Source organism: Hymenobacter sp. BRD128 (genome assembly GCF_013256625.1).
Classification (GTDB): Bacteria; Bacteroidota; Bacteroidia; order Cytophagales; family Hymenobacteraceae; genus Hymenobacter.
Genome location: NZ_CP053908.1, coordinates 285826 through 341919, shown reverse-complemented (window position 1 = coordinate 341919; position 56094 = coordinate 285826). Strand labels below are relative to the sequence as shown.

51 protein-coding genes, 1 tRNA gene, 3 rRNA genes and 3 pseudogenes (2 of these 58 cut by a window edge) are annotated in these 56094 nt (G+C 61.5%); 17 read left to right on the top strand and 41 right to left on the bottom strand.

Annotation, left to right across the window (positions count from 1 at the left end; genetic code table 11):
• The 10 genes from GKZ68_RS01695 to tsaB all read right to left on the bottom strand — a co-directional run.
• Nucleotides 1-536: the start of a BatA domain-containing protein gene (locus tag GKZ68_RS01695; RefSeq protein ID WP_173110127.1), read on the bottom strand. It extends 1519 nt beyond the left edge of the window; 536 of the gene's 2055 nt are visible here — the first part of the coding sequence; its start codon is at nucleotides 534-536; the stop codon falls past the left edge of the window.
• 230 nt (nucleotides 537-766) lie between these two features.
• Nucleotides 767-878 (bottom strand): 5S ribosomal RNA (rrf, locus tag GKZ68_RS01690).
• A gap of 85 nt (nucleotides 879-963) precedes the next feature.
• Nucleotides 964-3876: ribosomal RNA gene (locus GKZ68_RS01685) — 23S ribosomal RNA — on the bottom strand.
• A 188-nt stretch (nucleotides 3877-4064) separates the two neighbouring features.
• A tRNA-Ile gene (locus GKZ68_RS01680) sits at nucleotides 4065-4138 on the bottom strand.
• 92 nt (nucleotides 4139-4230) lie between these two features.
• A 16S ribosomal RNA gene (locus tag GKZ68_RS01675) occupies nucleotides 4231-5746 on the bottom strand.
• The 16S, 23S and 5S rRNA genes sit together here with 1 tRNA gene alongside, the layout of an rRNA operon.
• Before the next feature lie 850 nt (nucleotides 5747-6596).
• Nucleotides 6597-7844: a serine hydrolase gene (locus GKZ68_RS01670; protein WP_173110126.1), complete on the bottom strand. Its 1248-nt coding sequence runs from the start codon at nucleotides 7842-7844 to the stop codon at nucleotides 6597-6599.
• Between the two features lie 97 nt (nucleotides 7845-7941).
• Nucleotides 7942-9201, bottom strand: coding sequence for a hypothetical protein (locus GKZ68_RS01665; RefSeq protein WP_173110125.1), 1260 nt, complete (start codon nucleotides 9199-9201; stop codon nucleotides 7942-7944).
• 78 nt (nucleotides 9202-9279) lie between these two features.
• Nucleotides 9280-10632, bottom strand: coding sequence for an APC family permease (locus tag GKZ68_RS01660; protein ID WP_173110124.1), 1353 nt, complete (start codon nucleotides 10630-10632; stop codon nucleotides 9280-9282).
• Nucleotides 10633-10674: 42 nt separating this feature from the next.
• Nucleotides 10675-11208 (bottom strand): DUF2480 family protein, encoded by a 534-nt coding sequence (locus GKZ68_RS01655; protein WP_173110123.1) that lies wholly within the window; start codon nucleotides 11206-11208, stop codon nucleotides 10675-10677.
• A 71-nt stretch (nucleotides 11209-11279) separates the two neighbouring features.
• Nucleotides 11280-11984: a tRNA (adenosine(37)-N6)-threonylcarbamoyltransferase complex dimerization subunit type 1 TsaB gene (tsaB, locus tag GKZ68_RS01650; RefSeq protein ID WP_173110122.1), complete on the bottom strand. Its 705-nt coding sequence runs from the start codon at nucleotides 11982-11984 to the stop codon at nucleotides 11280-11282.
• A gap of 90 nt (nucleotides 11985-12074) precedes the next feature.
• Between tsaB and GKZ68_RS01645 the strand changes: the two genes are divergently transcribed.
• On the top strand, nucleotides 12075-13484 hold the full coding sequence (locus tag GKZ68_RS01645; RefSeq protein WP_173110120.1) for an FAD/NAD(P)-binding protein: 1410 nt from the start codon (nucleotides 12075-12077) through the stop codon (nucleotides 13482-13484).
• Between the two features lie 66 nt (nucleotides 13485-13550).
• On the opposite strand, the gene GKZ68_RS01640 is transcribed toward GKZ68_RS01645, so the two are convergent.
• Nucleotides 13551-13820, bottom strand: coding sequence for a hypothetical protein (locus GKZ68_RS01640; protein WP_173110117.1), 270 nt, complete (start codon nucleotides 13818-13820; stop codon nucleotides 13551-13553).
• Nucleotides 13821-14221: 401 nt separating this feature from the next.
• On the opposite strand from GKZ68_RS01640, the gene GKZ68_RS01635 reads away from it, so the two are divergent.
• The gene (locus GKZ68_RS01635; RefSeq protein ID WP_173110116.1) at nucleotides 14222-14377 is read left to right on the top strand and encodes a hypothetical protein; all 156 of its coding nucleotides are present in this window, start codon (nucleotides 14222-14224) and stop codon (nucleotides 14375-14377) included.
• A gap of 100 nt (nucleotides 14378-14477) precedes the next feature.
• Nucleotides 14478-14774, top strand: a complete 297-nt coding sequence (locus GKZ68_RS01630) for a hypothetical protein (RefSeq protein ID WP_173109572.1) — start codon at nucleotides 14478-14480, stop codon at nucleotides 14772-14774.
• 92 nt (nucleotides 14775-14866) lie between these two features.
• On the opposite strand, the gene GKZ68_RS01625 is transcribed toward GKZ68_RS01630, so the two are convergent.
• The 6 genes from GKZ68_RS01625 to GKZ68_RS01600 form a co-directional block, all read right to left on the bottom strand.
• Nucleotides 14867-15511 carry an NAD-dependent epimerase/dehydratase family protein gene (locus GKZ68_RS01625; protein ID WP_173110114.1) on the bottom strand — a complete coding sequence of 215 codons (645 nt, stop codon included), beginning with the start codon at nucleotides 15509-15511 and terminating at the stop codon, nucleotides 14867-14869.
• Nucleotides 15512-15590: 79 nt separating this feature from the next.
• Entirely contained in the window at nucleotides 15591-16391 is an 801-nt protein-coding gene (gene proC, locus GKZ68_RS01620; protein ID WP_173110112.1) for a pyrroline-5-carboxylate reductase, read from the bottom strand.
• A gap of 148 nt (nucleotides 16392-16539) precedes the next feature.
• Entirely contained in the window at nucleotides 16540-17679 is a 1140-nt protein-coding gene (locus tag GKZ68_RS01615; RefSeq protein WP_173110110.1) for an acyltransferase family protein, read from the bottom strand.
• Nucleotides 17680-17743: 64 nt separating this feature from the next.
• Complete coding sequence (locus GKZ68_RS01610) at nucleotides 17744-19486, bottom strand: glycoside hydrolase family 10 protein (RefSeq protein WP_254244117.1); 1743 nt, start codon at nucleotides 19484-19486, stop codon at nucleotides 17744-17746.
• Between the two features lie 181 nt (nucleotides 19487-19667).
• Entirely contained in the window at nucleotides 19668-19967 is a 300-nt protein-coding gene (locus GKZ68_RS01605; RefSeq protein ID WP_173110108.1) for a hypothetical protein, read from the bottom strand.
• Between the two features lie 20 nt (nucleotides 19968-19987).
• The gene (locus GKZ68_RS01600) at nucleotides 19988-20299 is read right to left on the bottom strand and encodes a hypothetical protein (protein WP_173110106.1); all 312 of its coding nucleotides are present in this window, start codon (nucleotides 20297-20299) and stop codon (nucleotides 19988-19990) included.
• 126 nt (nucleotides 20300-20425) lie between these two features.
• Between GKZ68_RS01600 and GKZ68_RS01595 the strand changes: the two genes are divergently transcribed.
• The 3 genes from GKZ68_RS01595 (at nucleotide 20426) to GKZ68_RS01585 (ending at nucleotide 23262) form a co-directional block, all read left to right on the top strand.
• Nucleotides 20426-21259 (top strand): hypothetical protein, encoded by an 834-nt coding sequence (locus GKZ68_RS01595; RefSeq protein WP_173110104.1) that lies wholly within the window; start codon nucleotides 20426-20428, stop codon nucleotides 21257-21259.
• 69 nt (nucleotides 21260-21328) lie between these two features.
• On the top strand, nucleotides 21329-22171 hold the full coding sequence (locus GKZ68_RS01590; RefSeq protein ID WP_173110102.1) for a rhomboid family intramembrane serine protease: 843 nt from the start codon (nucleotides 21329-21331) through the stop codon (nucleotides 22169-22171).
• A gap of 89 nt (nucleotides 22172-22260) precedes the next feature.
• Entirely contained in the window at nucleotides 22261-23262 is a 1002-nt protein-coding gene (locus GKZ68_RS01585; RefSeq protein ID WP_173110100.1) for a zinc-binding dehydrogenase, read from the top strand.
• 107 nt (nucleotides 23263-23369) lie between these two features.
• On the opposite strand, the gene GKZ68_RS01580 is transcribed toward GKZ68_RS01585, so the two are convergent.
• The 5 genes from GKZ68_RS01580 to GKZ68_RS01560 form a co-directional block, all read right to left on the bottom strand.
• Entirely contained in the window at nucleotides 23370-24056 is a 687-nt protein-coding gene (locus GKZ68_RS01580) for an OmpH family outer membrane protein (RefSeq protein WP_173110099.1), read from the bottom strand.
• A gap of 95 nt (nucleotides 24057-24151) precedes the next feature.
• On the bottom strand, nucleotides 24152-25108 hold the full coding sequence (locus tag GKZ68_RS01575) for a succinylglutamate desuccinylase/aspartoacylase family protein (RefSeq protein WP_173110097.1): 957 nt from the start codon (nucleotides 25106-25108) through the stop codon (nucleotides 24152-24154).
• A 116-nt stretch (nucleotides 25109-25224) separates the two neighbouring features.
• Nucleotides 25225-26169 carry a 30S ribosomal protein S6--L-glutamate ligase gene (gene rimK / locus GKZ68_RS01570; protein ID WP_173110095.1) on the bottom strand — a complete coding sequence of 315 codons (945 nt, stop codon included), beginning with the start codon at nucleotides 26167-26169 and terminating at the stop codon, nucleotides 25225-25227.
• 133 nt (nucleotides 26170-26302) lie between these two features.
• A complete protein-coding gene (locus tag GKZ68_RS01565; protein ID WP_173110093.1) occupies nucleotides 26303-26809 on the bottom strand; it encodes a RimK/LysX family protein in 507 nt (168 codons plus the stop codon).
• 148 nt (nucleotides 26810-26957) lie between these two features.
• Nucleotides 26958-27272, bottom strand: coding sequence for a 2TM domain-containing protein (locus GKZ68_RS01560; RefSeq protein ID WP_173110091.1), 315 nt, complete (start codon nucleotides 27270-27272; stop codon nucleotides 26958-26960).
• 232 nt (nucleotides 27273-27504) lie between these two features.
• On the opposite strand from GKZ68_RS01560, the pseudogene GKZ68_RS22560 reads away from it, so the two are divergent.
• Nucleotides 27505-27558: pseudogene (locus GKZ68_RS22560) on the top strand (O-acetyl-ADP-ribose deacetylase); the annotation flags it as partial.
• A gap of 138 nt (nucleotides 27559-27696) precedes the next feature.
• Here the strand turns inward: GKZ68_RS22560 and GKZ68_RS01550 are convergent.
• A pseudogene (locus tag GKZ68_RS01550) lies at nucleotides 27697-28583 on the bottom strand (4-hydroxy-3-methylbut-2-enyl diphosphate reductase).
• Nucleotides 28584-28773: 190 nt separating this feature from the next.
• On the opposite strand from GKZ68_RS01550, the gene GKZ68_RS01545 reads away from it, so the two are divergent.
• From GKZ68_RS01545 to GKZ68_RS01535, 3 genes are read left to right on the top strand one after another with little or no spacing between them, the layout of a single operon-like run.
• Entirely contained in the window at nucleotides 28774-30240 is a 1467-nt protein-coding gene (locus GKZ68_RS01545) for an MBOAT family protein (protein ID WP_173110089.1), read from the top strand.
• Between the two features lie 21 nt (nucleotides 30241-30261).
• A complete protein-coding gene (locus GKZ68_RS01540) occupies nucleotides 30262-30993 on the top strand; it encodes a hypothetical protein (RefSeq protein WP_173110087.1) in 732 nt (243 codons plus the stop codon).
• Nucleotides 30990-31232 (top strand): hypothetical protein, encoded by a 243-nt coding sequence (locus tag GKZ68_RS01535; RefSeq protein ID WP_173110085.1) that lies wholly within the window; start codon nucleotides 30990-30992, stop codon nucleotides 31230-31232. The genes GKZ68_RS01540 and GKZ68_RS01535 overlap by 4 nt, the downstream gene beginning before the upstream one ends.
• A 62-nt stretch (nucleotides 31233-31294) precedes the next feature.
• On the opposite strand, the gene cmk is transcribed toward GKZ68_RS01535, so the two are convergent.
• The 5 genes from cmk to GKZ68_RS01510 all read right to left on the bottom strand — a co-directional run bounded on the left by cmk (nucleotide 31295) and on the right by GKZ68_RS01510 (nucleotide 33995).
• A complete protein-coding gene (cmk, locus tag GKZ68_RS01530) occupies nucleotides 31295-32005 on the bottom strand; it encodes a (d)CMP kinase (RefSeq protein WP_173110083.1) in 711 nt (236 codons plus the stop codon).
• Nucleotides 32006-32038: 33 nt separating this feature from the next.
• Complete coding sequence (locus GKZ68_RS01525; RefSeq protein ID WP_173110081.1) at nucleotides 32039-32395, bottom strand: hypothetical protein; 357 nt, start codon at nucleotides 32393-32395, stop codon at nucleotides 32039-32041.
• 83 nt (nucleotides 32396-32478) lie between these two features.
• Complete coding sequence (locus GKZ68_RS01520; RefSeq protein ID WP_173110079.1) at nucleotides 32479-33021, bottom strand: hypothetical protein; 543 nt, start codon at nucleotides 33019-33021, stop codon at nucleotides 32479-32481.
• A 134-nt stretch (nucleotides 33022-33155) separates the two neighbouring features.
• Nucleotides 33156-33761: a hypothetical protein gene (locus tag GKZ68_RS01515; RefSeq protein WP_173110077.1), complete on the bottom strand. Its 606-nt coding sequence runs from the start codon at nucleotides 33759-33761 to the stop codon at nucleotides 33156-33158.
• 63 nt (nucleotides 33762-33824) lie between these two features.
• Entirely contained in the window at nucleotides 33825-33995 is a 171-nt protein-coding gene (locus GKZ68_RS01510) for a hypothetical protein (protein WP_173110075.1), read from the bottom strand.
• A gap of 77 nt (nucleotides 33996-34072) precedes the next feature.
• Here GKZ68_RS01510 and ade point away from each other — a divergent pair, with 77 nt between their 5' ends.
• On the top strand, nucleotides 34073-35731 hold the full coding sequence (ade, locus tag GKZ68_RS01505) for an adenine deaminase (RefSeq protein WP_173110073.1): 1659 nt from the start codon (nucleotides 34073-34075) through the stop codon (nucleotides 35729-35731).
• 71 nt (nucleotides 35732-35802) lie between these two features.
• Here ade and GKZ68_RS01500 read toward each other — a convergent pair whose 3' ends face one another.
• Both GKZ68_RS01500 and GKZ68_RS01495 read right to left on the bottom strand, forming a co-directional pair.
• Entirely contained in the window at nucleotides 35803-36231 is a 429-nt protein-coding gene (locus GKZ68_RS01500) for a response regulator (RefSeq protein ID WP_173110071.1), read from the bottom strand.
• A gap of 70 nt (nucleotides 36232-36301) precedes the next feature.
• A pseudogene (locus GKZ68_RS01495) lies at nucleotides 36302-37276 on the bottom strand (PLP-dependent cysteine synthase family protein); the annotation flags it as partial.
• 139 nt (nucleotides 37277-37415) lie between these two features.
• On the opposite strand from GKZ68_RS01495, the gene sucD reads away from it, so the two are divergent.
• Nucleotides 37416-38297, top strand: coding sequence for a succinate--CoA ligase subunit alpha (sucD, locus tag GKZ68_RS01490; protein ID WP_173110067.1), 882 nt, complete (start codon nucleotides 37416-37418; stop codon nucleotides 38295-38297).
• Between the two features lie 129 nt (nucleotides 38298-38426).
• Nucleotides 38427-39539 carry a hypothetical protein gene (locus GKZ68_RS01485; protein WP_173110066.1) on the top strand — a complete coding sequence of 371 codons (1113 nt, stop codon included), beginning with the start codon at nucleotides 38427-38429 and terminating at the stop codon, nucleotides 39537-39539.
• A gap of 1 nt (nucleotide 39540) precedes the next feature.
• Here GKZ68_RS01485 and GKZ68_RS01480 read toward each other — a convergent pair whose 3' ends face one another.
• Nucleotides 39541-40326 carry a hypothetical protein gene (locus GKZ68_RS01480; RefSeq protein WP_173110065.1) on the bottom strand — a complete coding sequence of 262 codons (786 nt, stop codon included), beginning with the start codon at nucleotides 40324-40326 and terminating at the stop codon, nucleotides 39541-39543.
• Nucleotides 40327-40472: 146 nt separating this feature from the next.
• Here GKZ68_RS01480 and GKZ68_RS01475 point away from each other — a divergent pair, with 146 nt between their 5' ends.
• Nucleotides 40473-41867, top strand: a complete 1395-nt coding sequence (locus tag GKZ68_RS01475) for a mercuric reductase (protein ID WP_173110063.1) — start codon at nucleotides 40473-40475, stop codon at nucleotides 41865-41867.
• Between the two features lie 70 nt (nucleotides 41868-41937).
• Here GKZ68_RS01475 and GKZ68_RS01470 read toward each other — a convergent pair whose 3' ends face one another.
• The 3 genes from GKZ68_RS01470 to GKZ68_RS01460 form a co-directional block, all read right to left on the bottom strand.
• Nucleotides 41938-42459: a gliding motility lipoprotein GldH gene (locus GKZ68_RS01470; RefSeq protein ID WP_173110061.1), complete on the bottom strand. Its 522-nt coding sequence runs from the start codon at nucleotides 42457-42459 to the stop codon at nucleotides 41938-41940.
• A gap of 3 nt (nucleotides 42460-42462) precedes the next feature.
• A complete protein-coding gene (locus GKZ68_RS01465; protein ID WP_173110059.1) occupies nucleotides 42463-42780 on the bottom strand; it encodes a hypothetical protein in 318 nt (105 codons plus the stop codon).
• 265 nt (nucleotides 42781-43045) lie between these two features.
• Nucleotides 43046-44104 carry a regulatory iron-sulfur-containing complex subunit RicT gene (locus GKZ68_RS01460; RefSeq protein ID WP_173110057.1) on the bottom strand — a complete coding sequence of 353 codons (1059 nt, stop codon included), beginning with the start codon at nucleotides 44102-44104 and terminating at the stop codon, nucleotides 43046-43048.
• Between the two features lie 384 nt (nucleotides 44105-44488).
• Here GKZ68_RS01460 and GKZ68_RS01455 point away from each other — a divergent pair, with 384 nt between their 5' ends.
• A complete protein-coding gene (locus GKZ68_RS01455) occupies nucleotides 44489-45295 on the top strand; it encodes a M57 family metalloprotease (RefSeq protein WP_173110055.1) in 807 nt (268 codons plus the stop codon).
• A gap of 60 nt (nucleotides 45296-45355) precedes the next feature.
• Here the strand turns inward: GKZ68_RS01455 and GKZ68_RS01450 are convergent, their stop codons facing one another.
• The 7 genes from GKZ68_RS01450 to rsfS all read right to left on the bottom strand — a co-directional run bounded on the left by GKZ68_RS01450 (nucleotide 45356) and on the right by rsfS (nucleotide 54469).
• On the bottom strand, nucleotides 45356-48001 hold the full coding sequence (locus GKZ68_RS01450) for a S8 family serine peptidase (RefSeq protein ID WP_173110053.1): 2646 nt from the start codon (nucleotides 47999-48001) through the stop codon (nucleotides 45356-45358).
• Between the two features lie 135 nt (nucleotides 48002-48136).
• Entirely contained in the window at nucleotides 48137-49300 is a 1164-nt protein-coding gene (locus GKZ68_RS01445) for a zinc-dependent alcohol dehydrogenase (protein ID WP_173110051.1), read from the bottom strand.
• Nucleotides 49301-49492: 192 nt separating this feature from the next.
• Nucleotides 49493-50386, bottom strand: a complete 894-nt coding sequence (locus tag GKZ68_RS01440; protein WP_173110049.1) for a hypothetical protein — start codon at nucleotides 50384-50386, stop codon at nucleotides 49493-49495.
• 13 nt (nucleotides 50387-50399) lie between these two features.
• Complete coding sequence (locus GKZ68_RS01435; RefSeq protein WP_173110047.1) at nucleotides 50400-51191, bottom strand: UDP-2,3-diacylglucosamine diphosphatase; 792 nt, start codon at nucleotides 51189-51191, stop codon at nucleotides 50400-50402.
• The gene (locus GKZ68_RS01430; RefSeq protein ID WP_173110045.1) at nucleotides 51169-51831 is read right to left on the bottom strand and encodes an LUD domain-containing protein; all 663 of its coding nucleotides are present in this window, start codon (nucleotides 51829-51831) and stop codon (nucleotides 51169-51171) included. Before GKZ68_RS01430 ends, GKZ68_RS01435 begins: the two co-directional genes overlap by 23 nt.
• 75 nt (nucleotides 51832-51906) lie before the next feature.
• A complete protein-coding gene (ftsH, locus tag GKZ68_RS01425) occupies nucleotides 51907-53979 on the bottom strand; it encodes an ATP-dependent zinc metalloprotease FtsH (protein WP_173110043.1) in 2073 nt (690 codons plus the stop codon).
• A gap of 97 nt (nucleotides 53980-54076) precedes the next feature.
• The gene (gene rsfS, locus GKZ68_RS01420) at nucleotides 54077-54469 is read right to left on the bottom strand and encodes a ribosome silencing factor (RefSeq protein ID WP_173110041.1); all 393 of its coding nucleotides are present in this window, start codon (nucleotides 54467-54469) and stop codon (nucleotides 54077-54079) included.
• Between the two features lie 48 nt (nucleotides 54470-54517).
• On the opposite strand from rsfS, the gene GKZ68_RS01415 reads away from it, so the two are divergent.
• Together GKZ68_RS01415 and GKZ68_RS01410 are read left to right on the top strand one after the other, a co-directional pair.
• Nucleotides 54518-55276 (top strand): biotin--[acetyl-CoA-carboxylase] ligase, encoded by a 759-nt coding sequence (locus GKZ68_RS01415; protein ID WP_367949193.1) that lies wholly within the window; start codon nucleotides 54518-54520, stop codon nucleotides 55274-55276.
• A gap of 633 nt (nucleotides 55277-55909) precedes the next feature.
• On the top strand, nucleotides 55910-56094 hold the 5' portion of the coding sequence (locus tag GKZ68_RS01410) for a hypothetical protein (RefSeq protein ID WP_173110039.1). 439 nt of this gene lie beyond the right edge of the window; only the first 185 of its 624 coding nucleotides appear in the window; the start codon lies at nucleotides 55910-55912; its stop codon lies off the right edge, out of view.

Sequence of the window (56094 nt, the reverse complement as noted above, 5' to 3'; positions counted from 1 at the left end):
CCTTGCTGCTCATCCTGCAAAGCGTCGCGCACGGTCGTCGCCCCCCAACCCACCTGTCTCCCCGCCGCGACCTGGCTAGCCACCGCATCCCTATATGCTGCCTCACTTAAACTATTGCCCCGCTGCCCCAGAAGCTTGAAATGAGCGCTGGATACGTAATTTTTACCCAAGGTAATGGCACCAGCCGCTGCTTCCTGCGCCACATGCGACTGCACCATTCCAGCGGCTTGCATACTACCTGAATTATCAACCAGCACGTTAACTGTTTCTCCAACAGTCTTAACCGCATTATCAGCTACCGGAATAAAAGGCTGACAGAACAGCAAAACCAAGGCCACTACTGCTAATACCCGCGTTAATAACACCAGTAACTCCTGCAACCGGCGTCGACGCATGGTGGTCAGCTCAACCTCTCTAATAAAGCCAGTATTAGTAAAAAATATTCGTTGCGGCCGCCTCAGTTGCAACAGATGAATAGTGATAGGAATACATATGGCCAATAATCCCCACAAAAAACCTGGATATACGAACTGCATTCGCTTGTAATCTTACCTGACTGTATACGCTAGGCTAGAACTACAAAACTACCCGTTTTATTCACCTTGATGCTGAATTAAATTCTAACGTGATTTTTCGCAATAATTGCACAGCCGACGTAATCATGGATTAAGAATGCTCATTGCAGAAATTCTGCAGTAGAGATAAACGCAAGAGTCCTCCTGCTAGCGCTGGTGAAAGCGAAGCAGGAGGACTCTTGTTGCAAAAAAGTTGGCGGCGACCGACTCTCCCACCGGTGAGGGCAGTACCATAGGCGCACCGGGGCTTAACGACTCTGTTCGGAATGGGAAGAGGTGAACACCCGGGCTAAAGCCACCATTGCTGGCGTTACTGGTCGTGTTCAGGGACCAATAGCAAAACCGTTGACATAAGGGAAAAGAAAAAGAAGTAGAAAGCTAGTGGGCCAAGCGTAAGTCCTCGGTTCCTTAGTACGGCTCAGCTATGCTGTTTCCAGCTTTACACCTGCCGCCTATTTACGTGGTCGTCTACCACGAACCTTTCATTGGGATGACTCATCTGGAGGTGAGTTTCGCACTTAGATGCTTTCAGCGCTTATCTGCTCCCAGCGTAGCTACCCGGCGCTGCCCCTGGCGGGACAACCGGCGCACCAGCGGCTGGTCCAACTCGGTCCTCTCGTACTAAAGTCAGGTCCTCTCAATCATCCAACGCCCACCACAGATAGGGACCGAACTGTCTCACGACGTTCTGAACCCAGCTCGCGTGCCACTTTAATCGGCGAACAGCCGAACCCTTGGGACCTTCTCCAGCCCCAGGACGTGACGAGCCGACATCGAGGTGCCAAACCTCCCCGTCGATATGAGCTCTTGGGGAGATCAGCCTGTTATCCCCGGCGTACCTTTTATCCTTTGAGCGATGGCCCTTCCATGCGGAACCACCGGATCACTATATCCGTCTTTCGACCCTGCTCGACTAGTCAGTCTCACAGTCAAGCCCACTTCTACTATTGCGCTCTACATCCGGTTACCAAGCGGATTGAGTGGACCTTTGAAAGCCTCCGATACGCTTTTGGAGGCGACCACCCCAGTCAAACTACCCAGCAGCCACTGTTCTCTTGCAAAGCAAGAGTTAGGCAACAGGCACAGTAAGGGCGGTATTTCAACGTTGGCTCCACGAGAGCTAGCGCCCCCGCTTCGACGCCTCCCGCCTATGCTACACATACTGAACCCATCACCAATGGCAACCTATAGTAAAGGTGCACGGGGTCTTTCCGTCCCGTGGCGGGTACTCGGCATCTTCACCGAGACTACAATTTCACCGAGCTCACGGCTGAGACAGCACCCAAATCGTTACACCATTCGTGCAGGTCGGAACTTACCCGACAAGGAATTTCGCTACCTTAGGACCGTTATAGTTACGGCCGCCGTTTACTGGGGCTTCGATTCAAGCCTTCGCCTTGCGACTAAGCTCCCCTCTTAACCTTCCAGCACCGGGCAGGTGTCAGGCCTTATACGTCCGCTTACGCGTTAGCAAAGCCATGTGTTTTTGTTAAACAGTCGCTTGGGTCTTTTCACTGCGGCTTCTCTATCGCTAGAGGAAGCGTCCCTTCTCCCGAAGTTACAGGACCATTTTGCCGAGTTCCTTGGCCGTGATTCACTCGAGCGCCTCAGGATGCTCTCCTTGACTACCTGTGTCGGTTTGCGGTACGGGCCGAGCTAGGATACAACGTTTAGCAGCTTTTCTTGGCAGTCCTTAGGTACACTATCCACGTGGCCCGAAGGCCGTGTGGTACTATCACCTTTCCCCTAAGTCGGCGTACTTAACTACCATCTCAATAGGTACGGGCTTTAACGAGCACTTCCGTCCGCTCGCGGTACTTTCATTCCTGCGTCCCTGCATCACTTCCTAGTCCGGGGGCCAGAATATCAACTGGCTTGCCATCGGGTACACCTGTCGGCTCTCCCTTAGGTCCCGCCTAACCCAATTCCGATTAGCGTTGAATTGGAAACCTTAGTCTATCGGCGAATAGGTTTCGCACCTATTTTATCGTTACTCATGCCTACATGTGCTTTTCTGGACGCTCCACCATGCCTGACAGCACGGCTTCGCCGCAACCAGAATGCTCCCCTACCACTTACACAAAGTGTAAATCCCGCGCTTCGGTGCCTAGCTTGATGCCCGCGTATTATCGATGCCCGGTCGCTCGACCAGTGAGCTGTTACGCACTCTTTAAAGGAATGGCTGCTTCCAAGCCAACCTCCTGGCTGTCAAAGCAACTGGACCTCCTTTGTTCAACTTAGCTAGAACTTAGGGACCTTAGCGGCGGGTCTGGGTTCTTTCCCTCTCGGCCGGGGACCTTAGCACCCCAGGCCTCACTGCCGTGTATGAATTTGCTGGCATTCGGAGTTCATCAGGATTCGGTAGGCTCTGACACCCCCTAGTCCTATTGGTAGCTCTACCTCCAGCAAACCTAACCACGACGCTGTACCTCAATACATTTCGGGGAGTACGAGCTATTTCCTAGTTTGATTGGCCTTTCACCCCTACCCTCAAGTCATCCAAATCCTTTTCAACGGAAACTGGTTCGGACCTCCACAGCGTGTTACCGCTCCTTCATCCTGCTCAAGGGTAGCTCACTAGGTTTCGCGTCTACCCCCACTGACTACGCGCCCTATTCAGACTCGCTTTCGCTGCGGCTGCGTGTATCTATACACTTAACCTTGCCAGTGAGGAGTAACTCGTAGGCTCATTATGCAAAAGGCACGCTATCAGGGTATTGACACCCCTCTAACTGCTTGTAAGCACACGGTTTCAGGTTCTTTTCACTCCGCTATCCGCGGTTCTTTTCACCTTTCCCTCACGGTACTGGTTCACTATCGGTGTCTCAGGAGTATGTAGCCTTAGCGGATGGTGCCGCTCGCTTCAGACGGGGTTTCTCCGGCCCCGCCCTACTCAGGGTATCGCTACCGTGAATCAGAAATGTCACTTACCGGGCTCTCACCGTCTCTGGCGTGTTTTCCCACACACTTCAGTTATCTCGATTCAATCAGATGTTGCGACCCTACAACCCCACAGCGGCCGTAACCGCCGTGGTTTGGGCTCCTCCCCGTTCGCTCGCCACTACTTGGGGAATCATGGTTATTTTCTTTTCCTGCCGGTACTGAGATGTTTCAGTTCCCGGCGTTTGCCCCAGTCCAATACAGGAGTGGTCATCGGTCTTCAACCGATGGGGTTGCCCCATTCGGAAATCTCGGGATATAACGGGTATGTGCCCCTCCCCCGAGCTTATCGCAGCTTATCGCGTCCTTCCTCGCCTCTGAGACCCTAGGCATCCCCCGTGTGCTCTTGCTTACTTCTCGCTTGCGATTCTCTACACTCGAAGTGTAGGAGAACTGTGCATCCGTCTGTGACGGACACACCCGCTTTGTACTTCTCTTTCTTGTTTTCCCTTACGTCAAAGAACGTTTACTACCCAATCGGTAGCAATTGTGGAATAGCTGAATTACTTCAGGCTAAACCAAACTCTTACTTAGTATAAGATGGCAGAGTGGGCCTGCGTGGACTCGAACCACGGACCTCTACATTATCAGTGTAGCGCTCTAACCACCTGAGCTACAAGCCCAACATACCAAGTTTTATTATTTGAATGATGGAAAAGACGCGTGGTATAGTACCACGTAACATTTTTGAACTCACGAGTCGAGATTGCTCCAGAAAGGAGGTGATCCAGCCGCACCTTCCGGTACGGCTACCTTGTTACGACTTAGCCCTAATTACCTGTTCTACCCTAACTGGCTTCGTTGCGGAGCACCAGCTTCAGGTCTACCAGACTTTCATGGCTTGACGGGCGGTGTGTACAAGGCCCGGGAACGTATTCACCGCGCCATGGCTGATGCGCGATTACTAGTGATTCCAGCTTCACGGAGTCGAGTTGCAGACTCCGATCCGAACTGAGAACGGCTTTTCGAGATTGGCATCTGGTCGCCCAGTAGCTACCCGCTGTACCGTCCATTGTAGCACGTGTGTCGCCCTAGGCGTAAGGGCCATGATGACCTGACGTCGTCCCCGCCTTCCTCACTGCTTGCGCAGGCAGTCTGGCTAGAGTCCCCACCATTACGTGCTGGCAACTAACCATAGGGGTTGCGCTCGTTGCGGGACTTAACCCAACACCTCACGGCACGAGCTGACGACGGCCATGCAGCACCTTGCTTTGTGTCCCGAAGGAAAGGCTCATCTCTGAGCCGGTCACGCGCATTCTAGCCTAGGTAAGGTTCCTCGCGTATCATCGAATTAAACCACATGCTCCACCACTTGTGCGGGCCCCCGTCAATTCCTTTGAGTTTCACCGTTGCCGGCGTACTCCCCAGGTGGGATACTTATCGGTTTCCCTAAGCCACGGACAATCTTTAGCCCGCAGCGAGTATCCATCGTTTACGGCGTGGACTACCAGGGTATCTAATCCTGTTCGCTCCCCACGCTGTCGTGCCTCAGCGTCAGTAACAGCCTAGTCAGCTGCCTTCGCAATCGGGGTTCTGGACCGTATCTATGCATTTCACCGCTACTCGGTCCATTCCGCCAACCTCGTCTGTACTCAAGCCTCGCAGTATCCAGGGCAGTTCCGTTGTTGAGCAACGGGCTTTCACCCCGGACTTACAAGGCCGCCTACGCACCCTTTAAACCCAATAAATCCGGACAACGCTCGCACCCTCCGTATTACCGCGGCTGCTGGCACGGAGTTAGCCGGTGCTTATTCTGCAGGTACCGTCATCACTGCTCACGAGCAGCTTATTCTTCCCTGTCAAAAGCAGTTTACGACTCAGAAAGCCTTCGTCCTGCACGCGGCATGGCTGGGTCAGGCTCTCGCCCATTGCCCAATATTCCCTACTGCTGCCTCCCGTAGGAGTCGGGCCCGTATCTCAGTGCCCGTGTGGGGGACCAGCCTCTCAGCTCCCCTAGTCATCGTCGCCTTGGTCAGCCGTTACCCAACCAACTAGCTAATGACCCGCAACCCCATCTATACCCAATAAATCTTTAACTATCACCCGATGCCAGGTAAAAGCCTTATGCGGTATTAATCCGCCTTTCGGCGGGCTATCCCCCAGGTATAGGTAGGTTAGTTACGTGTTACGCACCCGTGCGCCACTATCAGTATTGCTACTGACCGTTCGACTTGCATGTATTAGGCCTGCCGCTAGCGTTCATCCTGAGCCAGGATCAAACTCTCCATTGTAAAATATTCCTGCACCCATGCGAACATGGGCTGATGTCGAGTGCCAATCCGACTCGTATTGACGAGTTAAATTTTTAATGTTACGTTTCTGCTTACTTGCGTAAGCATACTTACCATTTGTCTTTTCCAGTCATTCAAAGAACGTTTGTTGCTTCCAATTGAGGCAACATGGTGGGCTGCGTCGGCTGCCCAGTTTCGCTGTTTGCAGCGCCCTGTTTTATTTGGGAGTGCAAAGGTACGAGAAATTTTTTACTTTGTAAGTTCTAGGCGAAAAAAATTTATTGCTTTCGCTTCGTAATTGTTTGTAGTGGCTTTCGATTGAATCGCGGTGCAAAAGTAAGAAATTTTTTTGACTTTCAAAATTAAAAGGAGAAATTTTTAAGGTTTCTCGTTTCGTTTGATTGTCGTGCCAGTTTCGACTAAACTAGCTTTTGGTGTGCAACTGTTTGTAAACTACGTTGCTGTTGCCGGCGTTTCACGTGCTCCGTTTTGTTTGGGAGTGCAAAGGTAGTGGTTTTTTTTGACTTGCCAAATTTGAGGCGAAAAAATTTGGTTTTTCAACCTCTTCTTCGGCGATTCCGATGGACCGTTGCTGGAACGGGGGTGCAAAGATAGGCTAAGAATGTCGGTATTTCCAAAGGAGTTTTTTTGAGTTTGTGACTCGTTGCTCGTTTGGGAGTGCCCGCGTCCGTTCGATTTGGGAGTGCAAAAGTACGGCTGGAAGGGCCGCGTTGGTAACGATGGGCCGGCTTTTTTCGTACTATGACGCTTTGCTGGAAAGCCGGGGGCGGGTGCTGCCATTAGCAATCAGCCGGTTAGCCAACCGGGTGGGATTGAAAAAAATTTAGGCCTAGAGATATTTTTCGAAGAAAAGGGTGAGGTCGGGGCGGTATTGGCGGGGGCGGCGAGCTTCGTATTGGTAGAAAAGCTGGCCTAGCTGAGCTAGGAAGGGCTCTCCGATGGTGTCGTATTCGTAGTTGGCATCGTTGATAATGCCGTCTTGGTTGACGTAGAGGACGGCGCTCAGTAGGAATTCGGACTGGTGGAGGGAATCGGCGAAGTAGGCAACATCGGCGAGATAGCCGTGCGACATGCCCACGATATTAAAGATGCGGAGGCCGGATTGGGGCTGGGCTTCGGGGAGGCGACCGTAATAGAGGTATTTTTTGTAGGCATCGAAGTATTTGGGGGTGGCATAGGCGGTAAAATAGCTGGCGTGCGGTGTGAGGTGCAGGTATTGGCGGAGAAAGGCGTGGTCGGTGGGCGTAAGTTGCGGGCGTTGGGTGGCAAGGAGGGGCGCGGGGAAAAGGGCAGTTTGGAGCAGGGCCGTAATGTCGGGCAGGGGGAGATTGTTGGCAGTAGTGAACTCGTAGGGACGCCGGACGAGGCGGTCGCCGACTTTGTAGGCGCGGCCGGCAAATACGGGCCCTAGCGGGGGTGCGGGGGTGCGGGGGTTAGTTTGGGCCGGCTGCTTGTAGATAGTATCGCCATTAAGCGTGTGGAAAGCAATGGGATTGGTAGTGCGGTTGGCGGCGGTATCGCAGGGGGCGAAACGGCGCACGATGCGGCTGCCAGTGTAGCCTAGCTGTTGGAGACGGTCGTTGATTGCTTTCTGACCTAAAAACTCATACAGGCGGTTATAAGCCAAGTTATCGCTGACCAGGAGCATGCGCTTGATATAATTGCCGACGGTGGCTAGGCGGTCGGAATCGGCGGGGGCAGCGAAGGGGACGGGCGTTTGGCAGCGCCCCGCAACTCCTGTAGACATAATGGTGCTCCTATCAATAGGTGCGGGCAGCGTGTGAAGTTTTTCGAGCGCTAGCAGCGCCACGGGAAGCTTAACGAGGCTAGCGGGATTGAAATACTGACGGGGATTGAGGTGGTAGGTGTGCGGGGTAAAATGTGGGACGTTGTGGGCGTCACGGTTTATTTGGGTGTAAATAAGCTGGAGCTGGTAGGCTTCGGGATGGCTGAGTACCCTAGCCAGGGCCGGATTAGTGTGGAGAAGACTGTCGAGGAGAGGGGAATCAGGATACTGATTGGTTTGCGCTTGGGCAGAGATGGAAATTAGCAGCAGCGCGACTAGGATAAACTTCATAGCTAAACGGATTTTGATACAGTATATAAGAAGGAATGCCGTGATAGCTAATATCACGGCATTCCGAAAATTGATGCGGGGGCTTCAGCCCATTTATCTACTTGCTGATGGGGGCGCGGCGCTTAGCTAGCAGCAGGTTGCTATCGGTTTGGCGCCAGTTGTAGCCAGTGCCGAAGGGCAGCGGGCGGGCGCGGCGCAGGCTGTCGTGGTAGGCAGCGGTTAGCTCGGGCTGATACTGCTTGGCAAAGAGGTTGATGGGGCGCCGGTAGGTGCCATAGTACGTGAATTGCCAGGCATCTTTCGGGAAATACTTCATGGCAATGCCGCTGTCGTCTTGCAGCAGGTAATTGCTGCGCTCCAGCACCAAGTTGCGGATTTTGGAGAAATAGGTCTTGTGCATGAGGTAGGTGGCCGACTTCACGTAGGTGGTGAGCGGGCCGAGGGTGCGCACGTAGGCTAGCGGGGCGCTTTTGGTGCTCAGCTTCCAGTCGCTGAGGTCGGCCGAGAAGTAGTAGACGGTCTTCTCGGTGCCGTCGGCGGCTTGCAGCTTCAACTCGGCGCCCTGAATGGCTTTGGAGCCGGGCGCGCGGGTAGTATCGGTGACGGCGTGGAGCTGGCCCTGGGCATCGAGCTGCACCGGCTGCACGCTTTGCAAATGATTGCCAGTGCGGGCGGCGAAGAGCATAATGAGCGGCACGGCCCCGTCGAGGTTCACCGACTTAAGGTCCACCGCCATGTCATTAGTGCGGAAGAAGCTGAAATTCAGCACCGACCAGAGCGATTTCTTGATGGCGGGTAAGATGGCCGGGTTTTCGAGGTTCTCGCGGCTAGGCACGCTGCCCACCGGCTCCAGCCCAAACATGACGTAGGTACTGGCGGTGGGAAACAGGGTGAAGGCATTCAGAAAATCGGGGCCGCTGAAGGGGTAAAACAGCGTGGAGGTGGCCTGGCGCACCGAATCGAGCTGGGTGGCCGCCCAGTGGTTCATGCGGTCGGTGTGCGTGGTGCGGTACTTGGCCCAGCTTTTATCCTGGTCTTTGGCGAAGGCCTGCCAGGCGGGCTGGGCAGCTAGCTCGGCTAGCGGAGTACCAGCCTGGGGCGGCAGGCCAGCCAGGTAGTCGGCTACGTTTTGCACGTTGGCCATATCGGGGGCCTGGCGGGCGGCGGCCGGGCGCGGAGTGGTGGGCGCGGCACTATCGGCCTGGGTGGCGGGCACGGCGGGGCGCCCGCTAGCTACTTTGTTGGCCGTGTCGGCCATCGTTTCGGTTTTGGTCGTGGCTTGCTGCTCGGGCGCAGAGTTGGAGCAAGCGGCGAGCAGGGCAAAGGCCGGCAGCAGCGGCAGCAGAGAAAGGCGCATTAGCTTGGAAAGACGCCCTACCCTGTGAAATAGGCAGGAGCGGCGCAGCGAAATAATAAGGAGGTGAAAAGGCAGCGGCTAGGTAGGCCGAACGGCCGGGCGCAGCTTTTGCGCCGCAAAGTAAAGGAGCAAGCCGCTGGCCACGGTGTAAAACCCGTAGAGCGACTCGGTCGGCTTGTCCTTGATAATAAATACCAAAGTCCAGGCGCTGAGGGCCAGGAAAAGCAGCGGCGTAACCGGGTAGCCCCAGGCCCGGTACGGGCGGGGCAGCTCGGGCTGCCGCCAGCGCAGCACAAACACCCCCAGCACGGTCAGAAACGTGAATAAATTGAGTACGAAGCCCGCGTAAACCAATACGGCCTGAAAATCAGGTTTCAGAATAAATACCAGGGTAATAGCCACTTGCAGCAGCAGCGCCCGCACCGGAATACCCGCCCGGCTGCGGCCGGCTAGCCAGCCCAGGGCGGGTAGGTCCTCCCCCATCGTTTGTACGATGCGCGGACCGGCAAAAATCATGGCGCTGATGGTAGACACCAGCAGCGCCGCAATGACGCCGCCCATGAGCCGGCCCAGCGCCGGGCCAAACACCCAGCTGGCCGCCAGATAGCCCACTTCGAGCTGGCCCTTGAGCACGGCCAGCGGCGTGGCTCGCAGAAAAACGTAGTTCAGCCCCACGTACAGCAGCAGCACGGCGGCCGTGCCCGTGAGCAGAATGCGCGAAAGATTGCGCTGCGGGCGCTCGATTTCACCGGTCAGGTACACGGCCGCATTCCAGCCCGAGTAGGCGTAGCTGACGTAGACCAGCGACACGGCAAATGTGGGGCTGAGCAAGGCGCGCCAACCCGCCGCATCGGGCGCAAACGTCAGTGGCTGGGGCTTACCCAACACCAGGCCAGCCCCAATAAATGCCACGAGTATCAGCACTTTAACGGTGGTAATGACTACCTGCAAGCGGCTGCCGGCGCGGGTGCTGCGCCCGTGCACCAGGGCTAGCCCCAGCACAACGGCCACGGCCAGCACGGTGGCCCACGTGTAGGCGCTGCCCGCGCCGAGCGGCGTGGCTAGCTCCGGCCACACGCCCTGGGAGTAGCGGGCCAGCGCCAGCGCGGCCAAAGCCGTGGGCGCGGCAAAGCCCACCGTGGCCGACACCCAACCCGACAAAAACCCCAGCGCCGGGTGATAAATCTGGCTCAGGTAATGGTACTCGCCGCCCGAGCGCGGCATGGCGGCGGCCAGCTCGCCGTAGCTCACGGCGCCGCACAGCGCAATGAGGCCGCCCACCGCCCACAGCATCAGCAGCGCAAAGCCGCTCTGGATGCCCAGTACCTGAAAACCCAGGCTGGTAAAAACCCCGGTACCCACCATACTGGCGATGACGATGGCGGTGCCGGCGCGAAAATTTATTTTATAAGAACTGGGAGAGTCAGGCATCGAAGGAAGGCTAGCGCCTGCAAAGATGCGCCCGCCCGGCCCTTACCCTTCGGCTACGGTCGCGGCGGCCTTGGGCTTTTTATAGAGCGGCACGGTGCTGCACGGCTCGCCATACATCATGCTGGCCGCCACCGGCAGCAGCCGCTGCATGATGGCCACGTAGGCAAACGTGGGTACCGGCTTGTCGCCGCAGCCTTTGATGACCAGCTTGGCATCTTGATAATCAGTCGGATTGAGGCTAGCGATGGCGTCCTCAAACAGCGACTGCTCCAGGGCTTCGAGATTACCAAACACGTAGCGGTGGGCGTGGCCTTGCAGCTTGCTAGCCAGCAGCATGTAGGCCCAAGTGGGCACAATGGCATCGGCCGAGCAGATAATCGCCACGTTCTGGCCGTCGTACTGCGCCCAGTCGTGGGTTTTCACAAACTCGCGGAAGTCCTTTTCGCGCAGCATCAGGCCGTGGAAGAGGTTGTCCTTGATATCGTACACCACCCGGTCGCCGGGGTGAATATATTCCTCCAGATTAAGTGTAACGAGGCCGCTGGCGGCCACCCGGTTGACGAAAAGCGGTTCCATAAGTATCAGTGAATAGTTAACTAATGAGTAGTGATTGGATAAGCTGGCAAGTCGGCAAGTCTTAATAAGTACTACTTGCTTACTGACTTCGGCGTGGTTGTGTACACTTCCTTCAGGTAGAACGGCTCATAGTAAGCCACATCCTGAAACTGCTGGCGATGGTAAGCCGCCAGGGCCAGCTCGCCGGTGCTCACGGCCGAGGGCTGCACGTCGGGTAGAAAAAGCGTATTAGTCTGGTCACCGGCCAAGGCTTGAAACTTGGCCGCGCCCGAGCCAAAGCATAACAGCGGCGAGTGGGCCAAATGTTCGGCCAGCGCCCCGGCGTCGAGAATGAGATTGGTGGGCGCCAGCACCTCGGTGCCATCGGCGCGGTAGAGGGCGGTGTACACCTCCTGGCGGCGGGCGTCGAGCATGGGCGCGTAGAGGTAGGCGTCGGCGCGGGGCGTGCGGGCGGCCACCTGGTGGGCTAGCGCGGGCAGCGTGCCCACGGCCAGCAGCGGAATATCGAGGGCAAAACACAGGCCCTTGGCGGCAGCAGCCCCAATGCGCAGGCCGGTGTAGGAGCCAGGGCCATCGCTCACGGCCACGGCCCCGAGGTCGGTGAGGACGTAGCCGGCATTACTAATCAGCTGCTCGATGAGCACGGTGAGGTGGGTGGAGTGCGACTTTTCGAGGCGCAGTTCGGACTGGCCGAGCAGGCGGCCGTCGGGAATGTGGTGCAGGGCCACGGCGCAGATGGGCGACGAGGTTTCGAGCGAAAGCAGGAGCATGGACATAAGCAGCCGGCAAGTTCCGGCCGAATGGCAGGTATTTACAAACCAACTTGCGGCGCAATTGTCCGTTTGAAATGCCCTAACCCACCCGCTATGCCCTTGGCTGCTCCCTACACGGTCACGATTATTGGCGGCGGCTTTGCGGGCGCGGCGCTGGCGCTGCACCTCACGCGGCAGGCCGGCCCACTGCCGATTGAAGTAGCCTTGGTAGAGCCGCGCCCCGCGCCCGGCCCCGGCCTGGCTTACTCAGCACCCTGGCCCGAGCTGCTGCTCAATGTGCGGCTGCGCAACCTGAGCGTGTGGCCCGAGGAGCCCGCGCATTTTGCCCACTGGCTAGCCCGGCAGCCCGAAGCCGCCGGCGGCGTACCCGAGTTTGCGCCCCGCGCCACCTACGGCCGCTACCTGGCTGAGCAGCTAGCCGCCGTACTGGCTAGCCCGGCGGCCAATGGCGTGCGTATCAGGCACTACCCCACGGAGGCGCTGGCGGCACCGCTGCTGCCCGATGGCCGCCGCGCCGTGCAGCTCGCCGATGGCCGCACCCTGGCTAGCCACGCCACGGTGCTGGCGCTCGGCAATTTTCCGCCGCCCCCACCCACCGGGCCCGACCACCGCTACCGGCACCACCCCGGCTACCACGCCGACCCCTGGGCACCCGGCACGCTGGCCCGCATCGGCCCCGATGAGCCGGTAGTACTTATCGGCGCGGGCCTCACGGCCGTGGATATGCTGCTGGCCCTGCACGCCCAGGGCCACCGCGCCCCGGTGCAGGTAGTAGCCCGGCGCGGCCACTGGCCCGCCGCCCACGGCCCGGCCGACGCGCCGGCTTATCTTACTTTTTACCCTGAACTGGCGGCCGAAACTACGGTGGCCGGTACCCTCCGCCAGCTGCGCCGCCACGTGGCCCTGGCGGCGGCGCAGGGCATCGACTGGCGGGCCGTTGTTGATGCCCTGCGGCCCGACCTGAGTCTTATTTGGGCGGGCTGGCCGCTGGCCGAGCAAGCGCGGTTTCTGCGGCACCTGGCGGGGCGCTGGGCCCGGGTGCGGCACCGCATGGCGCCGGGCCACTCGGCTTTGCTAGCCGAGCTGACGGCTAGCGGGCAGCTGCAAACCCTGGCGGGGCGCGCCGTGGAGATTTTACCCGCCGGGCACCTGCTGCGCGTGGGCGTGGCGCAGGCTGGGCAGCCCCAGCAGTGGCTGATAGCGCCGCACGTCGTTTGCTGCGCCGGGCCGCTGCTCGATTATAGCCGCATCGAGGTGCCGTTGGTGGCGCAGCTGCGCGCCGATGGCTGCCTCGTGCCCGATACGCTGCAACTGGGCATTAGCACCGATGCTAGCGGCGCCCTGCTGGGGCCCACCGGGCAGCCCAGCGCGGGCGGCTTGTTCACGCTGGGGGCTAGCCGGCGGCCGGCGTACTTTGAATCGACGGCCGTGCCCGAGCTACGGCAGCAGGCTGCCGCCCTGGCCGAGGTGCTCGCGCAGCGCTACCGCGCCCCGCAGCCCTAAAAAAGCGCCACGCCGGCCATGGCCAGCGTGGCGCTTTTTCTTTTTAAATACAAATGCGCCAGCGACCTAGGCGGCTACTGGCAGACCGGCTGGGTACAGCGGTAGCACGCGCGTTTCGGCCGGGGTTGGGGCAGCAGCTTGCGGGGCGGTGGCGGCTAGCTCGTCGTGGTGGCGGCGCAGGGCACGCAGCAGCAGATACTTGTATTTCTCAGCGTCTGCCAGGGCTTGCGCAATGGCCTGCACGGCGTCGGCATAAGCCACTACGGGCTGCAGTTCGCGGCGCGGGCGGCGGGCCTCAAACACCCGTTCGGCCAGGTAATCAGCAGGGTTTTTCATGCGGGAAGTAAGGCAAAAAATTGTCTGCCCTATTAACAGCAGCAACTGACCATAGATTCCCCCGCCCTTATATTTAACTTGCTTATAATCAGAAACAAATAAAGTTTTTATTACCGATTTCAAGGCTGGTTTTTTGGCAAGGTTTTGGTACCATCCAAGTCGTCCGGCTCTTGCTTTATTTTTCCACTAGTTCTGGTGGAAGAAATTAAACCAGCCGGCTTTACTGTTGTCTAACCATTGGTTGTTCTTCACAACTTTAATGCGGGAGTTTGAGTCCCGACTTGTCATGCGTCGCAATCTGTTTTTGTCTTTACTGCTGCTTCTAGGCTTCGGCCTGGGCCTGAGTAGCTGCGCGCCCGGCGTGTACGCCGGGGTCAACTACGGGGCTCCTTACCCCTACTATGGCGGAGGCTACTACGCACCACGCCCCCTTATTGTCGCGCCGGCCTACGGCTATGGTGGGGGCTGGCATGGCCACGGTGGCTGGCACGGTGACCGCGGCTGGCACGGCGATGGTGGCCGTGGGGGGTATGGTGGCCGTCGGGGCCGCTAATTAGCCTGTTTAGTGAGTTGCTGCTTATACTAAACCCTAAACCCGAAGTTTTCCCGATTTCCGAATTCCCTTATTTTTTTAGGTGCTCCGGCACCACGTAAGCCATGCGTCTTCGTCCTTTGTTTTTCGCCCTGGTGCTCGCGTTAGTCGGCGTAGGCACAGCTTCGGCCCAAGTTGTTATTAGTGCTCAAGTGGGCCGGCCTTATTCTTACTACGGGCGCGGGTATTATCCGCCGGTAGCCCCGGTAGTAGTAGCGCCGCCCGTATACTATGCGCCGGCCCCGGTGTACTACGCGCCCCGGCCCGTGTACTACGCGCCGGCCCCGGTATATTATGCTCCTCGCCCCGTGTATTATGCGCCGCGGCCGTACTACGGGCGGGGCTGGGGCCGCCGCTGGTAGCGCAATGCCCGACGTGGTTTTTGACTTGAAGAGCCCCGGAGCCTAACGGTTACCGGGGCTTTTTCGTGGGCGTTGATTTGGTAATGAAAATTTTACAAGGCTTCGGAGTTGTGGATGCGCACGCCGCCGCCGTCGTCTTCGGCGGCGTGCAGCATGGCCTGGGCTACGGTGGCGGCGGCTACGGGCCGGTACTTGCGCCAGCCGCCACGCAGCAGCGGGCGCGCCAGGGCCAGCACCACGGCCCCTAGCCGCTCGCCCAGGCGGGGTTTGGCGCGCGCGCCCAGCAGCAGCGAGGGCCGAAAAATATGAATGGCCCGGAAGGGCGTCTGGCGCACGGCTTCTTCCATCTCGCCCTTTACGCGGCTGTAGTAGAAGCGCGAGTCGAGGTCGGCGCCCAGCGCCGAAACCACCAGAAACTGAGCCGCAAAATTGGCCGCCGTGAGGGCGGCCAGCCGCACTACGTACAGAAAATCAACTATATAAAATGCTTCCTGCGAGCCCGCCTGCCGGATAGTTGTGCCCAGGCAGCAATACACGTCGTCGGCAATGAGCCGCAGCCGCTCGTGCTCCAGCTGGTCGAGCGCCGTGACTACCTGCACGAGCTTAGGGTGCTCCATCGCCACTGGCTGGCGGCCCACCACTATCACTTTGGCGTAGCGGTCGGCGGCAAGTAATAAGGGTAGTAATGCGCTACCAACAAGCCCGGTAGCGCCAGCGAGTAAAGCAGTTTTTTTCATAAATGAGGCTTACGAGTCGGCGGCCGATTCCTGGGCCGGCTCTTGCTTACGCAGGCGTTGGGCGGGCGTTGAGTCCAGCTTATTTTCCTAGCTCCTCGGCGCGGGCGCGGGCGGCTTCGGCGCCGGCCATCAGGCCCTCGCGCACGGCCCCGCTGCCGAAAGCGTGCATGGCCGCCTCGGTGGTACCGCCTTTAGAGGCCACACGGGCAATCCAGTCCTGGCAGCTAAGGCCGGCCTGACTATACAATTCCACTGCGCCGCGAAAGGTCTGGCTCACCAGCAGCTCGGCCTCGGCGGGCGCAAAGCCCATTTGGGCGGCGGCGGCCATCAGGGCTTCCATGCAGTAGTACACGTAGGCCGGGCCGCTGCCCGAGATGGCCGTGCTGGCATCAATGGCGCTTTCCTGCTCCACATACACCGTTTTGCCGGTGGTTGAGAGCAGGTTTTGCACCTGCACCAGCTCGGCGCGGGTCACCTCGTCGGTGCTCGTAAAGGCCGTCATACCCATACCAATCTGGGCCGGCAGGTTGGGCATGGCCCGGATAATCTTGGGCGTGCCCAGCGCCTCGCGCAGCGTCGCTATCCGCACGCCGGCCATGATGCTGAGAATGACTTGCTGCGGCTGCACCAGCCCGCGCAGTTGCGCAAAGAGGGCCGCCGAATCCTGGGGCTTCACGGCCAGAATAATGATGTCGGCGCCGGGCACGCAGTCGGCGGGGCTAGCCCACACCGTGCCGATTTCGTGGGCGGCCAGCGCGGGCACGCGCTCGGCCGAGCGGGCTAGCAGGCGCAGGTCGAGGCGCGAGGTAACGTGGGCCCGCACGAAGCTGCGGGCGTAGGTCAGGCCCATGTTGCCGCCGCCGATGATGAGAATTTTCATGCAAGATGCCCAGCGGCTGGATGGCTAGCCAAGTGGCAAGCACACTACGCCAGAGCTTTTAGGTTAATTAACAAATACTTATAAAAACGCAACATTGATGCAAAAATGTTATCGAACAAAATGCAACATTGCTGCCATTAGCCCGACCTTATACTTTCCAGACCCAGTTGCGGTGGCGCAGCCAGCTGAGCACGACCAGCCAGATGAGCAAACATACTACCGCGCCAGCCAGCGATGCATTGCGCGGGTCGCTGAAAAACGGTGCGATTCCCCACTCGTAGAGCCACTCCTTACCGCCCACCGGCTGCCCGCCCGGCCCCGCTAGCCGCAGCAGGCCTAATGTGCGCGAGAGAATAGCCGAGCCAAAAAACACCGCAATGGCATTGACGCCGAAGGCCAGCACCGGCCCCAACCCGCGCCGGTAGCCGCGCACATCGCACAGCCAGTAGAGCAGCGCCAGCAAGCCCAGCGCCAGCCCTCCGGCGAAGAGTACGTAGGAGCTGGTCCACAACGCTTTATTAATGGGAAACCAGTGGCTCCAAACCAGGCCCAGCGCCAGGGCTAGCCCGCCGGCCAGCGCCAGGCCGGCCGGCTTGCCAAGGCGCGCCGGGCCGGGCCAGCGCAGCCATTGGCCGGCCAGCAGGCCGAGCAGCCCGGTGCCCAGCGCCGGCAGGGTGCCGAGCAGGCCCTCGGGGTCCCAGGTGCGCGAGGTTTTCCAGAGGTGCGGCTCGGTGAGCACGGTGCGGTCGAGCCAGGCGCCGAGGTTGGTAGTGGGCTCCAGGCTGGCCGGACCAACGCCGGGCACGGGCACCAGCTGCATGAGCGCGGCGTAGCTTATTAAGAAGACTATCAGCAGGATAACCTGCGTGCGCCAGCTGCTTACCAGGTAGATAAGGCTGCACCCGAAGTACACCAACGCAATGCGCTGCAACACGCCCATGATGCGCACCGTGCTAAAATCGAAGTGCGGATAGAGCGAGGTGAGCACCCCTAGCCCGAACAGAATAGCCGCCCGCCGCGCCACCCTAGCCAGCACCGGGCCGAGTGGCACCTGCTCGCGCCGGGCGCCAGCCAGGGCATAAGCCAGGCTCACGCCCACGATGAAAAGGAAGAATGGAAACACCAGGTCGGTGGGCGTGCAGCCATTCCACTCGGCGTGCTCAAGGGGCGGATAGATATGGCCCCAGTCGCCGGGATTATTTACTATCGTCATCAACATGACGGTGAGGCCCCGAAAGACATCGAGCGAAACCAGGCGGGCGGATGGGGTGAGGGAAGAAGTAGCCATAGAAAAGACCGTCATGCTGCGGCAAGCTCAGCATGACGGTCCGTTTATCCTATTTCCGGCCTAGCTACTTCAACCCAAAGAGCCTGGCGAAGAAGCCGCGCCGCCGGGGCTTCTCCTTGATTTTCACTTTGGTAGCAGCTGTTTCGGCTACGACAGGGGCCGGGCGGGGCTGCGGATGCGGCGCGGCGGCCACGGGCGGCTGCGGCCGGGGCGCCGGGCGGGCGGCGGCCACGGGCGGCCCCTGGGCCGGCGGGGCGGCGGCCAGGGTTTCGACGGGCAGTTTGCCTTCGGTGAAGATGCGCACGGGCAGGCTTTCGTTGTGCAGGCGGTCGACGGCCGTAAGGTAGTAGGCGTAGGCCACGCCGGGCAGGGCCGTGGTGTCGGCGTAGGTGCCGGGCTGGGCCAGCGCGCCGGGCCGCACAATGGTGAGGATGCGGCGCGGGTCGTTGGGGCCCATCACCTGGCCGCGCTCGAAGCGGTAGAGCACGTAGTAGGCAGCGAGGTCGCCATCGGCGGCGGGCACCAGGTCGGGCTGCCAGGTGAGGCTAGCGGTGTGGCCCCGGCGAGTGAGAGCCAGCGCGCGCACCGGGCGCGGGGCCAGGCTGTCGAGCCAGGGCATGACGGGCACCAGCGCCGGGGCGCGGTAGGCATCCTGGCGCAAGGAGTCGGTAGTATGCAGCGGATTGGTGGCCAGCGACTTGGCCGAAAAAAATACGCTGCCCTGCACGTCGTCGGGGTAGTCGCGGTTGAGGCGCAGCTGGCGGGGCAGCTCGCGCGGATTGCGCCAGGCGGTGTCCGAGCGGGTGCTTTCGAGCATGCGGTAGGTGCCGTGGCCGATGTAGAGGTGGCGCTGAAAGTGGTTGCGCGTCCACCATTCCAGTAGCGTGGCGTAGGGCACGAGCCGGAACTTGGTGCTCCAATAAAGCTGCGGCAGAATGTAATCGACCCAGCCCTGCTGGAGCCAGAGGCGCGAATCGGCGTAGAGGTTGGAGTAGCTGGGCTGCCCGGCGCGGGTGTCGGAGCCTAGCGGGTCGCTGCTCTTGTTCATCCACACGCCGAAGGGCGAGATGCCGAATTTTACCCAGCGCTTGGCTAGCCGGATGCTGTCGTGCAGGTCGCGGATGAGCACGTTCACGTTCTGGCGACGCCAGTCGGGTAGCTTCAGGCTGTCGGGGTTGTACTGGCGGAATGCCTGCTCGTCGTGAAAAACCTGGCCGGGCTCGGGGTACGGGTAGAAATAATCATCAAAGTGCACGCCATCAATATCATAGCGTCGCACCACGTCCATTATCACGCGCCTGATGTGGGTGCGCACGTCGGGCAGGCCGGGGTTGTAGAGGTATTGGCCCGCGTACTTGATAAACCAGTCGGGGTGGCGCTTGTAGGGGTGCAGCGAGGCTAGCGCGCGCGTGAGGGTGTCCATCGTGGCCCGGTAGGGATTAAACCAGGCGTGGAACTCCATATTGTGGCGGTGCGCCTCGGCAATGAGGAAGGGCAGCGGGTCGTCGCCCTCGCCGGGCGCCTTGCCCTGGCGGCCGGTCAGGTACTTGCTCCAGGGCTCCAGGTCCGACTTATAGAAAGCATCCGAAGCCGGCCGGATTTGCACGAACACCGCGTTGAGGCCGGCGCGCTGGCCGGCATCGAGCAGGCGGCGGTACTCGCGCCGGTAGTGCTCGGGGGCCTCGCCGCGCTGGTTGGGCCAGTCGATATTGCCCACCGTAGCCACCCAGAAGCCGCGCAATTCGCGCTTGGGCGGGGCGGGGCGCAGGTCTTCCTGGCCGGCAATGGCGCCGAGGGTGGGCGGCACCTGCGCGCGCAAGGCAAGCGGCAGCAGGCAAAGTAAGTAGCAGAAAACGCGGCGGGGGCAGAAAAACCAAAGACTCAGCACAAGCACAAAGTACGGGCAGCTAGCCCGCTTACTTCGCAGGCTCAACGCAAAAAGCCCGCTTTGCGCTGCAAAACGGGCTTTAGCGGGTCGGCTTAGCTATCTAAACCTCTTCCTGGGGCGCGTTGGTCGGGTTTTTATCGGCGCGGTCGGGGCCAGCGTCGGTGACTGACTGCTCGCCGCCTTCGAGGCCGTTGGTTTGCTCGGCATCGCCGTAGTCGCCCCGGATACCGGCGCCGTCGCTCTTGGCCAGGTCTTGCTGAGTCACGGCCTCCGGATTGCCGCTGGCGTTGGGGTCCGGGTCGGCAGCGGGGTTGGTGATGGAGCCGGCGGTGCTGGGCGTTTTACCTTCTTCAATTTCCGACGGGCGGCCGGAATCGGGGGCGGGATTAGGAGTTACCATGAGTAAGTAGTTGTTAAATGCTAAAGATTTACCTGGCCGACGCTGCCACCGCTCACGCCCGTGCCGCCGCTGGCGCCGGGGCCGCCAATGCCGCCGTCATTCTCTTCATCGGTTTGGGCGTTGCCGTCGGCGTCGGTTTCGAGCGCGGCAGCTTTCTTGTCCTGGGCATTGCTGCTGGGATGGGCGTTGCCGCCGCTGCCCGAGTTGTCGTCGGCGTTGCCGCCGTAAAGGGCATCGGGGTTAGTGGGTGCCTCCTGGCGGCCCAGGGGCTGGTAGCCGTCCGATTGCGGGGACTCGGTGGCCTGTTCTTTTTCGGGGCGGGTGGTGGGCATGGGGCGCGTGGCAAAGGGTGTGCGTGGTGTACGCAGCCTGGCGCGGGTGGTTAGTCTTGGGTATCCGAAGATTTATACCCATCTTACCGCCCTAAGCCCCATCAACCTCTTTGTCTGCCCCTGGCTATGACTACTGCTACCGACGTACTACGCGCCAAAACCGACGCGGAGCTGCAATTTTTCGTTGATAACCCCGGCTATTACCACGCCGACCTCGTGGCCGCCGCCCGCCAGGAGCTGCGGCGGCGCGGGGTTGGCTCCGCCCCACGCCCCAGCGAGCCCGTGGCCGACTACGCCGCGGCAGAAGCTTCGAGCCCCGGCCGGCGGCCCGGGCTGCTAGCGGCGGCACTGCTGGGGTTTGCGGGAGCGGGCGGCGCTGTGTACTGGGCTAGCCGGCCGGCCGCCCAGCCACTGGCCGCCAGCCAGCCGGGCCACCTCTCGCCCGATTCGCTGAAGCTGGAAACCGTGGCGGCGCGGCCCATTCCGACGTTCGACGTGGATAAAATAGTGCAGGAGCAGGTGGCCCGCGTGCCGGCCGCCGAAAAGCAGAAAGACCAAGAGCTGCGCCAGTTTCGGGGATTGTGCCGCCGCTTCTGGACCGCCGAAACGCAGACCGAGTTCCTGACTTCGCAGGCGCGCGCCGGCCAGGCCGGGCCCATGTTTGCCGAGCAAACCCTGGTGGTGCGCCAAACCTGGCGCGACTGGAACAAGGCCGTGGTGTACAGCTACCGCTTTGGGCCCAAAATGCGCGACCAGCTCGACCGCATGGCGAGCACGGCCAGCAGCCAGCAGCACATCCTGGCCAATTTTCCGGAGCTACTGGCGGGGCGTAAATTTTTGACCGACAAAGAAATGCAGGCCCGCGAAGCCGACGTGCAGGACTGGCTGGCCGGCCTGCGCCAGGTATCGCCCGTTACGGGCAAGCCTTACCGGGCTACCGTATTGGAAATTAAGCTTTAAGCGGGCCGGGCAACGGCGAGCAGGCTAGCGCGAAACCCAAGCGCCCCGCCCGGCGGTTAAGCAAGCATAATGGACGTTTCCACCCCCGAGGCGGCCGCCGCGCACTTTGCCCAGCGCCCCGATGCCGAGCTGCTTTACCTGGCCCGCCACGCCAGCCGCTACCCGCCTGCCGTGGGCGCCGCCGCCGTGGCCGAGCTGCAACGCCGGGGCCTGGTACCCGAGGCGCCCGCGCCACCTCCCCCACCCGCCCCCGCGGCCGCGAGCGAGCCCGACGAAACCTGGGGCCAAGTGCTGCTGCCAGTGCTGCGCGGCCTGTTCTGGCCCACGCGCCAGTGCTGGGCCGTGCCCGTGCTCATCGACCTCAACCTGCTGGTGTGGCTAGCCATGACGCTGAGCGGCGTGTCGGCCACGGCGCCTACCGGCCACGCGCTGGCCCGCTGGGGCTCCAACGTGACGGGCCTGACGTGGCCGGGCCAGCCCTGGCGGCTGGTTACGAGCTTGTTTGTGCACGGCGGTATCACGCATTTGCTGCTCAATATGGCTAGCCTCTGGCTGCTGGGCGTGCTGCTGGAGGCCCGCACCGGCGGCGGGCGCCTGCTGGCCGCTTACCTGGCTAGCGGCGTGGCCGCCTCGGCCGCCACGCTCTGGTACCACAGCGGCGGCATCAACTCGACGGGGGCTAGCGGAGCCATTTTTGGGCTGTATGGCCTGCTGCTGGTGCTGCTGCTCAGCAAGCGTATTGCGCTCGACAAGTGGGACCGGCGCGGCATGCTCGGATTGGTTTTATACTTGGTGCTCAGTAATTTAATTTCGGGTTTGACTGGCAATATTGATAACATTGCCCACCTCGGCGGGCTGCTGATGGGCCTGCTGGTAGCCGTCCCGATTCAACTATCTATGCGGCGGGTGTAGCCCCCACTTATCACTTTTTCGTTTTTTCCGTTAAGCAGTTGCCCGCCTAGTCAGGCCAACTCTTTTTGGTTTACTGCTCACCGTTTTTTATGCTCGCTCTTCAGCAAGACGCCCCGCACCAGCCCGCCGTGGCCCGCGATATTCCTACGCCCCAGCCCGCCGCCGGCGAGGTCTTGGTAAAGCTGCACGCCGCGGCCCTCAATCACCGCGATGTCTGGATTCAGAAAGGCCAGTACGCGGGCATCAAGCTGCCGTGCACGCTCGGGGCCGATGGCGCGGGCGAAATCGCGGCCCTGGGCGCGGGCGTCGCAGGCTGGACCGTGGGCGCGCCGGTTATTATTTATCCCGGCGTAGAATGGGGCGACAATGAGCGCACACAGGGCCGCAATTTTCGGGTGCTCGGCATGCCCGACCCCGGCACTTTTGCGACGCACACCACCGTGGCGGCCCGCTACGTGCGCCCCCGCCCCGCCCACCTCAGCTGGGAGCAGGCCGCCGCGCTGCCGCTGGCTGGCCTCACGGCCTACCGGGCGGCCTTCGGGCGGGCGCAGGTGCAGCCCGGCGAGCGCGTGCTGGTGACGGGCGTAGGCGGCGGCGTGGCCCAAGTAGCCGCGCAGTTTTGCGCCGCCGCCGGGGCCGAGGTGTGGGTGACCTCGGGCGAAGATGAGAAAATAGCCCGCGCCCTGGCCCTGCCGCTAGGCCTGCGCGGCGGCATCAGCTACAAGCAAGCCAACTGGGGCCGCACCCTCACGCAAAACTCGGGCGGCTTCGACGTGATTATCGACAGCGCGGGCGGCGATGCCTTCGGGGCGCTGCTCGACGTGGCCGCACCGGGCGGGCGCATTGTGTTTTATGGTGCTACGCTGGGCAACATCCCGCAGCTGCCGCCGGCCAAGGTATTCTGGAAGCAACTCAGCATCCTGGGCTCGTCGATGGGCTCGGAGCAGGATTTTGACAATATGCTCGCCTTCGTAAACACGCACCAGCTGGTGCCGGTAGTCGATAAGACTTTCCCGCTGGCCGAAGGCGAAGCCGCCCTGCGCTACCTCGAAGCCGGCCAGCAGCTCGGCAAAGTGGTGCTGACTTGCTAGGGTTTGCTTTTAGCCATCAACCGAAACGGCTGTTCTGCCGCGCAAGCGCAGCGGAGCAGCCGTTTCGGTTAGTGAGCGTAGCAGCCTAAAAGCTAGACTGAGCTCGCCTATTTTTTGCGGTAGTCGCTGTTGAGGTACGCTAGCACGGGGGCCGTTATGTCGAGTCCTTTTTCGCCGTAGGCGATGGTGCCGCTGGGCGCTGCGATGAGTATCATCTTGTAGCCATGGGCTTTACCATAAGCTTCCACCTTTTTATTTACGCTGCCAAGCACGGTTTGGGTAAGCTTGGCTTCGGCCTCCTGCGCCTGCTGCTGAATCTTTTGCTGCTCGGCGGCCCCTTGCTGCTGCTGGGCTTGCAGCTTTTGTTCGGCGGCGGCACGCTGCTCAGGGGTGAGGCTGGCGGCGGTTTTCTGGTACGCCTCCACAGCGGTGCGGAAGCTGGTTACGAGCGCCTGGTTTTGCCGTTCCCAGCCTTTGGCCTTGCCCTCAAATGAGCGGCGGGCATCCTTCATGCCCTGGTAGCCATCGAGCAGCTTCGACGATTCGACGTACACGATAGCCCCGGCGGCCGGGGCCGGGCCGGCAGCCACTGCGGGCGCGGTTTCGGCGGGGGCGGCGACTACGGCGGGGCTAGCCGTGGTGGTATCGGCGGCCGCGGGGGCAGCGTCTTCGGTGGCGGCTACCGGGGCTACAACGGGCGCGGCGGCCGGGCGCTGGCTGAAATGCAGAAAGTAAAGCACGGCCACTGCAAGCAGCAGCACGGCATTAAAAGCTAGTTGGGCAGGGTTTTTCATGTTCGCAAAGGTAGAACGAGTTGAATTTGGAATTCAGAATGAGGAGTGAAGAATTATCCCAATCGCCAAGCGCTAATTCCCAATTCTACTTTCCACTACACCGGCATAGCCAGGTGCAGCAGCGCGTCGCCCTGGTTTACTACCGGCATGTAGTTGAGGCCGATGACGTAGCCGCTGGCCCTGGCTTCAAGGCGTACCGACTGCTCGCCGTAGGGGTCGGCAATGGAGCCAAAAATCTGGCCTTCCGTCACAAAATCGCCCAGCGCTACGTGCGCCCGAAACAAGCCCGCGTAGCGTGCCCGCAGCCAGCGGTGGCGGTGGCACACGATGTTGGGCCGGGCCGGCGCCGGGCCTTCGGGGCCCATGCCCAGGTGGTGCAGCACCCGCAGCGTGCCCGCAATGGCTTCCTCGATGCCGGCCTCGTCGAAGCGCAGGCTTTCGCCGGTTTCGTACACGATAATAGGCTTGCCCAGGGCGTGGGCCGTGGCCCGCAGCGAGCCCGTGCGCAGGCGCGCATGCAGCGTAAACGGCGCCGCGAAGGCCGCCGCCAGCGCATCGATGCCAGCGTTCTCACCCAGCACGCAGCGCAGTTGCGGATGATTGGCCCGGGCCGCACCACCGGTGTGAAAGTCGATGCCATAATCTACCAGCGGCATGATTTCGCGCATGAAGCGGTAAGCCACCCGGCTAGCCACCGAGCCGCGCGGGTGGCCCGGAAACGAGCGGTTGACGTCCTTGCCGTCGGGCACCTCGCGGCTGAAATTGAGAAAGCCGTAGATGTTGAGAATGGGAATGGCGATGACGGTGCCGCGCGTGGGCTGCAACAAATCGCGCCGGATGAGCCGCCGGATGGTTTCGACGCCATTTACCTCGTCGCCGTGCATGCCGGCCATCAGCAGCAGCACCGGGCCGGGCTCAGTAGCCCGGATAACATGCACCGGCACGTCGATAACGGCCCCGGAGGGTAGGCGCGAAATGACCAGGCGCGTGAGCACCCGCTCGCCGGGTTGAATACGTAGGCCATTCAGGGCCAGATAATTGTCAGTTGTCATCGCCAAAGGCCGGCAGCGCCTCAGAGCAGGCTAGCCCACCGGTAGGTACCAGAAAGCCAGCCGCCGCTCAAGAATCCGGCCAACTCCATTACCCGCACCTACGGCTGGGCTTGGCGCTAGGCCGCACCGGGGGCCGGGTCGGGGGCGGCTTTCTTACGCTTGGGCTTGGCTTTACCGCCGCGCTTGCGCAGCGTGAGGGCGGCGGTGTAGTCGATGATGCGCCCGGCAATGTCGAGGCCGGTAGCTTTTTCGATGCCTTCGAGGCCGGGCGACGAATTGACTTCCAGCACCAGCGGGCCGCGCTTGCTTTGCAGCATATCGACGCCGGCCACCCCTAGCCCCAATGCCTTGGTGGCAAGCAAAGCAGCGGCCTTTTCGGCGCGGCTCAGCTTGACCAGCGTGCCGGTACCACCCCGGTGCAGGTTCGAGCGAAACTCGCCTTCCTTGCCCTGGCGGCGCATGGCGCCCACCACCTCGCCATCGACCACGAAGGCGCGCACATCGGCGCCTTTGGCTTCGCCAATGAACTCCTGCACCAGAATGCGGGCCTTGAGGTTGTGAAAAGCCTCGATAACCGACTGAGCAGCTTTGGCACTTTCGGCCAGCACCACGCCTAGCCCCTGCGTGCCCTCCAGGAGCTTAATAATGACCGGGGCGCCGCCCACGTGCTCGATGAGGGCGGGCAGCTCGTCGGTGTCGTTGGTGAAGGCCGTTTTGGGCATGCCCACGCCGGCGCGGCTCAGAATCTGCATCGAGCGCAGCTTGTCGCGCGAGCGCACAATGGCTTGGCTATCAACGGCCGTGCGCACTTTCATCATCTCAAACTGCCGCACTACGGCCGTGCCGTAGAACGTGACCGAGGCGCCGATGCGCGGAATAATGGCGTCGGGCCTAGCCAGCGGCTGGCCCTGATAAAGGATGCTGGGCTGGCCTTTTTCGAGTACCAGATTGCAACGCAGGTGGTCGAGGACCTGCGTTTCGAGGCCGCGCTCGATGGCCGCCGCCACCAGCCGCTGGGTGGAGTATGACTGCGGCTCGCGCGAAAGAATTGCCAGTTTCATAACAAGTGGAATAGGCAGGGCCCAGGGCAGGATAGCGGTAGCGGTAGCGGATAACGAACTTTAAGCGCTGCCGGGGCGGGTACTACCCGGCAGATTCAGTATTTTTTTCCTGAATTTTAGCACCAAACTACGCCTAAACCGGCCCACCGGGCGCGGCGCTCGGCAGGGCGTTTTTCGCAGCAGCCCGGCGCTCAGCCTGATATGCCATATCGCGCCGGGCCACATCGACCACGAAGCGGCCCTGGCGCAGCAGCGAGCGCCCCAGCAGCACCGGGTGCTTGAGGTCGGAGCGGTCGGCCAGCGAAAACTCGGTGCTGAAGTCTTCGCCGTAGAGCTGCACCACCGTGCGAATGACGTAGCGCGCCTGCACCTCGCCGTTGGAAGAGCGGATATTGCGCTCGGCAAACTCATGGAAGGCTAGCGGCTGGCCGTCGGTGGCGGGGTGCTCGGGGTCGAGCAGGCGCACGTGCAGCACCGGCCGGCCGGTGGCGGGGTCCGTTTCCAGGTGCAGGTCAGCGCAGTGAATGGCGCTGGTGTAGGCGCCGGTATCGACCTTGGCCACCACGCCCAGCAGGCCGAGCGCGGGCAGGTCAATCAGCTCGCGGCGGCCGAGCAGGCGTTTATCAGGGCGCTTTTTCATGCAATCAAAAAACAGAACCTTTGTATAATTGCGCGCGCAACGAATATGGCGCGCGGCAGTCTTTCTTTTTAGCCAGGGTACTCCCCTGACGACAAAGGAAGGATTGCCGCGCGCCATTTCATTGCGCGCGCAATTAACAAATCGGGGATTACCGCTGGTCCTGGGCCAGCAGGCGCTCATACTCGCGCTGGGTGCGCTCGCCCCGGTTGAGGCTGCCGTAGGCGGCTAGCCCCTGGGCTACCACGCCCACGCCCCAAAATACGGTCGCCCAGATGGGCCAAGGCAGGTAGTCGTGCTGATGCGCCTCGAAGGGCCGAGTGGTGAAGGCCCACAGCAGCCACAGCCCCGCATTCACCAGCAGGTAAGTGACCAGGTGGCTCTGAAATTTGGTACGGGCCTTGGCAATCTGCCACAGGCGCTGGTCGCGGAGGGGGTCGGCGGTAACGGGGCGGAGGGGCTGCATGGCGTATGGGGGCTAGCGGTGGTTGGAAGTGATGGTCAAATGTAGATTTTTGGCCTAGCCCTTCGCAATTCACGCTTGCTCAAGCGATAATTTTCGGCCCTCAAGCGGCAAAAATCAGGGCCCGGGCGTTGCGTAGCCAGCCCTCTCAATCGTATTAGGTTTATGTCCGACGCCTCCTTTACCCACCTGCGCGTTGTGCAGGGCGACAACAGTTTAGCTCTAGGAATCCGTAGCCTTCCCCGGCATCAGCACCGGCATCTACGGCTACCCGAAAGCCGAGGCGGCCGCCATTGCCGTGCGCGAGGCACGGCAGTGGCTAGCCACCCACGCGTGGCCGCAGGAAGCGGTTTTCGTTGTTTTCGATGAGGAGAACAAGCGCGTGTATGAGCAGGCGCTGGCTAGCCCCGCCTGAAGCTGGCGGGCCCTACGCGACTACCTCCAGCCCCTGCACGCGCTCCTGCACCTGGCGCATCAGCCACAGCGGGGTGCTGGTAGCGCCGCAGATGCCTACCGAGCTAGCGCCGGCAAACCACCCTTCCTGGATTTCGCCTTCGTTTTCAATGAAGTAGCTCCGCGTATTCACCGCGTTTACGACCGAAAACAAGGCTTTGCCATTCGAGCTTTTGCGGCCGCTTACGAACAGAATTACGTCGTGCTCCTGGGCAAAGCGGGCTAGCTGGGGCTCGCGGTTGCTCACCTGCCGGCAAATGCTGTCGTTGGCGTCGAAGCTTTCGAGCGCGCCACCGGCGGCGGCAATGCGCGCCTCAATCAGCGCTTTCATCTTGTAGAAGCCGGCCGTACTTTTGGTGGTCTGGCTGAAGAGCGTGACGGGCCGCGTAAAGTCAATCTGGTCGAGGTCGGCCTCGGTCATCACGATGAGCGCCTGGTTGCGCGTCTGGCCGGTGAGGCCGATGACTTCGGCGTGGCCGGGCTGGCCGTAAATCACAATCTGGCCATTTTCGCGGGTGGTAGCGTCGAAGGCGTGCTTCACCCGGTTTTGCAGTTTGAGCACTACCGGGCAGCTGGCATCAATCAGCTCCAGGTTGTTTTGCAAAGCTAGCTGGTAGGTTTCGGGCGGCTCGCCGTGGGCCCGGATGAGCACCTTGCAGTCGTGCAGGGTGCCGAGCTGCTCGCGGTCAATCACGCGCAGGCCCTGCTGGTGCAGGCGCTCCACCTCCATGCGGTTGTGCACGATATCGCCGAGGCAATACAGCGTGTGGTTGTCGCTGTGGCTCAGCTCGTCTTCGGCCATCTGGATGGCGAATTCGACCCCAAAACAATACCCGAGTTTTTATCGATGGTTACCTGCATAGTGGCTATCAAACCCCCCGATAAGCCCTTGGGTTCGTAGCCACAAAGGTACGCAGCCGGTCAGTGGTTGCGGGCAGCCTGGCAAAAATGTCGGGCGGCAGCTCATTTTTCGGCTTGCAGGGCTAGCCAGGCGGGCCATAGCGGGCCGCTTGAGCCTTTCGGCCGAACTTTACGGCCCCACCCGCGGCCCATGCTTTTTAATTCGCTTCACTTTCTCATTTTTTTCCCGGTTGTCGTCGGGCTCTATTTTGCGCTGCCGGCGCGCTGGCGGGCGCCGCTGCTGCTGGTATCGAGCTACTATTTCTACCTGAGCTGGAAGCCCGTGTACGGCCTGCTGCTGGCGGCCACTACCCTGCTCGACTACTTCAGCGGGGTGCGCATGAGCCGGCTGGCCAGCCCCGCCCAGCGCCGGCCCTGGCTCTACCTCAGCCTGGCCAGCAACCTGGGCACGCTGTTCATTTTTAAGTACTTCAATTTCTTCCGCGATACGGCCGTGGCGCTGGCCGCCGCGCTGCACGTGCCGCTGGCGGCGCCCACGCTGGCGCTGGCGCTGCCGGTGGGCGTGTCGTTCTACACGTTTCAGTCGGTGGCTTATATCGTGGATGTGTACCAGGGCAAGCTCAAGGCCGAGCAGCATCTGGGGCGGTTTGCGCTGTTCGTGGCGTTCTGGCCGCAGCTGGTGGCGGGGCCCATTGAGCGGGGCGGGCAAATGCTACCGCAGCTGCGGCGGCCGCACGGCTTCGACTACGGCCGGGTGGCTAGCGGGCTGCGCCTCATGGCCTGGGGCATGTTTAAGAAAGTGGTGATTGCCGACCGCCTGGCGCTACTTGCCAACCCGGTATTCAACCACCCGCACCGCTTCGAAGGGCTGCCGCTGGTGCTGGCAGTGGCCGCGTTTACGGGCCAGATTTACACCGACTTTTCGGGCTATACCGACCTGGCGCGCGGCGCGGCGCGGGTGCTCGGGTACCAGCTGGTGCTCAACTTTCGGCAACCCTACTTCGCCACTTCGGTCGGCGATTTTTGGCGGCGCTGGCACATGTCGCTCTCCGGCTGGTTTCGCGACTACGTGTACATTCCGCTGGGCGGCAACCGGCGCGGACCCGTGCGGCGCTACGCCAACCTGTTTACCGTCTTCTTGTTAAGTGGCTTGTGGCACGGCGCCAGCTGGACGTTTGTGGCCTGGGGCGCCCTGCACGGCTTGTATCTGGTGGCCGAAGCCTTTACCCAGCCGGCCCGCGCCGCACTGGCGCGCGGGCTGGGGCTAGCCAGCCGGCCGCGCCTGCTGCACGCGCTGGGCATGGCCAGCACGCTGTTGCTGGTGAGCTACGCCTGGATTTTTTTTCGGGCCAACACCCTAGCCGATGCCTGCTACATCAGCACGCATGTGCTGCGAGGTTGGGGCCAGGCTCCTGCCACCCAGCTGCCCGCGGCACTAGCTGGGTTGGGCCGGCACTTTGCCGCCGAGCTGCTGGCGGCGGCGGGGGCCGTGGGGATATTGGCGGCCGTAGACTACCGCGCCGAGCGCGACTCGGTGGCGGCCTGGCTAGCCCGGTGGCCAGCCGCCGGGCGCTGGGCCAGCTACGCCGGGCTGCTGCTGGCCATCCTGTATTTCGGTATTTTTGGTAGCAGCCAATTCATTTATTTCCAATTCTAACTTAACCAAAGACTCCTCGCTATGCTGAAGCTGGTGCTGCGCCTGGGGCTGTTGCTAGGCATAGTGGGGCTAGTGGGCGGGCTGGGCCTGGCGGCAGGCCTGCGGCGCGGCTACGTCGATGCCTTTTATGCGCGCTTCACGTGCCCGGCGGCGGGCTCGCTGGTACTGGGCACCTCGCGGGCCGCGCAGGCCATCAAGCCCGGCGTGCTGGCCGTGCGGCTGAACGCACGCTTTACCGGGCCGTGGCTCAATTACGCTTTCACGCTGGCCGAGTCGCCCTACGGGCCGGGCTACTTGCGCAGTATCGAGCGCAAGCTGGCGCCTGGCACGCGGCACGGCTTATTTGTGCTGGCCGTTGACCCGTGGTCCTTGTCTTTACCGAAAGAAGGGCAGCCCCGCGATACGGTAGGCTTCGCAAAATCAGCCAGCCGGACTAAAGCCATCGTTTTTCCCGAAACTAACTCCATGGTGAGCCGGCTAGCCAGCGTAAGTCAAAACCCCAACCTCGACTACCTGGCGCACTACCTGCACAAGCCATTCTACCAGCTGCTACTCGCCACCGACACCGCCCGGGTAGTGGAGCGCCTGCACCCCGACGGCTGGCTCGAAATAGCCCTGCCCCCCCCACTGCCAACCCGGCGCTGCTGCGCCGCCGCACCGCCGAAAAACTGGCTACCTACCGTTCTTTGGCGGCTACCAGCACGGTGGCAGCCGCCCGCGAGGGTAGCTTGGTGCAGACTATCGCGTTTTTGAAAAAACACGGCCAGGTAGTGCTGGTGCGGCTGCCCACCGGCCCCGAGATGGCCGCGCTCGAAAAAGAATATCAACCTGCATTCGACCGCTCCTTGAGCAGCCTTGCCCGTTCGCTAGGCGTGCCTTACCTCAACTACCTCGACCAGCCTTATCCTACCAACGACGGCAACCACATCACGCGCGGCGCGGCCGAGCAATTCAGCCGGCGCCTGGCCGCCGATATTGCCCGGCTCCAATGAGAGTACCGAGCGTGGGCTGCGTAATGTCGTTCTGCTGATTTGAATAATATTACTCAAACTACTCAGCGGGCACTCACTTTGTGAGCGTAGGCGGCAAACAATGCCGACGATACTTTATCGAGCACAAAATCAACCTGTTCGGTAATAGTGATGTGCGTAGTATCGAGTAGCACGGCATCGGCGGCGCGGCGCAGGGGGCTTTCGACGCGGGTCGAGTCGATGTGGTCGCGCTTGCGCAGGTTTTCGATAATATCGGCCAGCTCCACGTGCTCGCCCTTGGCGGCTAGCTCCTCCTGGCGGCGGCGGGCCCGGACTTCGACCTCGGCAGTCATAAAAATCTTGACCTCGGCATCGGGAAAAACCGTAGTGCCGATGTCGCGGCCGTCCATCACCACGCCGCGCTTGCGGCCCATGCGCTGCTGCTGGGCCACCATGGCGTGGCGCACCTGAGCTATCACCGATACCTCGCTCACGGAGTTGGAAATGCGCATCTGGCGGATATCGTCTTCCCGGATTCTATCGTTCAGGCACAGCTCATTGCGGCCGGTGCGGCGGTTGCGCTTGAAGCTGAGGTGAATATCATCGCGCAGGGCCTGCTCCACGCGGGGCATATCATCGAAGGCAATCCCGTTTTCCAGCAGGAAAAGCGTAACGCCCCGGTACATAGCCCCGGTATCGAGGTAGGCGTAGTGCAGCGCGGCGGCAACTGCCTTAGCCGTAGTGCTTTTGCCACAGGAGGAATAGCCATCAATGGCGATGACGAGGTCTTTCATAAACGCGCGAAAACGGCCATTGGCCCGGCAAGATTACGAAATCCAACGCTTTTTTGCCCCGGCTGCCTGCACCAGCCGCTGCGGCACCGACCGAAAAAAAGCTGCTACCGACGCTGCCGCCCCGTTATTTAGCTGCTGATGGACTAAATAAAACGGGTTAAAAAAAAGTTGATTGGCTAGCCCGATGCCGGTGGTGCCATCGGGGCCGGCCGCCCACTCGGCGTGGTAGGTACTCACCAGGCACTGCCCCAAAAAGCAGCCGAGCGCCGTCACGATGCCCTCCCGGTCGGGCGAGTCGGGCGTCAGCTCAAGGCGCTGGGCTTCGATAAAATGGTCGAGCTCGCGCACGGCGGCTTCGTTGTAGGCGGCTAGGCCTAGCTGCTGGCGCACCTGCTCGGCGGCAGCTTGCAGGGCCGTTACTTCGGGGCATTATCGGTCATCAACCGGGAAGGTAAGTACAAAGACGGGGACGGCTACTTGGTGGCAGCCTTGGCCCGGCGCTGGCATTCCACGTATTCCTGGAGTATCTGCACAAGGTCTTCTTGCCCCAGGGTATCATTTTCAAGCTGGGCAACCAGTGCCGGGCAGCCCTGCACAATAGTGAGCAGCTCTTTTTTGAAGCCCGCCTTACTGCTAGGCAGCAAAGCCAGCGGCACATTGGGACGGCTCAGGAAATAACTGGGGTGGCCGTAGCCATTGGGGTAGCGCACCAGCAGGCGCACCCCCTGCCGGTTGAATAGTGATTGAACAAAATCTGGCTCGTTGGTAGCTACCAGCTTGCCCGGCAGCTTATTGACTACCAGAAAAGTATCCCGCAGGATTTCCAATTGGCGCACACCGCTGGCGGTTAGCTTACGCTTGGCAGCTGGGTCATCCTTCACCACGAGCCGGTTGCCGTCGAACGTCATAATCTGGGCCGGTTGCCAGGTGCCATCGGGCAACTGGTAGCTGCCCGCTCCTTGCCGATAAGCCAGATTTTGCGGACTGCCCCCGTAGTTGCCATAAGGCATGTTCATCGGGGCGGCTTAACAGTGGGGGTATAATGGTAAGTCGGGAAAGCTTGCCCCAGCACCGACCAGCGACTACCTAGAATAAGCAAATAGCTGAGCAGTATAATTTTTCTCACGAGTAATACCTTACTAAAACCTAATTACTTCGAGCCGCTGGTGGCTTTCCAGCGGCCATAGGCCGCCAGCAGCTCGGGCAGCTGCTCAGGAATAATCTTGGGGTCGAGCTCCAGCTGCTGCGACAGGGCCGTGTAGTCGAGCAGCGCCTTGGCCAGGGCTAGCCGGAACTGCACATTATTGGGCGGCAGCACGGCCCGCACCTGGCCGGCCTCCGCCAGCAGCGTATACACCAGCGGCGGCTGGGGCGAGGGCATAACGGCTACGTATTCCGCCACTTGAAACCCTCCCCGGTGGTACAGGTTGCGCACAAACAGATTGCGCAGCCGCTGGCTCGACCGCGGCATATCCACGTCGTGCACCACCGAAAACGTATCGCGCCCGATGGTAAACGCTCGCACGCTGTCGGCCGGATACACCAAGGCATACGCCTGCTTATGGTCGGCGTCGCTCACGCTCAGGTTGTGGTCGTCGTAGAGCAGCTTGGCGCGCTTCCAGTCGGGATGCGCCTTTAGCTGGTAGGCGCCGCCCCGAAAGCTGGTGGGCGGCAGGTGCACCGTCGGCGCGGGCGTTTGGGCAGCGCCCGGGCCAGCCATTAGTATAAATAATCCTACTTTGTAGCGTTTTAGCATAAGAGAGCGGGTTGCAGAAAGAAAGCAACCGCTAACATACCATAAAACTGCCTCTATCCCAAACTAATGCCCGCACGGGCAGGGCACCGACTTGCCGCCGCTGTGGTGCCGATACCACTTGGTTTTTTGCGACAGCGAGCCGTGCGTGGCGCAGCCGCTGGTGGCTAGCAGGGCCGCCAGGGCTAGCAGGAGCGCCGGCCGGGCCAGCAAACGGGCATTTGTCGATAGCTTCACGGCGCGTTTTTTTTCAAATTTACTCAACGCAGACCCAATCGGCCACCCGGCCGGGGGGTCATCTTTCGCACAACGACATGGCGGCTGAATTCGTGCTTTCTGTTAATCTGGTTGATATTTCGGCGCGCACTGTGTGCCCGGTGGCGCTGCGCGTGGCGGCGGGCCGCGTGGCAGCCATCGAGCCCGTGGCGGGCGCCCCCGGCCCCGACCCGGCCCGGCCCTACGCCCTGCCGGGCTTCGTCGACGCCCACGTGCACGTCGAAAGCTCGCTGCTGGTGCCCAGCGAATTTGCCCGGCTAGCCCTCACCCACGGCACGGTGGCCACCGTGAGCGACCCGCACGAAATCGGCAACGTACTGGGCGTGAGCGGCGTGCAGTACATGCTGGACAACGCGGCGGCCGGGCCGTTCAAGTTTTGCTTTGGCGCGCCGAGCTGCGTGCCCGCCACGCCGTTTGAGACGGCCGGGGCCGAAATCACGGCCGCCGACATCGAGCAATTATTCCAGAATCCGAAAATCGGCTACCTGGCCGAGATGATGAACTGGCCCGGCGTGCTCCACCGCGACCCCGGCGTGCTCGAAAAAATTGAGCTGGCCCATCGCTACGGCCGCCCCGTGGACGGCCACGCCCCCGGCCTGCAAGGCGAGGAGGCCGAGTGCTACGCCAGCGCCGGCATCAGCACCGACCACGAGTGCTTCACGGCCACCGAGGCGCGCGACAAGCTGGCGGCGGGCATGAAGGTGCTCATTCGGGAAGGCTCGGCGGCGCGCAACTTCGACGCTCTCATCGAGCTGCTGCCCCAGCACTACGAGCAGCTCATGTTTTGCTCGGATGACAAGCACCCCGACACGCTGCTGCTGGGCCACATCAACCAGCTGGTGCAGCGCGCCGTGGCGCTGGGCTACAGCGTGTTCGACGTGCTGCAAATGGCCTGCCTCAACCCCGTGGCGCACTACAGCCTGCCCGTGGGCCAGCTGCGGGTGGGCGACCCGGCCGACTTTATTCTGGTCGATAACCTGACCGATTTTAACGTTCTCAAAACCTACCTCGACGGCGAGCTGGTGGCCGAAAATGGCCAGTGCCTGCTGCCGGCCACGCCGGTGGCCTTGGTTAATAACTTCCGCGCCCAGCCCATCGAGGCCGCCGCGCTAGCCCTGCCCGCCAGCGCGGGCCAGGCCACCGCCACCTACCCCGTCATGGAATGCTTCGATGGCCAGCTCATTACGGCGCGGCGCGATTTGCAGCTGCCCGTGGCCAACGGCCAGCTCCAGCCCGACCCTAGCCAGGACGTACTCAAGCTGGTAGTGCTCAACCGCTACACGCCCGGCGCGCCGCCGGCAGTGGCTTTTATTAAAGGATTTGGCTTGAAGCGGGGCGCGCTGGCCAGCAGCGTGGGCCACGATTCGCACAACATCACGGCCGTGGGCCACGACGACGAGAGCCTGACCCGCGCCATCAACCTCGTGGTGCAGGCCCAGGGCGGGCTAGCCGCCGTGGGTGCCGCCGGCGAAGAGCGCCTGCTACCGCTGCCCGTGGCCGGCCTCATGTCGGACCGCCCCGGCCCCGAGGTGGCGGCAGCTTATGCGGCCCTCGATGCTTTTGCCAAAACCCAGCTCGGCTCGGGCCTGCAGGCGCCATTTATGACGCTCTCCTTCATGGCTTTGCTGGTTATTCCCAGCCTCAAGCTCAGCGATAAGGGGCTATTTGACGGCGAAAAGTTTGAATTTGTTCGCTAGCCTTTCCTGAGGCAAGGTATCAAGACAAAAGGCCGTCTTAGCGGGTAAGACGGCCTTTGCGGATAGTTGCTTTACCAGCTCACGCCCGAAAAGCGCTTGGCCAGCAGGCGCTGCATTTTCTCTTCGGTAAGCGGCTTGGTGAGGTACTCTACGTTGGGATACTGCGCTACGCGGGCCGTGTCGGCGCCGTGCATCGAGGTAGTGAGCACGGCCACCACGGTGCGCTCCTGGGTATCGGCGGGCAGCTGGCTGTAGCGCTCCAGAAAATCGAAGCCGCTCATGCCGGGCATTTTCAGGTCCACGAATACCAAGTCGGGCACGGCCTGCGCGTCGGCGGGGCTAGCCTGGGCGCCACCCCACAGAAAATCGAGCGCTTCCTCAGCTTTCGCAAACGAGCTCACCTGCCGGGCCACGCCCAAGCGGCTTAGCAAACGGTTGTTGAGAAAGCTGGTCGTCTCGTTGTCCTCTATCAACACGATATGGTTGAGCGCGTCCGTCATAATAAGCAGCCTGAATGGGATAACGAAGATACTTCTGGCCTTTCGCTTTAGCAAGCTCAACGGGAGGCTACAGCCAGCCCTGCGCCCGCATCCAGTCGTCGTTATAAATCTTGCCCAGGTAGCGCGTGCCGTGGTCGGGCAGGATAATCACCATCGTGTCGCTCTCCGTAAGATGCTCGCGCGCATACTCCAAGGCGCCGAATACAGCCGAGCCGCAGCTCCAGCCCACAAACAGGCCCTCCTCCTTGGCTAGCCGGCGCGTCATGAGCGCGGCATCCTTATCGCCCACTTTAATAAACTGGTCGATGACGTCGAAGTCTACATTCTTTGGCAGAATATCCTCGCCGATGCCTTCCGTTTTGTAGGGATATATTTCGTTTGGGTCGAAAATACCGGTTTCCTTATACTTCTTAAACACGGAGCCGTAGGTGTCGATACCGAGCGTAAAAACCTGGCTATTCTGCTCTTTCAGGTACTTGCTGCTGCCGCAGATGGTGCCGCCCGTGCCCACGCCGGCCGCCAGGTGCGTGATGCGGCCCTCGGTGCCCTGCCAGATTTCGGGGCCGGTGGTTTCGTAGTGCGCCGCCGTGTTCGAGAGGTTGTCGTACTGATTGGGGTAGAACGAGTTAGGGGTTTCCTGGTTGAGGCGGCGGGCCACCGAGTAGTAGCTGCGCGGGTCGTCGGGGGCCACGTCGACGGGGCACACCACCACCTCGGCGCCCACGGCGCGCAGGATGTCCTGCTTTTCCTTGCTTTGCTTGTCGCTCATCACGAACACCGTTTTGTAGCCTTTGGCGATGGCGGCCAGGGCTAGCCCCATGCCGGTGTTGCCGCTGGTGCCCTCGATGATGGTGCCGCCCGGCTTAATAAGGCCGGCCTGTTCGGCATCCTCAATCATGCGCAGGGCCATGCGGTCCTTCACCGAATTGCCGGGGTTAAAGTATTCTACCTTAGCCAGAATGGTACCTTTAATGCTTTCGGTAACGCGGTTGAGCTTCACGAGCGGCGTGTTGCCGAGCGTGTCGATAATATGGTTGAAATACATGCTGCCAGGTGGGGAACAATAAAGAGCCAGTGGGACCACAAAGGTAGGCAGGCTACCGGGCGGGGGCCGGGCGTGCGCGCATTGCCCGCCCCGGCCCTACTTTTGCCCCACTCAACTCTCCTCAACAAGTTAGCCGCCCATGAGCGTTCTCGTCAATAAAGATTCCAAGGTCATCGTGCAGGGCTTCACCGGCTCCGAAGGCTCGTTCCACGCGCAGCAAATGATGGATTACGGCACCCAGGTAGTGGGCGGCGTGACGCCCGGCAAGGGCGGCACCGAGCACCTCGGCCGGCCCGTGTTCAACACCGTGGCCGATGCCGTGGCCGCTACCCAGGCCGATACCAGCATCATTTTCGTGCCCCCGGCTTTCGCCGCCGACGCGATTCTGGAAGCTGCCCAGGCGGGTATTAAGGTGATTGTGACCATCACGGAAGGCATTCCTACCAAGGACATGATTGCCGTGAAGCACTACCTCAAGGACCGCCCGGGCATCACGATGGTGGGTCCCAACTGCCCCGGCGTGATTACGGCCGGCGAGTGCAAGGTGGGTATCATGCCCGGCTTTATCTTCTCGAAAGGCAAGATTGGCATCGTATCGAAGTCGGGCACGCTGACCTACGAAGCCGTTGACCAGCTCACCAAGGCCGGCCTGGGCCAGACCACGGCCATCGGCATCGGCGGCGACCCCATCATCGGCACCACCACCAAGCAGGCGGTGGAGCTTTTGATGAATGACCCCGAAACCGAGGGCATCGTAATGATTGGCGAAATTGGCGGCGGCATGGAAGCCGAAGCCGCCCGCTGGATTAAGGAAACCGGTAACAAGAAGCCCGTAGTAGGCTTTATTGCCGGCCAAACCGCGCCTCCCGGCCGCCGCATGGGCCACGCCGGCGCCATCGTAGGCGGGGCCGACGACACGGCCGCCGCCAAAATGGCCATCATGCGCGAGTGCGGCATCCACGTCGTGGATTCGCCCGCCGAGATTGGCGATACGATGCTGCGGGTGCTGGGCGGCAAGTAGGGCTAGCCCTTCATTAAGAACACAGTCAAAGCCCCGGTACTTGCCGGGGCTTTTTTTGGCTACTTTTATATCCAGTAACCTACTTACTTGATTTTTCTTATACAGATACTTCTCAAGCTTTTTTGCATTTTGGTTACCCTGGTGCTGGTCACGGCCTGCAAAAAAGAAGTAGAAAAAATTGTAGTGCAGGAGGTAGACAAGCAGTACAGTTGGTCGGAAGTAAAGCAACTGTATGGTTTACAAAAATTTATTATAGGCATGTCGAAAGATGCCAACTCTATCTACTTGCAGCAGCCTAGCTGGTTTGGAGTCCTTACACCTTCGCCTACCGCTACTGCCCGCCGCACCTATGGCTATTATGAGTCGGTAACAGGCCCCTTAAGCACGGTAGTACTGCCAGCCGATGTGCAAACGCGTATTCCGCTAGGGCCAAATTTCTTTGCTTATCCTTACCACAGCGACTCTGTATTGTTGGCGTTTCCTACCGCGCCGCCATTCGCTGCTAATTTGGGGGCCGAAATTCACTTACACCGACTCGACCCTACTGCCACTGTTTTTGTTAATAACCGCGGGTACGTGCCGTTGCAATTTGGCGCCATCAATAACAATAATCAACTATTGGTTAACTATTTGACTACCAAATACCCTGACCCTAACCTTCACTTTACGCTTTCTAAAATTACCACTTACTTTGGTCAGGTAACGGCCCAAACGCAGGTGGTGCAGGTACCACTATCGGCTACTGGCACGTATGCCGGTTTTTGCACGGTGGCGGTTATCGACGAATATTTTCTGGTAAACGCTTTTAACCAAGGTATTTATAAGATAAAGCCCGATGGCACGGCCAGGCAGGTTTTTGGCCCGGCCGCCGTGGTTAACTACTACAAGTGGCAGGGTACAGTGTACGCGGTAGAAGGCAATGGCTCCAGGGCGGTGATAACGTCGGCTGATAACGGCGAAACCTGGCAGCGCTTTACTGGCGTGCCCAATTATTTTGGAGTTAGTACGTTTCGGCCGGTCGGAGACAGTTTGGTGGGCATCACCCACACTATTATTACCAATTCGCTGTACTCGCTGCGCTGGCAGGGCAATAGCTACCGGGTGCGCGAGCTTAAAAATGACGGCCTGGGGCAAGCCGATTTTACCGACCTGGCGCAACTCGGCGACACCGTGTACCTAGGCACTACCAACGGTTTGTTTAAGCGCCCACTTAGTAATTTTTTCGAGAGCAAACCCAAATAACTTATTTCCCCTGCCACAGCAAGTGCGGGTAAAACGCAATGCCCAGCGACGCGTAACCGTAGCCCAGCCTGAACTGGCGGGCTGGGTCGGCCTGGTCGAGCGCCCGGCGCCCATCGTAGCCGAAAGTGGCAGAAGTGCCCAGCGCGGCCTGGCACTGCACCGGGCCGCCATTGGGCCGCACCCGCAGGTAGAGCATGGGCTCGTAGCGCACAATGGGGCCGGCCTGCACCGGCACGTAGCGGTCGGTCACGTCGGTGAGGCGCAGCTGCACCAGCCGGCAGGCCAGGCCCAGGCTCACCCACTCGCTCGCCTGCCAGGTACCATAGATTTCGGCCGAGTATTTGGCATAGATGGCGTCGAACTGGTGCCGGATGGGCTGGCGGTAGCCGAATATATTAAAACTCACGTCGCCGTCGTCGGTATAGCGGGCCTGGCTGTGGGCCTGGCCAAAACCCGCTAGCCCTCCTAGCAGCCACTGCTTGCCCAGCGGCCAGTAGGTACCTACATTCAGCTCATACTGATTATTTTGCGCGAAGCTAGCACTGTCGTTAGCCTCCTGGTGGCCACCGCCTTTGCTGCTCACGGCGGCGCGCACCAGCAGGTGGCGGAGGGGCGAGTAGGTGGCGCTGGCATCGACGCGGTTGGTCAGCGACCAGGCGCCCGTTACTTCCAGCTCGCCTTTTTGCCGAATCTCAGGCGCGGCGCCCAGCATGGGTACGTACACCGAGCAGCCACCGAGCAGCGCGCCCAGCCCACTTAATAAGCAATAGCGTAAGAATGTCTCCATAAGCAGCCAGCCCCGCCCGCACCGGGCAAAATACGGCTATAGCGTGGAGGCTGGCCCTGGCCAAAGCGTTGCAGGGGAGCCGGTCGCCAGCCGGCTTTTTGCGTATGCCACCCAGCCACCACTGCGCGCGGCCCTAGCCCGTATCTATGTCTGATTATTCCTGCGATGCCCTCATCATTGGCTCCGGCCAGGCCGGCAACCCCCTCGCCACAGCCCTAGCTGAAGCCGGCCGCACCGTTATTCTGGTTGAAGAAGCTCACTTGGGCGGCTCGTGCGTTAACTACGGCTGCGTGCCCACCAAGACTATTCTGGCTTCGGCCGAGCGCCTGCACCAGGTGCGCACAGCCGCCGCGCTGGGCATCCGGCTGGGCGGCGAGGCCACCGTGGATATGCCCGCTGTTATTGCCCGCAAAGATGCCCTGCTGGCCCACTCGCGCCACAACCTGCACGAGGCGCTGGTGCGCCAGCATCCCAACCTCACGGTGCTGCACGGCCACGCCGCCTTCACAGGCAAGCATACGGTGCGGGTGCAGGAAACCCAACGCGAGGCCAGCGACGTTCGGGCCAAGCAGATTTTTATCAATACCGGCACCCGGCCGGCCGTGCCCGATGTACCGGGCCTGGCCGATGCGGGTTACCTCACTACTACTAGCCTGCTCGATATTCAGGAGGTGCCCGAGCACCTGCTTATCCTGGGCGGCGGCTATATCGGGCTGGAGTTTGGGCAGATGTTCCGGCGCTTCGGCAGCCGCGTCACTATTATTGAAACCGGCCACCAGCTGCTGGAGCGCGAAGACGACGACGTGTGCGAGTGCCTCCAAAAAGCCCTCACCCAAGATGGTATCGAACTGCTACTCGAAGCCCAGGCGCGGCGCGTATCGCGCAACGCGGCCGGCGAACTGACTACCACCCTCGACACGCCCCACGGCGAGCGCCGCCTGCACGGTAGCCACTTGCTGGTAGCCGTGGGCCGCCGGCCCAATTCGGACTCGCTGAACCTGGAAGCCACCGGCATCCAGACCGATGAAAAAGGCTACATTCAGGTAAACAGCCGCTTGCAGACCAGCGCGCGCCACATCTACGCGCTGGGCGACGTGCACGGCGGGCCGCAGTTTACGCACATCAGCTACGATGACTTTCGGGTAGTCCGCGACAACCTGCTGCACCGCGGCCGCCGCTCGGCCAAGCAGCGGCCCCTGCCCTACTGCGTATTTACCGACCCGCAGCTCGGCCGCATCGGCCTGAGCGAAAGCCAGGCCGAAGAGCAAAAAATCGACTACCGCGTGTCGAAGCTACCCGTGCGCAGCATTGGCCGCGCCCAGCAAACGGGCCAGCAAACGGGTTTCTGGAAGGTACTCGTGGGCCCCGACGACCGTATTCTGGGCGCCGCCATCGTGGGTCCCGAGGCCGGCGACATCATGACTATTCTGCAAGTAGCCATGACCGGGCGGCTGCGCTACCAGCAGCTCCAGAATATGGTTATCGCCCATCCTATTTGGGCCGAAGGCCTGAACGTGGTCTGGAAAGAGCTAGCGAAGTAGCAGTAGCAGAAAGCCCGTCGTGCTCAGCCGGCGTCCGCGTTGTTGAGTATGACGAGCTTTCTGCTACCGGCTATTTCTTCCCTTCTTTGGCTACGCGCACGCCCACGGCCATGATGCCGGGTAGTTGGTTTTGGCGCATGTACTGCTCCAGGGTCAGCTTATAGGTGCCGGCTTTGGCAAAATGCTGGTGCGGCAGCGCCAGGAACTGGTGGTCGAAGATATCGCCCGCGCCGGCTCCCAGCGGCTCGCCGGTTTTGGGGTTCATTAGCACCAACTGGTGCAGCAGCGCCGGGCCAGCCGGGCGGCCACCGGGACCGGTGAGCGTGTGCTTCAGGTACAGATTGTAAAACCCATAGCCTGCGGCATTGCGCACGTTGAAATATACGTCGTAGCGAGCCGTAGTATCGGCAATGGAAAAAGTAAATGCGGGGCGCTGCTGCACGTCCCACACGTAGGCATCGCCGGAGGGCGATTTTAGGTCCACATTTTCTTCATACACCCGGTTGGGGTCGCAGGCACTGAGGGCCGCCGCCCCCAGCAACGGCAGCAGGGCTAGCCCTAGCGGCCGGGCAAAAGACAAAGAGCAACGCATAGCTTACGAGGCGCTAGGAGGAATAGAAGCAGCCGGGCCAGCCCCACCCTCCCCGCTGCGGCGGCCGCTGCCGCCGCGCCGGCCTCGGTTACGGCTGCTCTGGCCGCCCTCGGGGCGGGGCTGGTCGCCACCCTCGCGGGGCGGGCGCGGGCTCTGCGAGCCGGCAGTGGGCTCGTTACGGCGCGGGCGGACTTCCTGGTCGGGGCGCGGTGTGGCACCATCGCCGCCTTCGCGGTGGCCCCGGCCGCTACGGCGGTTAAGAGGCCGCGCGGCGGCGCCGCGCCGGCCCCGCTGCTCGGGCTGGCCTTCGGTAGGCGGCACACTGGGGCTAGCGGCGGCTTCGGCGCGGGGTGGGCGCGGGCCACCCTCGGCGCGCGGGGCGCGGCCGCCTTCGGGGCGCTCGCGGCGGCGGGGCTCGCGGCCTTCGCGGGGCTCGCGTGCTTCTTTGGTTTCGGGGGGGTAGGACTGGCGGCTTCGGGGCTGGCGGCGGCGGGGCGCTCGGGGCGGTCGCGCTCCTTGCGCTTGCGCTTGCCGCGCTTGCTACCGGCTTTTATCTGGTCGTCGAGGCGGTCGAGGTCGCCCTCCATCAGGGTCGAAACGGCGGGGGCCACCTCTTGCTCTTGGCGGGGGCTAGCAGGGTGTCAGGCTTTTCGCCTTTCTTATTCATTTCCACTACTTCGCGCACGCGCTCAGCGCTCAGCATCACCCAGTTATTATCGCCTTTAAAGGCAAACCACATGCGCTTGCGGAAGATGTCAGTTTTCTGCAAAAACGCCTCGCCCGTAGCTACTTGCAGCGGGCGCTGCACCTGCGGAATGTCTTTGAGCGCGTCGAGGTAGGCGTCGAGCTCGTAGTTGAGGCAGCACTTGAGGCGGCCGCACTGGCCGGCTAGCTTCTGCGGGTTGAGACTAAGGTTCTGGTAGCGGGCGGCGGTAGTGCTCACGGCTTTGAAGTCGGTGAGCCAGGTAGAGCAGCACAGCTCGCGGCCGCACACGCCGATGCCGCCGATGCGGCCCGCCTCCTGTCGCAAGGAGATTTGACGCATCTCGACGCGCACCCGAAACTCGTCGGCCAGCCGTCGAATCAACTCCCGGAAATCGACGCGGTCCTCGGCCGAATAGTAGAAAAGCGCCCGCGTGCGGTCGGCCTGGTACTCGACGTCGGAGAGCTTCATTTTGAGGCGCAGCTCGTCGACTACGGCCCTAGCCCGGAACATGGTGCCGTTTTCGAGGTCGCGCACGGCCTGCCAGCGCTCCTCATCATCGGGGGTGGCCACGCGCAGAATGGGGCGGATATCGCGCGAGTCGGTGGGCACTTTTTTCTTGCGCATTTGCAGGCGCACCAGCTCGCCCTTGAGGCTTACGTGGCCCAGGTGCCAGCCCGAGCCGGCGGCCTCCACCACCACAGCGTCGCCGGTGACGAGGGGCAGGTTTTTATCGTTGCGAAAAAACTCCTTACGGCCGCCCTTAAAGCGGATTTCGACGCAGTCGAAGCCCCGAAAATCGGAGGGCATGTCGACGTCGGCGAGCCAGTCGAATACATTAAGCCGGGTGCAGCCGCCCGAAGAGCAGCCCCCCTTGGAGCCGCAGCCGCCGACTTTCGAAGTCGAGCAGCCGCCGCCGGATGAACAAGTAGCACAAGCCATGAGGCTGAGAATCTATAGATGAAGCGGCCGCACGCAACGGCCGCACGAAAGTGGGAAGCTAGCAAAGATAACCGATTGCGCAAGCGGAAAGGCTTGGGGCCAAAAAAGTAGCCGGGGCCGGGCCGTAAACGGGTATCAGCCTTATTTTTTCTTAAAAAATTAATATACTCAAGTAGCTGTGCAGACTTCTGACAAAGCAGAACTGGTAGTAAGCCAGTTTGTATTTATGTTTAAAATATAAATAATTACCTGATAATATAATTACAATCACACAAATGTGTAAAATTTAGTCATTTATACTATTGCCAGTCATTAGTCAAATTTTTATCTTCACATTTGGCTCACAATTTTTACCTCCCTTTCATTCTTTTCCAAACCAAACCAATGTTCAAGTTCTCTTCCTTATTGGCCCTGGGAGCCGTTGCGGCTATCTCGCTGGCTGGCTGCCAGAAAGCGCAGGATACCGCCACCCAGCCCACCGCCATTTCCAACGACGTAAAGGCGCAAGTTAAGGCGCTGGGCTTCGGCACCGGCGACCTGAAAGCCGTGGATGGCGGCTACGTTGTGGAAGGCGACATTTTTCTGTCGCCCGAGCTGCTGGCCAGCAAAACCGACTACAAGATGCTGCGCGTGGGTGCCGACGAGCAGTACCGCACCACGAACCTCGTAACCGGCCTGCCCCGCACACTCACCGTAAGCCTCTCGACCCGGTTCCCGGCGGCGTACGTAACGGCCATTGACGAGGCCATCCGCCGCTACAACGCCGCCAACCTGCAACTGCACTTTACCCGCATTACGTCGGGCACGGCCGACCTGCCCGTAAAGTATTCTTCTAATCTCGGGCCTGGTGTGTTGGGTCAGTCGGGCGGCTTTCCTAGCGGCGGCAATCCTGCACCCGGCTTTACGCTGGTGCCCAGCGTGATTAACAGCACGAATACCAACTACATCGCCACCATCATGGCGCATGAGATGGGCCACTGCATCGGCTTTCGCCACACCGACTACATGAACCGTGCGTATAGCTGCGGCGGCAGTGCCTCAAATGAGGGTGCCAGCACGGTGGGCGCTATTTTGATTCCGGGTACGCCTTCGGCCCCCGACCCCAACTCGTGGATGCTGGCCTGCGTGGGCAACGGCGTGAACCGGCCGTTTAACACCAACGATGTAACGGCGCTCAACTACCTGTATTAAGCTGCCAAGTAAAATTAAAAGCCCCCGGTCTGCCGCAGGCCGGGGGCTTTTAATTTTAAGTCAAGGGCTGGTCAGCACGATGCGCCGGGCGCGCGCCGGGCCACCGCCAGTGGTTGGAATGGCCCGCAGCACGTACACGCCGGGCTGCAGGCTAGTCGTCTCGAATAGATTAAGCGCGCCATTCACTAGGCTGCTGCGCACGAGGCGGCCTAGCGCATCATAGAGACTGATTTGCAGCGACACCCCCGGCTCGCCGGCTACTTGCAAATCTTGCCCGACGACCACGGGTATCGGAAATACTAATAGCTCGCCGCGACGCACGAGCTGCACGCCTACCGTATCGCTGATGAAGCGGTGGCCGGTTACATCCTGACCCAGTACCCGGTAACGGTTGAGCCCAATCGTAGCCGTGAGGTCGGCAAAAAGCGTGGTTAGCCGAGTTACGGGGTTTAGCGTCTGAATAGTTTGAAAGCCGCCGGCTCCCAAACGCTGAAGCTGAATAGCTTGCAGCTGGTAGAGCGTGCCCAAGGACAGCACCAGCTGCGCCGTATCGGCAATGGGGAAACGGGGCAGAAAAGACCGAATGTAGCAGCGCACCCCGGCCTCGGCCAGGTTGGCGGTGGCGCCGCGCTCGGCTAGCTTGCCACTCAGTACCGGCGCTACGGCAAAGTATGGCCCGGCGTTCTGGGCCGGCGTGATTTGCACCAGCGTATCGGCCACCAGCTTAAACGGCTCGGGAGCGGTGGGGCCTAGCCGGTACACCTGGTACTGCGCGGCACCCGGCGTGGCGGGCCAGGAAATCAGGGTTTCGCTGGGGCACACGTAGCCGACGTGCACCGGCAGCGGCCGGGCCAGCGCGAAGGTATCAGACACATAGGCCTGGCCACCGATAAGGCAGCGTACCTGAGCTAGCGTAGTAGTATCGGGCGCCGCCCAGGAATACGTGCGCTGCGCCGGGTCGAGGCTAGCCGCGATGGGACGCCAGGCGGCGCGGCCCACCGGGCGATAGTCGAGCCGGGCCGTGGTGGCCGGCCCGGCGTAATTCCAGCGCAGCAGCGCAGTCTGCGCCGGCCGCACGTTGCGGATGGCGCTCGGCACGAGCCACTCGAAGCCCGGCGCCCCCACTTCATAAGCCAGGCTGAACGCCTGCGGGCCGCTCGGCACCGCGTAGCCGCGCACTCGCAGCTGGTAGGTGCCCGCGGCGGGCAGGCTGATGGTGACTTGCTCCACATTGTTGAGGTGGTCGGCGCGGCGGCGGGCGGGCAGGGCCAGCGAGTCGAGGCTCGGGTAGGGGCTGAGCGTCCAGGGCAGCCAGCGGCTGGCCCCGCCGGGGCCGAGCACCTCCAGGTCGAGGTCGTTGACGAGGGCTAGCGGGGCGTTGGCAGCGGCTTCGGGGTCGGTCCAGGCGAGGGTGATTTTCACTTGCTGCGTACCGGCCGGCACGGCCAGCGCAAAAAGCTGCTCCTGGCCCTGGGCCAGCGTACCACTTTGGTAGCGTTTTTCCAGCACCGTGCGCACGGCCCCTAGCGCATCGAGCTGGCCGAAGCCGGCCACAAAATCCACTTCCGGCCGGCCCACGTCGCGGGCGCTGTTGATGAGCGCCGCCTTCACCAGTGCGGCGGGCGGCAGCGCGCCGGCTTGGTCGCGGTAGGCCTGCTGCACCAGCAGCGCTGCGCCCGAGCCCAGCGCCGAGGCATCGGATGAGCCGGCGTCGCCGTAGGCCACCAGCTCGGGCTTCACGCGGCCGTCGTAGGCCGGCCCGCGCGAGCTGAGCGGCGCCACCTGCCCTAGCGCGTCGGTGGCGCCCACGGCCAGCGAGTTTTTCGACATTTTAAACTGACCGGTGAGGTTGGCCACGCCCGCTAAGCCTTTGTAGGGGCCAGCGGGGCTAGCCAGATTACCCGAATTACCGCTCGAAAACACGTGCAGCAGCGTGGGCAGCTGCCGCGTCTGCTGGTCGTAACCCAGGGCTTCGAGGCCGTAATAATTTTCCACGCCAGTGCCGTAGGAGTGATTTTGCACGCTCACCCCGAGTCGGGTCAGGTCGGCGTTGGCGTCGGGCAGCAGGTTGGCGTAGGAGGATGAGGCGATGCCCGCCTGCCGCGCCGCGCCTTCACCGGCCGGCCCCGAGTTGCCGCCGCCCGCAATGAGCGTGGCCATAATACTGGCGTGAGCCGACTCGATAACCGTGCCGGCCGGCGTGTTCAGCAGCCGCCCCCGAAAGTCGAGGTCGGTCGGGTCGAGCGGATTTTCCTTGATGCTGACGGCCAGCCCCTGCCCGGTGAGCGCGGGATAGCGCCGCTGCACGGCCCGGATACTGTTCACCGTCAGGTCGGCGCTATTGAGCAGGCGCTCGTCGTGGGCCGGGCGGTCGGGCACATCCACAAACTCGACCAGCGGCGAAGCGGCCAGAGTGCTCAGCTGGGTCGGGCTAGCCAGCTTGATAGTTACCAGCTGGCCAGAACCAGCAAGTGGCACTGGCAGCGCAGGAAATGCCTGGCTAGCCCACTGGCGAAACGCCGCGACCTCGCGCACCCGCACCCGCACGGTCTGGCGGCTGGTAGCAGTCCGGGCAGCCAGTGCCACGCCGGGCGCCAATTTTGGGCTGCCGGCCACCTGCGCCCGCAGTGGCAGGGCCAGCAGCCCGAGGCTGGCCAGCAGCCCCAGCAGCCGGGCAGGTAGTAGCCAGCTAGCAGTTTTCAGCATCAGTCCACGTAAAATAACCAGTAGTTAATCGCTTTATTTTTCCGGGCAACAAGGTACGCAAGAGACGAAAAACCCGGTTGCTCCTTCCTTTTTGGGACGAGCAACCGGGTTAAAATGAGCGGTAGTGGGCCAGCGCTATTCGCCGGGCTTGAGCACCACTTTCAGGCAGTTATCTTTTTTGTGGCGGAAGATATCGTAGCCGTGCGCCGCCTGGCTGAGGGGCAGGCGGTGCGAGATTATATCATCCAACACCACTTCGCCCTTGATAATGTGCTGCAACAGCTTGTCGATGTGGCGGTGCGCCGGGGCCTGGCCGCCCACCAACTTAATGCCTTTATCGAAAAACTGGCCGACCGGGAAATTGTCATTGGTGGTAGCGTACACCCCCAGTACCGACACCACGCCGCCGCGCCGCACGGCGCTCATACAGGTTTCGATAATTTTGGGCGAGCCTTTTTCGAGGTTGATAACGGCCTTGGCACGGTCGAGCAGGTTACGGTCGGGCTCGAAGCCCACGCAATCGACGCACACGTCGGCACCACGGCCCTGGCTCATATCGCGGATTTGCGCTACTACCTGGTCGTGGCTCTCCCACAGGATGGTTTCACAACGGGTTGTTTCCTTGGCCTTATCGAGTCGATATTGCTGGGTATCAATAATAACAACCCTAGCCGCGCCGCGCAGCCAGGCGCTCTTGGCGCACATAATACCTACCGGGCCCGCGCCAAAGATGGCCACAAATTCGCCGCCCTTCACTTCGGCCCAGTCGATACCTGAATAGCCGGTGGGAAAAATATCGGTCAGGAACAGCACCTGCTCATCGGTCAGAAAATCAGGCACTTTGCGCGGACCAAAATCGGCGTAGGGTACGCGCACGTATTCGGCCTGGCCACCGTCGTAGCCGCCGTAGAGGTCGGTGTAGCCAAAGAGCGCACCACCTTTCTGGGTCAGCAGGCCGCCCTCGGGGCCGTAGTGCTCGGGGTTGGAGTTTTCGCAGTGGCCGGGCAGTTCGTGGTTGCACATAAAGCAGTGGCCGCAGGCAATCGGGAAGGGCACCACCACGCGGTCACCGCGCTTAAGGTTGCCCACGCCCTTACCCACTTCCTCCACAATGCCCATAAACTCGTGGCCGAGCACCATGGGCGTAGTCGGCAGCGAGCCGTTGTAGATGTGCAGGTCGGAGCCGCAGATGGCCGTGCTCGTCACGCGAATGATGGCATCGCGCGAGTCTTTCAGCGTGGGGTCGTCAACGGTATCGACGCTGACGTTGCGCGGGCCGTGAAACACTAATGCTTTCATGGAAAAGGAAGAAAAGGGGTGGAAGAACTTGCCCAACCTAACGGCCGCTAGGGCAGGCGGTTACGTTCGGCAAAATCTTTCTTTCTTCCCGCAACCGTGTTACATATTGTTGCCCTGGCTCAGCTTGTGGCGGGCCAACCTGCACGGCACTTATCCGCTACGCACCTCTCTCTCAAGCCCTCAATGCCCAACTCAAAGCTGGTAGATACTCACGCCTTTGGCCGTAACAAAGTAGGCTAGCTGGTCGCCGAGTAGCACCTGGCGCACGGTCGTTGCATCGAGGCCGGCGGGTAGCGGCTGGGTGCGCTCGGTGAGGTTGTAGAGATGAAAGAAATGCAGCTGCCCGCCGCTGATGTACGCCAGCTCATCACCCCGGAACGTAATGAAATCCAGCCCGGTAAACGGCAGCTTCTTGCGATAGTTGCCCAGGTTGTCAAACACGAAAATGCCGCTGGTATGGTCCACCAGGTACACATTGTTCTGGTACTGGCGCATAAAGCGGAAGTCGGGCCGACTATGGCCGATGATGAGGTCGAGCGGCGTGCTTTGCACCACGCGCAGGGCCTGGGGGTCAAATTCGCGCAGCGTGAGGGCGCTCTCATCGAGCAGCCAGAGCAGGCCATCGGGGGCGAGCGTGGCCGTGCGCACGGTGCCAGCGATATAATCGGCGAGCCGGATTTCGCTCAGCGGCGCCAGAAAGCGGTCGAGCAGCAGCACCTGCTGCCGGTCGTCGTAGAAGACGAGCAGACTGTTCTGGTTCCAGGCTTCAATCACGGCCACGTGGCCGGGCTGGGTGGGCGAGTAGGTATTGAGCGGCTGGCCATCGCGGGCCAGCTGGCGCAGGTTGTTGTCCTGGTCGGCGAGGTAAAGCGTGCCGCGCCGGTCGAGCGAGACCGCGCCGGTGGTGGGCAGGGCCAGGGTCTTGACGAGCGTCCAGGTCCCGGCGGCCGGGGCCGGGGCATTGGGATTAGCAGTATTGAGCGCGGGCGCCGTTTCGACCGGGGCCACGCGGGCGGCGGGCGCCACCGAGGCTGCGCTAGGCACGGTGCCCTGGGCCAGGCTAGCCAGCGGCAGTAGGCTAGCCACCGCCAGCCTTAGACTACTTCTTAAACTCGCGCAAAACCAGCTCATTGCCATCATACACGCCGTAGGAGCAATAATTGACCCATTCGCCCAGGTTAATATAGCGGCTGCCGGGTGCCACGGCCACATCGAGCGGCAGGTGGCGGTGGCCGAATACGTAATAGTCGTGGTGCTGGCGCTGCTCCAGCTCACGGCAGTAGACCAGCAGCCACTCATCCTCGCCAAAATATCGGGCATCGGCTTCGCCGTTTTGCAAGCGCGAGTGGCGGCTCCAGCGGTTGGCAATGCCGATGCCGAGGTTGGGGTGCAGGCGCGCGAAAAGCCACTGCGTGAAGCGCGAGCCAAATACCGGCTTCATCAGGCGCTTGTAAGCAAAGTCGCCGGGGCCCAGCCCATCGCCGTGACCGATGTGCAGGAATTTGTCGCCCATGCGCTGGCTCACGGGCTCGCGCAGGATGGGGATGCCCATTTCCTGGGTGAAGTAGCCAAACATCCACATATCGTGGTTGCCGGTGAAGAGCGTAATGGGCAGGCCGGCATCGGTCAGCTCGGCCAGCTTGCCCTGCAAGCGGCTGAATCCGCGCGGAATAGCATGCTTGTACTCAAACCAGAAGTCGAACACGTCGCCGAGCAAATAGATGGCGGCGGCATCTTTAGCGGCCATGTCGAGCCAGCGCACGATGCGGCGCTCCCGCTCGCGCGAGGTAGCGGCATCGGGCGCGCCGAGGTGAAAATCGGAAGCAAAATACACGCGCTGGCCCGACGCCAGGGCTAGCGGCGGCAGCTCAGGCAGCAGTTTCGGCGTCATCTTCCAATAAAAACAAGCTGAGCCGGCGCGGGCCGTGGGCACCCAGCACGAGGGTTTTCTCAATATCGGCCGTGCGGCTGGGGCCGGTGGTGAGCGAAAGCATAGAAGGCAAGTGGTCGCTGTAGCGGGCCTGCACCACGCGCAGGGCATCGCCGATTTCGGCTACCACCTGGCTAGGCCTCGCCAGCACCAAGTGCTGGTCGGGGTATATGCTGAGCCGCCGGCCGCTGGCCGTGGCCGGCGCTACCACGATGCTGCCGGTGCGCGCCACCAGAGCTTCGCACGAGGTCAGCCCTACGGCGGCCTGCGTGCGAAAATCAGCTGCCGTGGCCTGCAAAGGCACCTTAGCCGAGGCTAGCAGTGTCTGCATAGCCGGCTCCCACACGTAAAACTGCTGGCCGGCCGGCAGGCGCTCAGCTAGCCAGTCGCGCAGCGCAGCACCTAGCTGGGCCGAAGTTTCGCAGTAAAAAAACTCGCCCCCGATGCGCCGGAAGTTTTCGGCAAAGACCACGGCCAGGTCAGCGGCGGGCAGCGGCGGGTGCACCGGCGCGGCCCAGTCGGGCACGGGTGGCGCGGGCGCCGGCCCGGCCGCCAGCGCCGAGCGGATGCGGCCGAGCAGTTGTTCGCGGGGAGAAAGCATGGGGCAAAGGTAACGGCCACAAAAAAGGCCAGCCCTGCGGCTGGCCTTTCGTGGCATGGATTCGTGCTGCTGAAATTAGACTGCCTCCGGCTCATTGAGGCCGGGCAGGTGCGGCTCGGGGGTGTCTTGGCCGAGCGGCAGGCCAGAGTGCTCCTGCTTCAGCTCGCTCAGCGTTTCGGAGCGGTCGGTGCCAGCCATATGGGCCTGGTAGGTGGTTTGCTCAGCAAAGGGACGCTTGCCGACCAAGCGCTCCAGGTCGTCTTGCAATAGCACTTCTTTTTCAAGCAGCTCTTTAGCTACCACTTCCAGTTCGTGGCGGCGCTCTATCAGCAGCTCTTTGGTGCGAGCGTAGGCCTGCTCGATAATATGACGAATTTCTTCGTCCATCAATTGGGCCGTAGCTTCCGAGTAGGGTTTTGAGAAGCCGTACTCATTCTGACCCTTCGAGTCGTAGTACGACACGTTGCCGAGCTTCGCGTTCATGCCGTAGATGGCCACCATCGACTGCGCCGTTTTGGTAATGCGCTCGAGGTCGCTGAGTGCGCCGGTCGAGATTTTACCAAATACGATTTCCTCGGCGGCGCGCCCGCCCAGCGTCATGCACATCTCGTCGGTCATTTGCTCCACGTTGTAGAGGAACTGCTCGCGGGGCAGGTACTGCGCGTAGCCTAGCGCGGCCACGCCACGCGGCACAATGCTCACCTTCACCAGCGGGTCGGCATGCTCCAAGAACCAGCCCACGATGGCGTGGCCCGCTTCGTGATAGGCCACAATACGCTTCTCGCTAGGGCTGATAATTTTGTTTTTCTTCTCCAGGCCACCAATTACGCGGTCGATAGCGTCGGTAAAATCTTGGTTAGTGATGAACTTCTTATCGCGGCGGGCGGCAATAAGGGCGGCCTCGTTGCAGACGTTGGCAATTTCGGCGCCAGCAAAGCCCGGCGTTTGGGCCGACAGCCGCTTGGCGTCCACATCGGGGCCCAGCGTGAGGGGCTTCAGGTGCACATTAAAAATCTCCGTGCGGCCGTTGATATCGGGCTTATCGATGCTAATCTGGCGGTCGAAGCGGCCGGGACGCAGCAGGGCCGAGTCGAGGGTATCGGGCCGGTTGGTAGCGGCCAGAATAATGACGCCCGAGTCGGTGCCGAAGCCGTCCATCTCCACCAGCAGCGAGTTCAGGGTGTTTTCGCGCTCGTCGTTGCCGCCGGGCATCGAGCCCTTGCTGCGCGAGCGGCCCACGGCATCAATCTCGTCAATAAAAATGATGCAGGGCGCCTTAGCTTTGGCTTGCTTAAACAGGTCGCGCACGCGGGCCGCGCCCACGCCCACAAACATCTCCACGAAGTCGGAACCCGAGAGTGAGAAGAACGGCACGTCGGCTTCACCGGCCACGGCCTTGGCCAGCAGGGTTTTGCCGGTACCGGGAGGGCCTACCAGCAGGGCACCTTTCGGAATTTTACCACCCAAGATGGTGAATTTGCTGGGGTTTTTGAGGAACTCCACAATTTCCTGTACCTCCTCCTTGGCTTCTTCCAGGCCGGCCACGTCCTTGAACGTGATTTTCACCTTGTCGCCGCCTTCAAAGAGGGCGGCGCGGCTCTTGCCGATGTTGAAAATCTGGCCCCCGGGGCCGCCCGCGCTGCTCATGCGGCGCATGAGGAACACGAACAGGATGATGCTCAGAATAATCAGGCCGTAGCTGCTGATGATATCGGCAATCCCCACGCGGTCAACCGGGTCGAGGCGCAGGCGCTGCTCGCCCGGCTTGTTGGCCTGGAGTTTGTCGAGCTGCTCCTGAAAATACTTGGCGTCGAAAATGGGAAAGTAGTACTGCGCGCCGTGGTCGGCAAACGGGCCGCGGTGGGCGGCCAGGTCGCGGGCGTACTCGGGTTTTTGCAGGGCAGCCTGGGTCAGGCCCACTTCTACGGTGCGCGAGTTGACCAGCGACACGTCGTGCACGTCGCCAGCCGCCAGCATTTGTTCAAACTTCTGCTGATTGATTTTGATAGCGGCGTTCTGGTTGTTGAACCAGAACATACCTAGAAATAGTACCAGCAGCCCCGCCATCACCCACAGCTGCACACCCGGCCGGGGCGTAGGATTGGGCAGCGTCGGCTTGCGGCGTTTGGTGGGCGTCGTATCAGACATAAAAAATTAACTTAGTTGTAATGGACTCCTGTGCAACCGCGCCGCTAGGGGGTTGTTGGCGATGCCCTAGCGAAGACGCAGGCGGCGGCCCGATACTTTAGTGCCGGGCTACGTCAGCGGTATCTTCGATGTAGGTGATTTCGGCATCGCCCCACAATTCCTCCAACGCATAAAACTGCCGACGGTCGCGCAAAAAAACGTGCACGACCACATCGACGTAATCCAACAATATCCACTCGCGATTGGTGCGGCCTTCGCTCTGCCAAGGCGCCTGGCCAGTCACTTTTTCCACTTCTTCTTCTACCGAGCGAGCCAGGGCGTCGAGCTGGGTATCGGACGAGGCCGAGCAGATGATAAAATAATCGGCCACCGCGTTTTTCAACTCTTTCAAGTTCATCACCACAATGTCCTGTCCTTTGCGGTCTTGGAGGCCGCGCACGGCTACGTCTGCCAATGTGTCCGAATCCTGTCGAACCAAGGTGCTCTTCATAGAGTAAGTTTACGTTGTTTGCTAGCTAATATACGACTGCCAACCCCTGTGGTCATCAGCCCAACTACCTTATTTACCGGCCGGCAGCTCATTTGGCTGCCCGCCTGCGCTTCTACTAACTCAGAAGCCCAGCAACTGTTGCGCGAAAACCGGGCCAGCGAGGGCTGTACCGTCATAACGGACGACCAGTTTGCCGGGCGGGGCCAGCGGGGCAACATCTGGCTAGCCGCGCCCGGCGAAAACCTGACGCTTTCCATCGTCTGGCTACCCACGTTTTTAGAGGCCAGCCAGCAGTTTTTGCTGAGCCAGGCCGTGGCGCTGGGCATCTACGACTGGGCCGAGGCCCTGCTCGGGGCCTCGGCCCTGCTGCGCCTAAAGTGGCCCAACGACTTGTATTTCGGCACGCAGAAGTTTGGGGGAGTTCTTATTGAGAACAGTCTGAGCGGGCCAAAAATTCAGTCCAGCATCGTCGGCATTGGGCTTAATGTAAACCAGCGGCACTTTGCCGTGCCCACCGCTACGTCGCTGGGAGCCCTCACGGGCCGCTACTTTCAGCGCGAGGTGCTGGCTGCGCATCTGCTCGAATGCCTGGAAGCGCGCTATCTCCAACTGCGCGCCGGGCGCATCCGGGAGCTGCGCCAAAGCTACCTGGCCGCCCTCTATTGCTACCACGAATGGCATGACTATGAAGTAAGCGGTCGCCGCATGCACGGCCAGATTGTGGGGGTGGAGCCCGATGGCCGGCTAGCCCTGCAAATCGGCGATGAAGTGCAGCACTTTGGCTTGCAGGAAATTAAATACCTATAAATTGACGCTGCCGTATTTCCAGCCGCTACCCGATTATTTGTTGCCGGTATCCGGCGCTGGTCCAAGCGGTGCCCCCGGCCATCATCCCGAACCGGGCGGGCTGGGTTTGGATGAGTGCCCCACCGGAGTATGAGGGGGCAATTTCAACGGCCAGGGCAGCCCGGCGCACTCTGAAGCCCACGTGCTGGCCTCTCCGCGAAAGCCAGGGGCCACCCGCGCGCCGCCTGCCGCGTGCGGCCGCCGCTACCGGCCCCAGCGGAGTCGATGCCGCGCCGCTGCTTGCTATTACTTCGCCCGCCGCTCATGCCGAGTAGGTGCTCACCGCTGGCGAACAGCGGCGGCGAGGTGCGCCAGGCACAGTGGCAAACAACCTGTTTTTAAAAGTGCTGCCCGCCCCTACCCGCATATTTCTGCCGCCGGGCGGGGTCAAAATATCCTGCGCCGATGACCACAGCCGTACTGCGGATATTCGGGTGCTGGTGAAGGAATTATGAGTTTTTATTAACCAGGCTAAACGGTGGATAAGCAGGTACTGCTGCGGGCCAACCGCCGGCCCGCCGGCTGCGTACCTGGCACACTGCTTGCCAATTCTTTTTGCCACCGCCTGGTGGTCATCTTTATTCTTTTACTTTCATGAAACGCATCAGTTGGTTATTTATGCTGCCCGTGCTGCTGCTGGGTAGTTTTCCGGGCCGCCCGGCCCAGGCGCAAACCCAGCCCCCGCCCCGCACGGGCTGGAGCCCCGAAGCCAAAGACGCGGCCATTGGCGGGGCGGCTGGCGTGCTGGGTGGCATTCTCATCAACGGGCGCAACCGCAA

Bases quoted from the DNA above. Each gene is read 5' to 3' on its own strand.
- GKZ68_RS01445 (WP_173110051.1), bottom strand. From the start codon at position 49,300: ATGAAAGCATTAGTGTTTCACGGCCCGCGCAACGTCAGCGTCGATACC.
- GKZ68_RS01655 (WP_173110123.1), bottom strand. From the start codon at position 11,208: ATGGAACCGCTTTTCGTCAACCGGGTGGCCGCCAGCGGCCTCGTTACA.
- GKZ68_RS01600 (WP_173110106.1), bottom strand. From the start codon at position 20,299: ATGCCCACCACCCGCCCCGAAAAAGAACAGGCCACCGAGTCCCCGCAA.
- GKZ68_RS01565 (WP_173110093.1), bottom strand. From the start codon at position 26,809: ATGAAAAAGCGCCCTGATAAACGCCTGCTCGGCCGCCGCGAGCTGATT.
- GKZ68_RS01640 (WP_173110117.1), bottom strand. From the start codon at position 13,820: ATGAAAAACCCTGCTGATTACCTGGCCGAACGGGTGTTTGAGGCCCGC.
- GKZ68_RS01475 (WP_173110063.1), top strand. From the start codon at position 40,473: ATGTCTGATTATTCCTGCGATGCCCTCATCATTGGCTCCGGCCAGGCC.
- sucD (WP_173110067.1), top strand. From the start codon at position 37,416: ATGAGCGTTCTCGTCAATAAAGATTCCAAGGTCATCGTGCAGGGCTTC.
- GKZ68_RS01470 (WP_173110061.1), bottom strand. From the start codon at position 42,459: ATGCGTTGCTCTTTGTCTTTTGCCCGGCCGCTAGGGCTAGCCCTGCTG.
- GKZ68_RS01450 (WP_173110053.1), bottom strand. From the start codon at position 48,001: ATGCTGAAAACTGCTAGCTGGCTACTACCTGCCCGGCTGCTGGGGCTG.
- GKZ68_RS01460 (WP_173110057.1), bottom strand. From the start codon at position 44,104: ATGGCTTGTGCTACTTGTTCATCCGGCGGCGGCTGCTCGACTTCGAAA.
- GKZ68_RS01545 (WP_173110089.1), top strand. From the start codon at position 28,774: ATGCTTTTTAATTCGCTTCACTTTCTCATTTTTTTCCCGGTTGTCGTC.
- GKZ68_RS01665 (WP_173110125.1), bottom strand. From the start codon at position 9,201: ATGCGCCTTTCTCTGCTGCCGCTGCTGCCGGCCTTTGCCCTGCTCGCC.
- proC (WP_173110112.1), bottom strand. From the start codon at position 16,391: ATGAAAATTCTCATCATCGGCGGCGGCAACATGGGCCTGACCTACGCC.
- GKZ68_RS01515 (WP_173110077.1), bottom strand. From the start codon at position 33,761: ATGCTAAAACGCTACAAAGTAGGATTATTTATACTAATGGCTGGCCCG.
- GKZ68_RS01585 (WP_173110100.1), top strand. From the start codon at position 22,261: ATGCTCGCTCTTCAGCAAGACGCCCCGCACCAGCCCGCCGTGGCCCGC.
- GKZ68_RS01430 (WP_173110045.1), bottom strand. From the start codon at position 51,831: ATGCTTTCTCCCCGCGAACAACTGCTCGGCCGCATCCGCTCGGCGCTG.
- GKZ68_RS01590 (WP_173110102.1), top strand. From the start codon at position 21,329: ATGGACGTTTCCACCCCCGAGGCGGCCGCCGCGCACTTTGCCCAGCGC.
- GKZ68_RS01455 (WP_173110055.1), top strand. From the start codon at position 44,489: ATGTTCAAGTTCTCTTCCTTATTGGCCCTGGGAGCCGTTGCGGCTATC.
- GKZ68_RS01615 (WP_173110110.1), bottom strand. From the start codon at position 17,679: ATGGCTACTTCTTCCCTCACCCCATCCGCCCGCCTGGTTTCGCTCGAT.
- GKZ68_RS01660 (WP_173110124.1), bottom strand. From the start codon at position 10,632: ATGCCTGACTCTCCCAGTTCTTATAAAATAAATTTTCGCGCCGGCACC.
- ade (WP_173110073.1), top strand. From the start codon at position 34,073: ATGGCGGCTGAATTCGTGCTTTCTGTTAATCTGGTTGATATTTCGGCG.
- GKZ68_RS01500 (WP_173110071.1), bottom strand. From the start codon at position 36,231: ATGACGGACGCGCTCAACCATATCGTGTTGATAGAGGACAACGAGACG.
- GKZ68_RS01480 (WP_173110065.1), bottom strand. From the start codon at position 40,326: ATGGAGACATTCTTACGCTATTGCTTATTAAGTGGGCTGGGCGCGCTG.
- GKZ68_RS01625 (WP_173110114.1), bottom strand. From the start codon at position 15,511: ATGAAAAAAACTGCTTTACTCGCTGGCGCTACCGGGCTTGTTGGTAGC.
- GKZ68_RS01670 (WP_173110126.1), bottom strand. From the start codon at position 7,844: ATGAAGTTTATCCTAGTCGCGCTGCTGCTAATTTCCATCTCTGCCCAA.
- GKZ68_RS01575 (WP_173110097.1), bottom strand. From the start codon at position 25,108: ATGACAACTGACAATTATCTGGCCCTGAATGGCCTACGTATTCAACCC.
- cmk (WP_173110083.1), bottom strand. From the start codon at position 32,005: ATGAAAGACCTCGTCATCGCCATTGATGGCTATTCCTCCTGTGGCAAA.
- GKZ68_RS01605 (WP_173110108.1), bottom strand. From the start codon at position 19,967: ATGGTAACTCCTAATCCCGCCCCCGATTCCGGCCGCCCGTCGGAAATT.
- GKZ68_RS01635 (WP_173110116.1), top strand. From the start codon at position 14,222: ATGGCGGAGGCTACTACGCACCACGCCCCCTTATTGTCGCGCCGGCCT.
- GKZ68_RS01630 (WP_173109572.1), top strand. From the start codon at position 14,478: ATGCGTCTTCGTCCTTTGTTTTTCGCCCTGGTGCTCGCGTTAGTCGGC.
- rsfS (WP_173110041.1), bottom strand. From the start codon at position 54,469: ATGAAGAGCACCTTGGTTCGACAGGATTCGGACACATTGGCAGACGTA.
- GKZ68_RS01540 (WP_173110087.1), top strand. From the start codon at position 30,262: ATGCTGAAGCTGGTGCTGCGCCTGGGGCTGTTGCTAGGCATAGTGGGG.
- tsaB (WP_173110122.1), bottom strand. From the start codon at position 11,984: ATGTCCATGCTCCTGCTTTCGCTCGAAACCTCGTCGCCCATCTGCGCC.
- GKZ68_RS01560 (WP_173110091.1), bottom strand. From the start codon at position 27,272: ATGCAGCCCCTCCGCCCCGTTACCGCCGACCCCCTCCGCGACCAGCGC.
- GKZ68_RS01520 (WP_173110079.1), bottom strand. From the start codon at position 33,021: ATGAACATGCCTTATGGCAACTACGGGGGCAGTCCGCAAAATCTGGCT.
- GKZ68_RS01435 (WP_173110047.1), bottom strand. From the start codon at position 51,191: ATGACGCCGAAACTGCTGCCTGAGCTGCCGCCGCTAGCCCTGGCGTCG.
- GKZ68_RS01580 (WP_173110099.1), bottom strand. From the start codon at position 24,056: ATGAAAAACCCTGCCCAACTAGCTTTTAATGCCGTGCTGCTGCTTGCA.
- ftsH (WP_173110043.1), bottom strand. From the start codon at position 53,979: ATGTCTGATACGACGCCCACCAAACGCCGCAAGCCGACGCTGCCCAAT.
- rimK (WP_173110095.1), bottom strand. From the start codon at position 26,169: ATGAAACTGGCAATTCTTTCGCGCGAGCCGCAGTCATACTCCACCCAG.
- GKZ68_RS01645 (WP_173110120.1), top strand. From the start codon at position 12,075: ATGCCCTTGGCTGCTCCCTACACGGTCACGATTATTGGCGGCGGCTTT.
- GKZ68_RS01595 (WP_173110104.1), top strand. From the start codon at position 20,426: ATGACTACTGCTACCGACGTACTACGCGCCAAAACCGACGCGGAGCTG.